This is a genomic window from Bradyrhizobium sp. CSA207 (assembly GCF_029051685.1).
Classification (GTDB): Bacteria; Pseudomonadota; Alphaproteobacteria; order Rhizobiales; family Xanthobacteraceae; genus Bradyrhizobium.
In genome coordinates this window covers 1-56,994 of the sequence record NZ_JAACFT010000018.1, presented here as the reverse complement: position 1 = coordinate 56,994, position 56,994 = coordinate 1, and the positions used below count along the sequence as shown (strand labels likewise).

Annotated in this window: 51 protein-coding genes and 3 pseudogenes; 19 read left to right on the top strand and 35 right to left on the bottom strand. The window is 64.1% G+C overall.

Features of this window, described 5'->3' with window-relative positions; genetic code table 11:
• Nucleotides 1-162: 162 nt before the first annotated feature.
• From GWG65_RS21085 to GWG65_RS21070, 4 genes and pseudogenes are all read left to right on the top strand, one after another.
• Nucleotides 163-732 (top strand): annotated as a pseudogene (locus tag GWG65_RS21085) (glutathione S-transferase); the annotation flags it as partial.
• A gap of 85 nt (nt 733-817) precedes the next feature.
• Nucleotides 818-2,890 carry a pyridoxamine 5'-phosphate oxidase family protein gene (locus GWG65_RS21080; protein WP_275197477.1) on the top strand — a complete coding sequence of 691 codons (2,073 nt, stop codon included), beginning with the start codon at nt 818-820 and terminating at the stop codon, nt 2,888-2,890.
• Between the two features lie 130 nt (nt 2,891-3,020).
• Nucleotides 3,021-3,485 (top strand): DUF1348 family protein, encoded by a 465-nt coding sequence (locus GWG65_RS21075; RefSeq protein ID WP_275197476.1) that lies wholly within the window; start codon nt 3,021-3,023, stop codon nt 3,483-3,485.
• Between the two features lie 22 nt (nt 3,486-3,507).
• Nucleotides 3,508-3,651 (top strand): annotated as a pseudogene (locus GWG65_RS21070) (alpha/beta hydrolase); the annotation flags it as partial.
• 147 nt (nt 3,652-3,798) lie between these two features.
• Here GWG65_RS21070 and GWG65_RS21065 read toward each other — a convergent pair.
• From GWG65_RS21065 to GWG65_RS21020, 10 genes are all read right to left on the bottom strand, one after another.
• Nucleotides 3,799-4,155 (bottom strand): Rieske 2Fe-2S domain-containing protein, encoded by a 357-nt coding sequence (locus tag GWG65_RS21065; protein ID WP_275197475.1) that lies wholly within the window; start codon nt 4,153-4,155, stop codon nt 3,799-3,801.
• The gene (locus tag GWG65_RS21060; protein ID WP_275197474.1) at nt 4,148-4,852 is read right to left on the bottom strand and encodes an ABC transporter ATP-binding protein; all 705 of its coding nucleotides are present in this window, start codon (nt 4,850-4,852) and stop codon (nt 4,148-4,150) included. Before GWG65_RS21060 ends, GWG65_RS21065 begins: the two co-directional genes overlap by 8 nt.
• Nucleotides 4,845-5,621 (bottom strand): ABC transporter ATP-binding protein, encoded by a 777-nt coding sequence (locus GWG65_RS21055; protein WP_275197594.1) that lies wholly within the window; start codon nt 5,619-5,621, stop codon nt 4,845-4,847. The genes GWG65_RS21060 and GWG65_RS21055 overlap by 8 nt, the downstream gene beginning before the upstream one ends.
• Before the next feature lie 5 nt (nt 5,622-5,626).
• Nucleotides 5,627-6,673: a branched-chain amino acid ABC transporter permease gene (locus tag GWG65_RS21050; RefSeq protein WP_275197473.1), complete on the bottom strand. Its 1,047-nt coding sequence runs from the start codon at nt 6,671-6,673 to the stop codon at nt 5,627-5,629.
• Nucleotides 6,670-7,542 carry a branched-chain amino acid ABC transporter permease gene (locus GWG65_RS21045; protein WP_275197472.1) on the bottom strand — a complete coding sequence of 291 codons (873 nt, stop codon included), beginning with the start codon at nt 7,540-7,542 and terminating at the stop codon, nt 6,670-6,672. Before GWG65_RS21045 ends, GWG65_RS21050 begins: the two co-directional genes overlap by 4 nt.
• Before the next feature lie 291 nt (nt 7,543-7,833).
• Nucleotides 7,834-8,988 carry an ABC transporter substrate-binding protein gene (locus GWG65_RS21040; protein WP_275197471.1) on the bottom strand — a complete coding sequence of 385 codons (1,155 nt, stop codon included), beginning with the start codon at nt 8,986-8,988 and terminating at the stop codon, nt 7,834-7,836.
• Between the two features lie 82 nt (nt 8,989-9,070).
• Nucleotides 9,071-10,276 (bottom strand): 2Fe-2S iron-sulfur cluster-binding protein, encoded by a 1,206-nt coding sequence (locus GWG65_RS21035; RefSeq protein WP_275197469.1) that lies wholly within the window; start codon nt 10,274-10,276, stop codon nt 9,071-9,073.
• A complete protein-coding gene (locus GWG65_RS21030; protein ID WP_275197468.1) occupies nt 10,273-11,106 on the bottom strand; it encodes an FAD binding domain-containing protein in 834 nt (277 codons plus the stop codon). Before GWG65_RS21030 ends, GWG65_RS21035 begins: the two co-directional genes overlap by 4 nt.
• Complete coding sequence (locus GWG65_RS21025; protein ID WP_275197467.1) at nt 11,103-13,496, bottom strand: xanthine dehydrogenase family protein molybdopterin-binding subunit; 2,394 nt, start codon at nt 13,494-13,496, stop codon at nt 11,103-11,105. Before GWG65_RS21025 ends, GWG65_RS21030 begins: the two co-directional genes overlap by 4 nt.
• Nucleotides 13,497-13,501: 5 nt before the next feature.
• Entirely contained in the window at nt 13,502-14,779 is a 1,278-nt protein-coding gene (locus GWG65_RS21020) for an amidohydrolase/deacetylase family metallohydrolase (RefSeq protein ID WP_275197593.1), read from the bottom strand.
• Between the two features lie 171 nt (nt 14,780-14,950).
• Between GWG65_RS21020 and GWG65_RS21015 the strand changes: the two genes are divergently transcribed.
• From GWG65_RS21015 to GWG65_RS21005, 3 genes are all read left to right on the top strand, one after another.
• The gene (locus tag GWG65_RS21015) at nt 14,951-15,445 is read left to right on the top strand and encodes a MarR family transcriptional regulator (RefSeq protein WP_275197466.1); all 495 of its coding nucleotides are present in this window, start codon (nt 14,951-14,953) and stop codon (nt 15,443-15,445) included.
• A 305-nt stretch (nt 15,446-15,750) separates the two neighbouring features.
• Nucleotides 15,751-17,169, top strand: coding sequence for a cytosine permease (locus GWG65_RS21010; RefSeq protein WP_275197465.1), 1,419 nt, complete (start codon nt 15,751-15,753; stop codon nt 17,167-17,169).
• A 9-nt stretch (nt 17,170-17,178) separates the two neighbouring features.
• Nucleotides 17,179-18,117, top strand: coding sequence for an acetamidase/formamidase family protein (locus GWG65_RS21005; RefSeq protein ID WP_275197464.1), 939 nt, complete (start codon nt 17,179-17,181; stop codon nt 18,115-18,117).
• 31 nt (nt 18,118-18,148) lie between these two features.
• Here GWG65_RS21005 and hydA read toward each other — a convergent pair whose 3' ends face one another.
• Genes hydA through GWG65_RS20980 form a run of 5 tightly spaced genes read right to left on the bottom strand, consistent with a single transcriptional unit; the run spans nt 18,149 to nt 22,926 of the window.
• Nucleotides 18,149-19,609 (bottom strand): dihydropyrimidinase, encoded by a 1,461-nt coding sequence (gene hydA, locus GWG65_RS21000; RefSeq protein ID WP_275197462.1) that lies wholly within the window; start codon nt 19,607-19,609, stop codon nt 18,149-18,151.
• Nucleotides 19,570-20,301, bottom strand: coding sequence for an aspartate/glutamate racemase family protein (locus GWG65_RS20995; RefSeq protein WP_275197461.1), 732 nt, complete (start codon nt 20,299-20,301; stop codon nt 19,570-19,572). Before GWG65_RS20995 ends, hydA begins: the two co-directional genes overlap by 40 nt.
• 9 nt (nt 20,302-20,310) lie before the next feature.
• The gene (locus GWG65_RS20990) at nt 20,311-21,087 is read right to left on the bottom strand and encodes an ABC transporter ATP-binding protein (protein ID WP_275197460.1); all 777 of its coding nucleotides are present in this window, start codon (nt 21,085-21,087) and stop codon (nt 20,311-20,313) included.
• Nucleotides 21,087-21,938 carry an ABC transporter permease gene (locus GWG65_RS20985; protein WP_275197459.1) on the bottom strand — a complete coding sequence of 284 codons (852 nt, stop codon included), beginning with the start codon at nt 21,936-21,938 and terminating at the stop codon, nt 21,087-21,089. The genes GWG65_RS20990 and GWG65_RS20985 overlap by 1 nt, the downstream gene beginning before the upstream one ends.
• Nucleotides 21,922-22,926, bottom strand: coding sequence for an ABC transporter substrate-binding protein (locus GWG65_RS20980; protein WP_275197458.1), 1,005 nt, complete (start codon nt 22,924-22,926; stop codon nt 21,922-21,924). The genes GWG65_RS20985 and GWG65_RS20980 overlap by 17 nt, the downstream gene beginning before the upstream one ends.
• Before the next feature lie 199 nt (nt 22,927-23,125).
• On the opposite strand from GWG65_RS20980, the gene GWG65_RS20975 reads away from it, so the two are divergent.
• Entirely contained in the window at nt 23,126-23,836 is a 711-nt protein-coding gene (locus GWG65_RS20975) for a GntR family transcriptional regulator (RefSeq protein WP_275197457.1), read from the top strand.
• 2 nt (nt 23,837-23,838) lie between these two features.
• A complete protein-coding gene (locus GWG65_RS20970; RefSeq protein WP_275197592.1) occupies nt 23,839-24,588 on the top strand; it encodes an aspartate/glutamate racemase family protein in 750 nt (249 codons plus the stop codon).
• Here the strand turns inward: GWG65_RS20970 and GWG65_RS20965 are convergent, their stop codons facing one another.
• On the bottom strand, nt 24,589-25,977 hold the full coding sequence (locus GWG65_RS20965) for an amidase (RefSeq protein WP_275197455.1): 1,389 nt from the start codon (nt 25,975-25,977) through the stop codon (nt 24,589-24,591).
• A gap of 88 nt (nt 25,978-26,065) precedes the next feature.
• On the opposite strand from GWG65_RS20965, the gene GWG65_RS20960 reads away from it, so the two are divergent.
• Genes GWG65_RS20960 through GWG65_RS20945 form a run of 4 tightly spaced genes read left to right on the top strand, consistent with a single transcriptional unit; the run spans nt 26,066 to nt 29,919 of the window.
• Entirely contained in the window at nt 26,066-27,160 is a 1,095-nt protein-coding gene (locus GWG65_RS20960; protein ID WP_275197453.1) for an ABC transporter ATP-binding protein, read from the top strand.
• A gap of 29 nt (nt 27,161-27,189) precedes the next feature.
• Entirely contained in the window at nt 27,190-28,236 is a 1,047-nt protein-coding gene (locus GWG65_RS20955; protein WP_275197452.1) for an ABC transporter substrate-binding protein, read from the top strand.
• Nucleotides 28,237-28,240: 4 nt separating this feature from the next.
• Nucleotides 28,241-29,104, top strand: coding sequence for an ABC transporter permease (locus GWG65_RS20950; RefSeq protein ID WP_275197451.1), 864 nt, complete (start codon nt 28,241-28,243; stop codon nt 29,102-29,104).
• Nucleotides 29,104-29,919: an ABC transporter permease gene (locus tag GWG65_RS20945; protein WP_275197450.1), complete on the top strand. Its 816-nt coding sequence runs from the start codon at nt 29,104-29,106 to the stop codon at nt 29,917-29,919. The genes GWG65_RS20950 and GWG65_RS20945 overlap by 1 nt, the downstream gene beginning before the upstream one ends.
• On the opposite strand, the gene GWG65_RS20940 is transcribed toward GWG65_RS20945, so the two are convergent.
• From GWG65_RS20940 to GWG65_RS20910, 7 genes and pseudogenes are all read right to left on the bottom strand, one after another.
• Complete coding sequence (locus GWG65_RS20940) at nt 29,920-30,255, bottom strand: hydroxyisourate hydrolase (protein ID WP_275197449.1); 336 nt, start codon at nt 30,253-30,255, stop codon at nt 29,920-29,922.
• Nucleotides 30,256-30,342: 87 nt separating this feature from the next.
• A pseudogene (locus GWG65_RS20935) lies at nt 30,343-30,832 on the bottom strand (flavin reductase).
• The gene (locus GWG65_RS20930; RefSeq protein WP_275197448.1) at nt 30,829-32,097 is read right to left on the bottom strand and encodes a Zn-dependent hydrolase; all 1,269 of its coding nucleotides are present in this window, start codon (nt 32,095-32,097) and stop codon (nt 30,829-30,831) included. The pseudogene GWG65_RS20935 and the gene GWG65_RS20930 overlap by 4 nt, the downstream one beginning before the upstream one ends.
• Before the next feature lie 7 nt (nt 32,098-32,104).
• Nucleotides 32,105-32,986 carry an alpha/beta hydrolase gene (locus GWG65_RS20925; protein ID WP_275197447.1) on the bottom strand — a complete coding sequence of 294 codons (882 nt, stop codon included), beginning with the start codon at nt 32,984-32,986 and terminating at the stop codon, nt 32,105-32,107.
• Nucleotides 32,987-32,996: 10 nt separating this feature from the next.
• On the bottom strand, nt 32,997-34,142 hold the full coding sequence (locus GWG65_RS20920; RefSeq protein ID WP_275197446.1) for a pyridoxal phosphate-dependent aminotransferase: 1,146 nt from the start codon (nt 34,140-34,142) through the stop codon (nt 32,997-32,999).
• Between the two features lie 7 nt (nt 34,143-34,149).
• Nucleotides 34,150-34,929, bottom strand: coding sequence for an SDR family oxidoreductase (locus tag GWG65_RS20915; protein ID WP_275197445.1), 780 nt, complete (start codon nt 34,927-34,929; stop codon nt 34,150-34,152).
• Between the two features lie 67 nt (nt 34,930-34,996).
• Complete coding sequence (locus tag GWG65_RS20910) at nt 34,997-35,920, bottom strand: GntR family transcriptional regulator (RefSeq protein ID WP_275197444.1); 924 nt, start codon at nt 35,918-35,920, stop codon at nt 34,997-34,999.
• 17 nt (nt 35,921-35,937) lie between these two features.
• Here GWG65_RS20910 and GWG65_RS20905 point away from each other — a divergent pair, with 17 nt between their 5' ends.
• The 6 genes from GWG65_RS20905 to GWG65_RS20880 are packed head-to-tail and all read left to right on the top strand — an operon-like array spanning nt 35,938 to nt 41,504.
• Nucleotides 35,938-36,801, top strand: a complete 864-nt coding sequence (locus tag GWG65_RS20905) for an ABC transporter ATP-binding protein (RefSeq protein ID WP_275197443.1) — start codon at nt 35,938-35,940, stop codon at nt 36,799-36,801.
• Nucleotides 36,798-37,589 (top strand): class II aldolase/adducin family protein, encoded by a 792-nt coding sequence (locus GWG65_RS20900; RefSeq protein WP_275197442.1) that lies wholly within the window; start codon nt 36,798-36,800, stop codon nt 37,587-37,589. Before GWG65_RS20905 ends, GWG65_RS20900 begins: the two co-directional genes overlap by 4 nt.
• 22 nt (nt 37,590-37,611) lie before the next feature.
• The gene (locus tag GWG65_RS20895; RefSeq protein ID WP_275197440.1) at nt 37,612-38,628 is read left to right on the top strand and encodes an ABC transporter substrate-binding protein; all 1,017 of its coding nucleotides are present in this window, start codon (nt 37,612-37,614) and stop codon (nt 38,626-38,628) included.
• The gene (locus GWG65_RS20890) at nt 38,625-39,440 is read left to right on the top strand and encodes an ABC transporter permease (RefSeq protein ID WP_275197439.1); all 816 of its coding nucleotides are present in this window, start codon (nt 38,625-38,627) and stop codon (nt 39,438-39,440) included. The genes GWG65_RS20895 and GWG65_RS20890 overlap by 4 nt, the downstream gene beginning before the upstream one ends.
• On the top strand, nt 39,437-40,195 hold the full coding sequence (locus GWG65_RS20885; protein WP_275197438.1) for an ABC transporter permease: 759 nt from the start codon (nt 39,437-39,439) through the stop codon (nt 40,193-40,195). The genes GWG65_RS20890 and GWG65_RS20885 overlap by 4 nt, the downstream gene beginning before the upstream one ends.
• A 4-nt stretch (nt 40,196-40,199) precedes the next feature.
• On the top strand, nt 40,200-41,504 hold the full coding sequence (locus GWG65_RS20880; protein ID WP_275197436.1) for an LLM class flavin-dependent oxidoreductase: 1,305 nt from the start codon (nt 40,200-40,202) through the stop codon (nt 41,502-41,504).
• 350 nt (nt 41,505-41,854) lie between these two features.
• Here GWG65_RS20880 and GWG65_RS20875 read toward each other — a convergent pair whose 3' ends face one another.
• The 12 genes from GWG65_RS20875 to GWG65_RS20820 all read right to left on the bottom strand — a co-directional run.
• On the bottom strand, nt 41,855-43,642 hold the full coding sequence (locus GWG65_RS20875) for a caspase family protein (RefSeq protein WP_275197435.1): 1,788 nt from the start codon (nt 43,640-43,642) through the stop codon (nt 41,855-41,857).
• Nucleotides 43,643-43,893: 251 nt separating this feature from the next.
• Entirely contained in the window at nt 43,894-46,011 is a 2,118-nt protein-coding gene (locus GWG65_RS20870) for a tetratricopeptide repeat protein (protein ID WP_275197434.1), read from the bottom strand.
• 360 nt (nt 46,012-46,371) lie between these two features.
• Entirely contained in the window at nt 46,372-46,626 is a 255-nt protein-coding gene (locus GWG65_RS20865; protein ID WP_275197433.1) for a DUF3551 domain-containing protein, read from the bottom strand.
• Between the two features lie 139 nt (nt 46,627-46,765).
• Nucleotides 46,766-48,250 (bottom strand): porin, encoded by a 1,485-nt coding sequence (locus GWG65_RS20860; protein WP_275197432.1) that lies wholly within the window; start codon nt 48,248-48,250, stop codon nt 46,766-46,768.
• Between the two features lie 838 nt (nt 48,251-49,088).
• Complete coding sequence (locus GWG65_RS20855) at nt 49,089-50,138, bottom strand: LacI family DNA-binding transcriptional regulator (RefSeq protein WP_275197431.1); 1,050 nt, start codon at nt 50,136-50,138, stop codon at nt 49,089-49,091.
• A complete protein-coding gene (locus tag GWG65_RS20850; RefSeq protein WP_275197430.1) occupies nt 50,135-50,779 on the bottom strand; it encodes a ThuA domain-containing protein in 645 nt (214 codons plus the stop codon). The genes GWG65_RS20855 and GWG65_RS20850 overlap by 4 nt, the downstream gene beginning before the upstream one ends.
• Before the next feature lie 10 nt (nt 50,780-50,789).
• On the bottom strand, nt 50,790-51,887 hold the full coding sequence (locus GWG65_RS20845) for a Gfo/Idh/MocA family oxidoreductase (protein ID WP_275197429.1): 1,098 nt from the start codon (nt 51,885-51,887) through the stop codon (nt 50,790-50,792).
• A gap of 22 nt (nt 51,888-51,909) precedes the next feature.
• Nucleotides 51,910-52,758, bottom strand: a complete 849-nt coding sequence (locus GWG65_RS20840) for a carbohydrate ABC transporter permease (protein ID WP_275197428.1) — start codon at nt 52,756-52,758, stop codon at nt 51,910-51,912.
• Nucleotides 52,751-53,686 carry a sugar ABC transporter permease gene (locus GWG65_RS20835; protein WP_275197427.1) on the bottom strand — a complete coding sequence of 312 codons (936 nt, stop codon included), beginning with the start codon at nt 53,684-53,686 and terminating at the stop codon, nt 52,751-52,753. Before GWG65_RS20835 ends, GWG65_RS20840 begins: the two co-directional genes overlap by 8 nt.
• Nucleotides 53,687-53,688: 2 nt before the next feature.
• On the bottom strand, nt 53,689-54,948 hold the full coding sequence (locus GWG65_RS20830) for an extracellular solute-binding protein (RefSeq protein WP_275197425.1): 1,260 nt from the start codon (nt 54,946-54,948) through the stop codon (nt 53,689-53,691).
• A gap of 333 nt (nt 54,949-55,281) precedes the next feature.
• Nucleotides 55,282-56,304 (bottom strand): cellulase family glycosylhydrolase, encoded by a 1,023-nt coding sequence (locus GWG65_RS20825; RefSeq protein WP_275197424.1) that lies wholly within the window; start codon nt 56,302-56,304, stop codon nt 55,282-55,284.
• A partial coding sequence (locus GWG65_RS20820; RefSeq protein ID WP_275197423.1) for an O-antigen ligase family protein occupies nt 56,301-56,994 on the bottom strand: 694 nt, incomplete at its 5' end. The genes GWG65_RS20825 and GWG65_RS20820, both read right to left, overlap by 4 nt.

The following is a 56,994-nucleotide window of genomic DNA, read 5'->3' as shown; positions in this document are numbered from 1 at the left end:
GTGCACCCAGATCGGCGGATACCAAGCGCAAGCGCACCGGATAATTGCGTTCGCTGCAATAATGAAGTGCTGAAACGGAGCATTCTCACCAGATCGCCCTTGGGACAACGTGCACTGGCGGCAACGGGAATTGACCCAGCCATCGAATTCAGGAACACGACTATGAAGCTCTACTATCATCCCTTGTCCGGCCACTCGCACCGCGCCCGGCTCTTCATCTCTCTACTGGGAGAGCCATTCGAACTGATCGCAGTCGACCTGAAATCAGGCGCGCACAAGAAGCCCGAATTTCTCTCGCTCAATCCCTTCGGCCAAGTGCCAGTGTTGGATGACGATGGCATCGTCGTCTCGGATTCGAACGCCATCCTAGTCTATCTCGCCAAGAAGTTCGATCGAAAGGATTGGCTGCCGGGGGATCCAAGGGCCGCCGCGCAAATTCAGCGCTGGCTCTCGGTTGCAGCTGGCGAAGTCGCCTTTGGCCCCGCGGCGGCACGGCTGATCACGGTGTTCGGCGCCAAACATAATCCCGAGGACGTCATCGGCCGAGCCCATGTCCTGCTGAGGCGGCTCGAAACTCATCTGACGGATGCTGACTGGCTTGTCGGCGAAGGTCCGACGATCGCGGATGTGGCGCTTTACAGCTACGTGGCGCGCGCTCCGGAAGGCAATGTCGATCTATCCGGCTACGCCCGCGTCAACGCCTTCCTGCGCCGCATCGAGGCCCTGCCGGGCTTGTCGGCCTCTCCGCCGCTGCGTAAGGACGTGCCGCGGGCGCGTTTGCGGCGCGCCCGCTCTCAACGCAGAAGGAACTGGCACGATGAACGATCAAGGGTCGGCGAAAAGGCTCGATACCTGGCATCCCGGCGAAATAGCGATCCAGGCCAGGGTCGGCGTTGCCGACCGGATGGAGATCGTCGGTCGGCGCGTGGTGCGGGATCATATGCCTGATCAGCATCGCGATTTCTATGCAAAGCTCCCATTCATCGTCCTGGGGAGCGTCGATGCGAACGGAGATTCCTGGGCCACGTTTCTCGAGGGAACGCCGGGCTTCATGAACTCGCCAACGCGGACGACGCTCGAAATCGCCGCCTGGCCCGATCCCACCGACCCGGCGAGCGTTGGCATGGCCGATGGAAGCGCCCTCGGCCTTCTCGGGATCGAGATGCACACGCGGCGGCGAAATCGCATGAATGGCCTTCTTCGCATCGCCGGCAACGGCTTCGCCGTCGAGGTCGACCAGAGCTTCGGAAACTGTCCCCGCTACATCCAGCTGAGGGATTTCGCATTCGACCGCGACCCGGGCCGGGCGTTCGCTGGTGTCGTCGAGGACATGTCCGGGCTTGATTCAGCTGCGCATGCGATAATTGAAGCCGCGGACGCCTTCTTCGTTGCGTCCTATGTGGATCGCGAGGACCGTCGCCAAGTCGATGTGTCACATCGCGGCGGCAAGGCTGGTTTCGTGCGCGTAGCCGAGGACGGAACGCTGACTATTCCTGATTTCGATGGGAACCTTTTCTTCGCGACCCTCGGCAACATCCTGCTGAACGGCAAGGCCGGACTTCTGTTCGTCGACTTCACAACGGGCGACATGTTGCAGATGACCGGCGATGCGGAAGTGCTGTTGGAGTCGCCGGAAATCGCAGCGTTTCAGGGGGCTGAGCGGTTATGGACGTTTCGCGCCCGACGGATCGTGCGCAGGCGCGGTGCACTGGCTCTGCGTTGGACGTACACTGAGGATGGCCGGTCGCCGAGTTCGTTGATGACCGGCGACTGGGACCACGCGGCCGACCGTCTGCGCGCAGCCGAGCTTGCGACGCGCTGGCGCCCGCTCAAGGTCACCAAGGTCGTCGACGAGAGCGCGTCGATCCGCTCCTTTCACCTGCAGCCGGACGACGGCGCGGGGCTTCTCCCTCACCAGGCCGGCCAGCACCTGCCCATTCGGGTCACGCTTCCAGGCACCGATAAGCCCGTGCTACGGACCTATACGCTGTCTGTCGCCCCTTCCGATGGGATCTACCGGATCAGCGTCAAGCGCGACGGCGTCGTTTCGAGCCACCTGCACGATTTCATCCGCGTGGGCGACATCATTGAAGCGCGCGCACCGGCCGGAGAATTCACGATCGACGCGCGCGCCACGCGCCCGGCGGTGCTTTTGGCCGGCGGCGTGGGTGTCACGCCAATGCTTGCGATGTTGCGACACATCGTCTACGAGGGACTTCGCAAGCAGCGGATCCGCCCTACGGTCTTCTTCCACGCCGCGCGCTCGAAGCAGGACCGCGCCTTTGACAGGGAGCTGGCCGAGCTGGTGGAAGCGGCGCAAGGGGCCGTGAAGCTCGTTCGGGTGCTCAGCGACGCGTCCGGTGCCCGGGAGGGCCTGGACTATGATGCGCCCGGCCGGATCGACATGACGCTCCTCACGCGATTTCTACAATTCAACGACTACGAATTCTACCTGTGCGGCCCAACCCAGTTCACTCGAGCATTGTATGATGGGCTGCGAGTGTACAACATCGCGGACGGCAGAATCCACGCCGAGGCGTTCGGGCCCTCTTCGCTGAAGCGGACCGCCGATGTAGGCGCGGCGGCGCCTGCGAACAAGCCGCCTTCCTCAAACCCTGTACCGGTCGCTTTCATGAACTCGCTGAAGGAAGCGCGTTGGACGCCTCAGTCGGGGACATTGCTCGACCTCGCGGAGGCCCGCGGGCTTTCACCAGAGTTCAGTTGCCGTGCCGGCACCTGCGGCACATGCAAGACGAAGTTGCTTGCCGGCACCGTCACTTACGTGAACGAGCCCGCGGCGAAGATTGCTGACGATGAAATCCTGCTTTGCTCCGCCGTGCCTGCAGAGCTGGCGGGGCAAGACGACAATCGAATTCAACTCGCCCTTTGAAAGCGGCGCTTCTCAACACCGGAAGACCGGCGCATCCCACGCAACAGTCCAACAGTCTCTTCCTGGGTTTCGCAGTCCAAACACGCAAGCACATCGATCACCCTCAACGCACGATCAAAGGAGAATTGAAATGTCTCGCCCCCCGCTGCCGCCGTTCAACGAACAGAGCGCCGTCGAGAAGGTCCGATTGGCCGAGGATGGCTGGAATAGCCGCGATCCCGCCAAGGTCGCGCTGGCTTATACGGTCGACACCCACTGGCGCAATCGCGCGGAGTTCGCCAACGGCCGCGAGGAGGCACAGGCCTTTCTGACCCGCAAGTGGAATAGGGAGCTCGATTATCGATTGATCAAGGAGCTCTGGACGTTCGCCGGCAACCGCATTGCAGTGCGCTTTGCCTATGAGTATCACGACGACAGCGGCCAGTGGTTTCGTGCCTACGGTAACGAGAACTGGGAATTTGCTGAGGACGGCTTGATGCGCACACGTCACGCGAGCATCAACGAACACCCAATCTCCGAATCCGAACGGAAGTTTCGTTGGCCGCTGGGCCGCCGGCCCGACGATCATCCGGGGCTGAGCTATTTCGGCTTCTAGCAACTCAGAGCGTTTTCTCGATCTCAAGCTCACCGATGAAGAGATTGCCGGGCTTTCGCCGCTTCGCCTGCCGCTAACGCACAAGCGACTCGATATCGCCTATGGCAGCAATGAGCTCCCGGCAATCGTCTGCGATTCAATCAATCTTCACGAGAGACGCGCGGCCCCGGCTGCTGGACTAAAAGCGCGAAAACAACCCCCATGCACAGTAGGGGTGTCGTTGTTTCCAAAGGCAAATCCGCACCGCGTCTAAAGGCAAATCGACGTCACGCCCCATCTTTGACTCGTCGGGCAAAACAGGGGCACAATGCCATCATCGCCCCGACTGTCCCGCCCCCGCATCAATCCAGACTTGCTGTCCCGTGACCCGGACGGAAAAGAGCCGCAACGGCGGACTTGGCCAACCCGAAGAGATGCAGCCGTCGCGCAGATCGAACGATGCTGCGTGACGGGGACAAAACAGATGTCCCGCCGCCACCTGTCCAAGACCGAGGTCCGCCTGTTCGTGCGGGCACGCGCGCTCGCAGGCGGCGACCTCGCCATCGTTCCAGATCACGAGCATGTCGAGCCCGGCCACGCGGACGCAAACGATCGTCTCTGCCTTCAGCCGATCCAGATCACAGACCGCGATCCACCCGGATTCGTCTGGGCGGACCGTCACATCATCCACCAAGATAGGCCTTGCGCACATGCTCGTTCTCGATCAGCTCGGCGCCGGCCCCGGACAGCACGATGCGGCCGTTCTCGAGCAGGTAGGCGTGATCGCACATATCCAGCGCCGCGAACGCGTTCTGCTCGACCAGGAGCACCGTGGTGCCAGCATCGCGGATGCGGCGGATGATCGCAAAGGTCCGCTCGACGATGTTGGGGGCAAGCCCGAGCGATGGCTCGTCGAACATGATCAGCCGCGGCCGCGACATCAGAGCACGTCCGATCGCAAGCATCTGCTGCTCGCCGCCGGACAGCGTGCCGGCGGCCTGCCGGCGCCGCTCGGCAAGCCGCGGGAATTCCGCGTAAATGCGATCGCGATCGGCCGCGATCTCGCCGGAGCCGCTCCGCAAGTAAGCGCCCATGTCGAGATTTTCCTCGACACTCATGTGCGGGAACACCCGCCGCCCTTCCGGGCAATGCGCGATCCCGCTTGCCAGCACGCGTGGTGGCCGGGCTCCGGTGATGTCGAGGCCCTCGAAACGCATCTGACCGGAGCACGGCGGCACCAGTCCCGAAATGGCCCGCAGCGTCGTGCTCTTGCCGGCACCGTTGGCGCCGATCAGGGCCACCAGCTGACCGGCCTTCACGTCCAGCGAGATGCCGCGCAGGGCGGTGACGCCGCCATAGCCGCACACCATGTCCCGGATTTCAAGCACGTGCCGCGCCATGTCCGAGATAGGCCTCGATCACGGCCGGATCGTTGCGGATCACCTCGGGCGTCCCCTCGGCGATGATGCGGCCATAGTTCAGCACCACGATGCGGTCCGAGACCGTCATCACCATCGGCATGTCGTGCTCGACCAGCAGGATCGTGATGCCGCGGTCGCGGATGCCGCGGATGAGCTCGACAAACCGGTGCGTCTCCGAGGCATTCATGCCCGACACCGGCTCGTCGAGCAGCAGCATCGAGGGCTCCGCAGCGAGCGCGAGCGCGACGCCGACCAGACGCTGCTCGCCATAGGAGAGCGAGCCGGCCGCATCGTGGGCGCGGCGTTCAAGGCCGACCCATTCGATCAGCTCGCTTGCGCGCTGTCGCAGCTTGCGCTCCGAGGCGCGTGCGCGCGGCAGCCCGAGGATGGCATCGAGCAGCCGGACCCTGCCCTGGCGGTGCAACCCGATCATGAGATTGTCATACACAGTGTCGTTGGGAAACACGCTGGTACGCTGGAAGGTGCGGATCAGGCCGAGATCGGCGATCTGATGCGGCTTCAATCCGTTGAGCGCGGTGCCCTGATAGGTGACGCGCCCGGCGCTGGGCTCCAGGAAACCGGTCATGACGTTGAAGGCCGTGGTCTTGCCGGCGCCATTCGGCCCGATCAGACTGAGGATCTCGCCCCCGCCCACAGTGAAACTCATGTCCGAGATCGCGACGAGCCCGCCGAAGCGCACCGCGACCTGGTCGACCGTCATGGCAACGGCACGCATCGTCATCACACCCGCTCCTTGACGCCGGTGTCGGCCAGCGCGACCGGCGGCAGCGCGGTCTTCCCGCTTCGTCTAGCGGCAAAGCGTTGGGCCAGCGATGGAACGATGCCGCGCGGCAGCACGAACAGAATGGCGATCAGCACGCCGCCATAGGCGATCCACTGCGCTTCAGGAGCCATGATCGGACGCAGCGCGACCGGCAGCAGCCCGAAGATCAGGCCTCCGACGACGGGACCGGCCAGCGAGCCCTTGCCGCCGCTGATGACCATGATCACCATGGTGACGGTGTTGATGAAGGCAAACACCTCGGGATCGATGATCCGGATATAGTGGGCATAGAGGCTGCCGGCCGCGCCTGCGATCGCGGCCGATATCACCGCCGCCAGCGTCAGCGTCCTGGTCACGTCGATGCCGACGGAGACTGCCAGTGTTTCATTCTCCATCAGTCCGCGCATCGCTCGGCCGAAATGCGAATGAACGAGGCGCGCGATCAGGAGATAGGCGATCAGCCCCACCGCCAGCACGAGGTAATAGTTCTGCAGCTTGGTGCGCAGTGTCAGCTCGCCAAGGCCAGCCAAAGGCAGCGCAATCGAGGGGATGTTGGTCAGCGCCAGAGGCCCTTGCGTCAGATCGACCCAATTTAACGCGACCAGCCGGACGACCTCGGCAAAGGAGATCGTCACGATGACGAAATAAGCGCCGCGGACCCGGAACGAGAGCAGCCCGACGAAATAGCCGCACGTTCCCGCGATCAGGATCGCGAGCACGAATCCCAGGATCGGCGGCCACGGCTCATGAACCAGCCGAAAGCCGCCGGGCAGTCCGATGTCGAAGCCGAGCGATGTCAGCGCGCTGACATAGGCGCCGATGCCGAAGAAGGCGATGTGACCGAGGCTCAGCTGCCCGGTGAAGCCGAGCAGCAGGTTGAGACTCATCGCGCCGATGACGAAGATCCCGGTCGTGATCAGCGCGTTCAGGAGATAGGGATCGCGCAGCCAGAGCGGCACAGAAGCCAACGCTGCGACGGCAAGAATGGTGAGACCTGCCCTCATCCGACGCGCTCCGAGCGCGCGAACAGTCCGGTCGGCTTGAAGATCAGGACCGCGATGATGATCACGAAGCCCATGGCGTCGCGGTAACCGGACGAGACATAGCCGGCGCCGAGCTCCTCCGCCAAAGCCAGGATAAAGCCGCCGATCACCGCTCCCGTGATGTTGCCGAGGCCGCCGAGGATGACGATGGCGAACGCCTTGACGGCGGCGAGATCGCCCATCTGCGGAAAGATCACATAGACCGGCCCGAGCAGCGCGCCCGCGGCAGCCGCAAGACTGGAGCCGATCGCGAAGGTCGAGGTGTAAATCAGATCGACATTGACCCCCATTAGCGAGGCCGTGTCGTCGTCCTGAAACGTTGCCCTCATCGCACGGCCAAGTCTGGTCCGGTTGATCAACAGGTACGTCACCAGGATCAGGAATGCCGCTGCCGCCAGCACGAACAGGCGCAGCCAGGACACCGAAACCGGTCCGAGCACCAGCGGGGCCTCCGGAAACGGTGTTGCAACCGATTTCGCGACGCCGCCCCATATCCACAACGCGCCTGATTGCATTGCGATCCAGGCGCCGATCATGACCAGCATCGTGGTGTCGATGTCGGAGCCGCGCAGCGGCCTCAGCAGCGTCAGCTCGATGGCCGCACCTAACAGCCATCCGGCCAGCACGGCCACGGGCAACGCCAGGAAGAAGTTCAGCCCGAGCTGATGCACCACGATGAACATGATGTAGGCGCCGAACGTGTACAAAACGCCGTGCGTGAAGTTCACGACGTTCATGATGCCGAAGATCAGCGTGAGCCCGATGCCCAGCAGCGCATAAGTGCCGCCGAGCACGAGCATGTTGACCAGATGCTGTAGGAATTCGCTCAAAGCCGTTCCCGAATGACTCGTAGTAAAGTAGGGCTATCGCATATGACAGCGGGAGGCCGCCGGATGAGCTCAGCCTGCATGGTTCGAGACGCCCGCTTTGGCGGGCTCCTCACCATGAGGGTCTAATATCTCGCCGCAAAACGCGACCTCATCCTGAGGGCCCGCCGTAGGCGGGCGTCTCGAAGGATGGGCCGCAGGCAAGCTGCCCGCCGCGCTTTTCTTCATATGCGATAGCCCTGCGTAGTAAGGCGAGAGTGGCGATGTGCCGCCCTCGCCTGTGACTGGCCGACCCTAGAGCGTCTTCATCTCGACCTTGCCCTCGTTGATCTCGATCAGATAGACGTTCGGCTGGCTCTGCCCGCTCTCCTTGCCTTCGGGACCGGACTTGCGGAACATGATATCGCCGTTGAGCCCCTTCAGCTTGATGTCCCAGAACGCCGCCTTGATCGCCGCGGGCTCGGCCTTGCCCGCCTTCTCGATCGCGGCCGCCGCGGTGCGGATGCCGTCATAGCCGCGGAAGCTCTCGGTGCAGCCGGCGAACTCGAAGCCGCGCTTCTTCCACTCCGAGATGAAATAGTTGGTCGCTTCCGGGTTGGGCGTCTTGTCCGGGAACCATGGCAGGAATGTCGTCAGATGCATGGTGCCATTGGCGGCGGCTCCCGCCTGCGCGATGATCTGGTCCGGGTTCTGCGAGCCGCCGGTGGTGATGATGCGCTTCTTGAGCCCCAGCGCGGCCGCCTGCTTGAAGATCAGCGTCAACTGATCAACGGCGGTGGTGACGATGACGGTCTCCGAATCCGAGCTCTTGATCTTGGAGAGCTGCGCGCTCATGTCCTGCGCGCCCTGGTCCATGGTCTCGACCAGGCCGATCCCGATCCCCTTGTCCTTCATCATCTTGCTGAAATCCTCGGCCGTGCCGCGGCCCCAGTCGTTGTTGATGACGAGGAAGTCGACCTTCTTCAATGCGAGCTTGTCGACAATGCCCTTGAACGCCGCAGCCTCGACCGCCGAAGGCGGCGAGATGCGGAAGATGAAGGGATTGCCGGTCGTCGTGATCTTGCCCGAGGACGAGGTCTCGACGACCATCGGCGTCTCATATTCGATCAGCTTCGGCATCACGGCCAGTGTCAGGCTCGAGCCCCAGGCGCCCATCAGGACCGGCACCTTGTCGCTGGTGATGAGCTTCTCGGCAACGGCGGCCGCTTCGGTCGGGTTGCTCTTGTTGTCCTCGATCACGAGCTCGATCTTCTTGCCGAGAACACCGCCCTTGGCGTTGATCTCGTCGGCAGCGATCTTGGCACCATTGACGACATAAGTGCCGGACGCCGCGAACGCGCCGGTGAGCGGTTCGTTGACGCCGATCTTGATGGTCTGCGCCGCCGCCGCGCCGGCGAACAGGGCTGCCGCCAGCGCGACTGCCGGAACAAGTCCGAGTGCTCGTGTCATTCTGTCTCTCCAAATCCCACGCTGTTGATCTCTAGGCAGTCCAAGCTTCGTCGCTTCCGCGCTGCGCGAACGCGCCGATCCGTCATCCCGCTCCGCCCCTTTTGGCGAAGAAGCGGCCAAAGACGCGCGCGAGGCGGGCGCGCAAAACATCGAAGATGATCGGCAAGCCGCCGAGCTCCGCCGGAGCGACCTCGCGCAGCGGCGCACCCGACATGTGGCGGTCGAGATTGCCGGCGAAGTCCGCCACCAGGCGTCCGGCGAGATCGCGCACCAGGCCCGGCCGGCCGACCTGGGCCAGCATTCCGGTGAGCGTGTACCCGATCGACAGCTCGACGGCGGTCGCAGCGCCGCCATCGATGGGGACCAGGCGGTAGCAAATTTCACCTTGCGTCGCCGAGCGGCTGCGGCGATCCGTGCCGATGCCGACGATGCGGCCGGAGAGCGTCGCCGGATCGCGCTCGACGCGCGCGGCCCCCTCGAATGCTGCCGCAATCGGCCCGAGCCTGACGCGGATCGCACCTTCGACGCGCTCCGGCTTCGGGGGCGCCGTCAGCGACACGCCGGGAAGGCAGGCTGCGATGCTCTTGATGTCATCGAACATCGCAAACACTTTTGCCGGCGCGTGCGGCAGCGTGAAGCGCTGATCGAGAACGGTCGCAGGCGTGAAGTCCGGGATGACGTCCGGTGCGGAACTTTCCGATGCCGGCGCAAGCTCCTGCCGCGCAGGCCGCAGCGGCTGTTCGTTTCCGCCCGACGTGGCCCGCCCCGAACCGGCGGGACCAAGGATGGTCCGGCCGCCACCGGCTTGCGGCGCGATGTTGCGCGCGCGCCGCGTCTCGATCACCGACTGCACCGCCCGCACGATACCGACATAGCCGGTGCAGCGGCAGAGATTGCCGCTCAGGCCGACGCGGATCCGGCGCTCGTCAGCATCCGGCAGACGCAGCACCAAGTCGCGCGCGGAGACCAGCATCCCCGGGGTGCAGTAGCCGCATTGCAAGGCATGCTCCCGGGTGAAGGCAGCGCGCAGCTCGGCCGTGACCTCGTCCTCGTCGAGGCCTTCGATGGTAGTGATGTCGGCGCCCTGGCAGGCCGCGGCATAAGTGATGCAGGAGCGCGCCGGCACCCCGTCGAGCAGTACGGTGCAGGCACCGCAAACGCCGTGCTCGCAGCCGAGATGCGTGCCGGTCAGGTCGAGCTTGTCGCGTACGAAATCGGCAAGACTGGTGCGCGGCTCAGCCAGCACCTCCACCGCACGATGGTTGACGCTGAGGGTGATCGTGTTCATGCCGCGGCCTCGTGAACGGCACGCTTCAACACGCTCACATGGATGTGTCGCCGTACAGCGTCGTTGATCCCGGCCTTCGCAATCAGGAGATCCGCGATGCGGGCATCAAAACGCTGCTTGTAATCGGCGCCGACCCGCCCGCCGAACAGCTCCGCCGCATCGGTCACGACGATCGGCGCCGTGTCGATCGCACCGATCACGACGCGGGCGGTGGCGGCGGCGGGATCGACCAGGACCGCGCCGATGGCATGGGCAAACTCGCCGGTCTTGCGGCAGCTCTTGGCATAGCCCCAATGCGCCGAGACGGCACGCGCCGGCACATGAATGGCCTCGACGATCTCGCCGGCGTGCAGCGCCGATTCGAGGGCGCCGACGACGAACGCCTCGACGGCCAGCGTGCGCGCGCCGGCAAGACTGCGCAGCGTCAACCGCGCCCCCAGAGCCGCCAGCGCGGAGACCCAGTCCGCGGCGGGATCGGCATGGCTGAGCGAGCCGCCGATCGTGCCGCGGTTGCGCACCGCGCGATAGGCGATGTTGGCGGCAACGCCGCGCATGGCGCCGCGGGTCACATCCGGCGTGCGTCCGTCCTCGATATCGGCATGCGTGACCAGGGCGCCGAGCACGAGTTCGTCGCGGGACGATTCTGCCCGTTTGAGAGCGGCCAAGCCGGAGATGTCGACGACGAGTTCCGGCTGCACCAGCCGCAAGTTCAGCATCGGCCCCAGTGATTGGCCGCCTGCGATGATCTTCGCAGATCCGTTCGCCGCAAGCATCGCCAGCGCCGCGTTGAGGTCGCGTGGGCGCTCATAGCTGAACGGTGCGGGCTTCATGCCGCATTCCTTTCGGCGGCGCGCGCGGCCAGCACGGCCTCGACCACGCGGCGTGGCGTGATCGGCGACTGCATCATCTCGACGCCGAGCGGCCGCAGCGCATCGTTGACGGCGTTGGCGATCGCGGCAGGCGGCGCAATCGCACCGCCCTCGCCGATGCCTTTCACGCCGAACTGCGTGTAGGGCGACGGCGTCTCCATGTGGTCGAGACGCGCCGCCGGAACTTCGGTCGCGCCGGGAAGCAGATAGTCGGCAAGCGTCGTCGCCAGCGGCTGGCCGGACGTGTCAAACGGCATCTCTTCGTAGAGCGCCGTGCCGACCCCTTGGGCGAGACCGCCATAGATCTGGCCGTCGACGACCATCGGGTTGACCAGCACGCCGCCGTCCTCGACGATCACGTAGTCGAGGATCTCGACCTCGCCGACATCAGGATCGACCGCAACGACGGCGGCATGCGCGGCATAGCTGAACGTGCCGCTGTCGCGCGCAGGCTTGTAGCCCTGGGTCACTTCCAATCCGCCGGGATCGACGTCGGCCGGCAGATCCTGCGGGCGGCGATACCAGGTGTGGGCGATCGCCTGGAGGCTGACGCTGCCATTGACGCCGCGCACCTCGCCGTTCTGCAACACCACCGAGGCCGGATCGTGCTGTAACAGTTTGGCGCCGATGCGCCTCGCACGTTCGCCGAGCTCGCGGCAGGCGGCCGCCACCGCACCGCCCGCCATGACCATCGAGCGCGAGCCCCAGGTGCCGGTCGAATACGGCGTCATCGCGGTATCGCCGAGGATGATGCGCACCTTTGCGACGTCCATTCCCAGCATCTCATGCGCGACCTGCGCGAGCGTCGTCTCCATGCCCTGCCCGTGCGAATGCACGCCCACGCGCAGCTCGAGGCCGCCGTCCGGCGTCAGCCGCGCCGTTGCCTGCTCATGACCCGGGACCATCGGGATGCCCCAGCCGGCATAGACCGACGTGCCATGCGCGGCCTGCTCGCAATAGATGGAGACGCCGACACCGATACGCCGGCCGTCAGTTTGGCCCTGCCCCTGGCGCGCGCGAATTGCATCGATGTCGATCGCGGCGAGCGCGCGCCGCATTGCTTCCGGATAGTCGCCGCTGTCGAAATGCTTCCTGGTGATGTTGTCGAACGGCATCTGCTCCGGCCGCACCAGGTTGCGCAGCCGCACCTCGCCTGGTTCGAGACCCGCCTCCGCCGCGACGAGGTCGAGCATCAGTTCCAGCGCAAAGCACACGCCGGTGCGCGCCACGCCGCGATATGGCAGGATCGGACATTTGTTGGTGGCGACCGAAAAGGTGCGGCAGCGATAGGCCGGCATCCGATAGGGGCCGGGCAGAATGCTCGCGACCTGCGCGGCTTCGAGGCAGGCCGAGAACGGATAGGACGAGTAGGCGCCGGAATCCACTGTTGCCTCGCAGTCGATGCCGCGCAATGTGCCATCGCGATCGGCATAGGCCGTGATCCTGTAATGGTGTTCGCGGCAATTGGAGCTGGCGACGAGATGCTCGCGGCGATCCTCGATCCAGCGCACCGGATGGCCGCAGTTCATCGTCAGCCAGGACAGGCAGACCTCTTCGGGCAGCAGAATTCCCTTGTGCCCAAATCCGCCGCCGACATCGGGCGAGATGACGCGGATCCGGCCCTCCTCCATGCCGAGGCATTCGGCAAGACCGCTGCGCGTGATGTGCGGCATCTGGGCCGCGGAATGCAGCGTGAGTTGATCGAGCCGCCGGTCGAAGCTCGCAACCACGCCACGGCCTTCGAGCGGCGACATGCATTGCCGCGCGGTCGAGATCTCGCGCGTCACCTTGATCGGCGCGTCGAGCGCGGCGGCAATATCGACCTCGTAATTGGTTTCGAGGAAGACGTTGTCGCCCCAATGCTCATGCACCAGGGCCGAGCCCGGCTCGCGCGCCTTCAGCATGTCGTAGACCGCAGGCAATTCCTCGAGATCGAGCGTCACTGATGCCGCGATGTCCTCGGCCTCGGCGCGCGTCGGTGCGACGCACATCGCAACGAGCTCGCCGACCTGGCGCACCTTGCCGGAGGCCAGCACCGGCTGCTCCGAGATCTTGAAGCCCGGAAGGGCCGATACGGCGCGGATCGGGCTGACACCGGAAAGATCCGCCGCCGTGAAGACACTGCCGCGATAGCGCTCTGGCACATGGATGCCGCGGATTCGCGCATGCGCCAGTGGACTGCGCACGAAGGCAACGTCCTGCAAGCCTGCGACGCGAATGTCGGCAACGAACTGGCCGCGGCCGCGCATCAGCCGGTCGTCCTCCTTCCGCGGCAGCCGTGCGCCCACGCCCTGCCCCGACCCGCCAGAAGGAAACTTTCGCTCGCTGCGCACGCCGGCGCTCTCCTTCAAAGGGCTTACGCCGCGACAGCTTGCGGCAGGATCGGCGCAACGGCGTCAAACCGCGTGCCGGCGCGCAGGCAGAACGCCGGCTGAAGCAGCCGCTCGGCGATGACTTCGTTCTTCTCGTTGTCGCGCAGGACGAAGCGGCCGTTTCGTTCCGTGAGGACGGAGACGTCCGCGTCCCGGCCGACCCTAAGCGCGCCGATCTCCTCGCTGCGGCCGAGCATTTTGGCCGGATTGGAGGTGACCATCGGCACCACCTGCTCGAGCGACAGGCCGAGCGCCATCATCGAGCTCATCGCCTGGACCAGGCTGAACTTGGCCTGACCGGCGAAGGGGTGGTTTTCCTCATCCTCGTGCTCGTCGGGAGTCCCGGCCGGCGCAGGCACGTGGGTGTTGTAGCCGTGAATGTCGGCGCCCAGCGTGGTCGGAACGATGCCGGCGGCGATCGCCTTCTTGGCGAGACGATACGAAAAATGGCTGCCGTGACCGACGTCGACCTTCAGGCCGCGATCGAGTGCCGCCTGGATCACCGGATGCACCTCGCCCTCGCGGTTGACGAAGCCGCCGGGATGACGCGTGAACGGATGCGCGAGGATGTCGCCCTCGCGCAGCAGCGGAATCACGCGGGTCAGGATGGTGTCCGCATCCTCTCCATTGGCGCCGCTCTCGGGCAATCCCCAGAGCTGGCCGAAATGCACATAGACCGGCAGATCGGCGCGGCGGCCGATCTCCGCCGCCATCTCGATGACGCGAATGCCCCAGCGCGCAAAGCCGCCGATCTCGGCATGCGCCTTGATGCCGCGCACGATATCGAGATTGGCCATCGCCGATTTGACGGTCGCATCGATGTCGACGCCGTCAGGACTATAGAGCTTCGGATAGTAGTGCCCCTCAAGTCCGCCGACGAGATAGGCGGACAGAAAGGCATAGACGCGCGAGGTCGCCTGCTCCGCGATGAAATGACGAAAGCCGGGCAGCGTCATGCAGGATGGTCCGCCCTGGTCGACCAGCGTCGTCACGCCCGACTGCACACCGACCATGTCGGCATTCATGCCAAAGCGGCCGGAGACATATTGATAGACATGCGCGTGGGTGTCGATCAACCCGGGCAGCACGAGCTTGCCGCCGACGTCGACCACCTCCCTGGCGCTGGTCGGCAGAATGTCCGATGCAACCGCCGCGATCTTGCCGTTACGGATGGCGACGTCCCTGATGCCGTCCACGCCGGACGCCGGGCAGATCACGCGGCCGCCTCGCAGCAGCAGGTCGAAGCTGGCAGTGACGGACATGGCGCTGACGGACATGGCGCTCTCCTCTACTTCCGCAGGCGGTGGCTCCGCCCAAATACGAAGCATGCTTCGTATTTTGACAGGAGCAAACTTCGTGCCATCATCGGGTGGTGGCGAGCGCACTCGAATCGAGCTAAGCGCGACAGAGTTTCAGGGCTGGGAGAGCGTGCAGTGCGGCAAGCAAAGAAACGTCGCAGCGGGGGCAAACATCGCCCCTGGCCATTGTCGCAACGCCCCGGATATCTGATCCGGCGGCTGCACCAGATTCACGTCGCGCTGTTTCAGGAAGCATGCAGCGCGTTCGAGGTCACGCCGCTGCAATACAGCCTGCTCTCCGCGTTGGCGGTGCGCGAAACCGCCGATCAGACCACTTTAGCAGCCGATATCGCCCTCGATCGGACGACAACGACCGGCGCACTGAAGCGGCTCGCCGCGCGCGGCCTGGTCGAACGCGCCGTCAACAAGGACGATCGCCGGGCGCGATCGTGCCGGCTGACGCCGGCAGGCGCGGCCTTGCTGGTCAAGATCGAGGGCCCGGCACGAAGGGCGCACCGCGCGACCCTCGGTGATTTGAGCGCGCGGGAACAGAACCTGTTCGTCGAAATGATGCAGCGCATCGTCGCCGGCAACCCCAGCCGCGACAATGCTACTGCCCTATTTGATTAGCCGCCGATCTCACGCGGCTGCTGCACTTTTGGGTCGGGCTGCACAATTTATCATCGTGCCGCTGCCCGCCGACGCAACACCGCGGGCTCCATGCGGGCGCCGCGGCCGGGACGCAAATGTCCCGCGCCATGGTCCAGCGAAGCGGCACGTGAGGTTGGCCGGTGCTTGAAAATTCAGGCGCAATCCGGTGCAGCGTGGGCACCATCAAGCGGCCGCACAACCCCCTGCTCCGCCAACTCGGCGCGCAATGGCACGATTTATGCTGCGACCAATACGAAGCGTGCTTCGTATTGGGGGATGATGTCATGACGGATTCCGAACTTCGCGCTGATGTTCACAGCATCGAGCCAATTCCTGATGCGGACCGGGACTCGACCGGACCGCAGCAGATGTGGATCTGGGCGGGAGCCAATATCGCTCCGGTCAACTGGGCGCTCGGCGCCCTCGGCATCATCCTCAAGCTCGGACTGATGGAAACGATCGCGGTCATCGTGCTTGGCAACATCGTCGGCTGCGCGATCTTCGCCGCCTTCACCGTGATGGGGCACAAGACCGGCGTCAACCAGATGGTGCTCAGCCGATCCGCGTTCGGCGTCCGCGGCGCCTACCTGCCGAGCATCCTGATGTTTGTGATGACCTTGGGCTGGATCGGCGTGAACACCTACTTCCCGGTGAAGATCTCGATCGGCATCCTCGGCCAGTTCGGCGTTCCCGACACCTGGCTGATCGAGATCGTCATCATCACGGTGGTGATGGCTGCGCAGGTCCTGATCGGGGTCTACGGATTCTACGCGATCCGCACCTTCGAGAAATACACGGTGCCGCCGACCATCGCCATCATGGTGCTGATGAGCATTTTGGCGTGGACCCGGCCCGGTGTCGTCAATTGGGGACTCGCAACGTCGCTGCCGCCCGGTGCGCATCTTGCGATGCTGACCCTGCTCACGACGGCGATCGGCGTCGGCTGGGGCATTTCCTGGGTCACCTGGGCGTCCGACTATTCGCGCTTCGTGCCGAAAAACGTGCCTGCGAAATCCGTGTTCTGGTACAGCTACATCGGCATGTTCGTGCCGACGGTCTGGCTCGGCATTCTCGGCGCCACCATCGCCTCGACGACGCTGGACACCGATCCGGCCAAGATGGTCAGCGCGGTGTTCGGCGGTCCGGTTAGCATCCTGGTCCTGCTGATGGTGCTGCATGGCCCGATCGCCACCAACATCCTCAACGTCTACTCGGCGACACTGGCGGCACTGAGTGCGGGGCTGAAGTTCTCGCGCTTCTGGCTCACGGTTATCGTCGGCGTCGCCGGCTATCTGGTCACTCTATATTTCATCTTCGCGCCGTCTTTCGCCAAGGCGTTCGACAACTGGATGATCAGCCTGCTGCTGTGGATGAGCCCGTGGGCCGGCGTGGTGCTCGCGGACTTCTTTGTCAAGCGGAAGGGCAAGATCGACGTCGCCGAGCTCTATCGCTCGCCCGAGACCAGCGCCTATGGCGACATCAACTGGGCCGGCATGATCGCCTTCCTTGCAGGTCTCGTCGCCGGCTGGCTGGTGGAAGACGGCCTGGTCGGCGCGTTGCAGGGACCGATCTCGATCAACCTGCTCGGCGGCGCCGATCTGAGCTGGCTGTTCGGAATCGGGGTCTCGGGGCTGGTCTATCTTGGGCTGAGCAAGCGTGTCACCTCGCCGTCCTCGATCGTTGCGAGCGGCGCTGGACGGTGAAGACGGATCATGGCCTTGGTTCTTCGATCCACGCCCGGAAACGTCCAGTGGGGACTTTGGGACGGACGGCTGAAACCGGTGCTCCGGATCGCATCCGGAGACCGCGTCACCATCGAAACGCTGTCGGGCGAGCCGGACGATCTGCCCGAGCCGTCGCTCGGCTTTGACATCGTGCCCGGACATGCCGACGTGCTGGCAAGCACGTTTCGCGGTCCGGGCCCGCATCTGCTCACCGGACCGATCCACATCGAGGGCGCCGAGCCCGGCGACGTCCTCGAGGTGCGCGTGCTGAACATCGAACTGCGCTGCAACTGGGGCTGGAATCTCCAGGTCCCGACGCTCGGCACGCTGCCGGAGGATTTTCCCGAATTCCGCCGCATCCACATTCCGCTCGACCGCGCACGCAACGTCGCCAAGCTGCCGTGGGGACAGGAGCTGCCGCTCGCCTTGTTCTTCGGCAATTTCGGCGTCGCACCGCCGCCGGCATGGGGCCGGCTGTCCTCAAAGGAGCCACGGGCCTTCGGCGGCAACATGGACAACAAGGAGCTTGGCGCCGGCAGCACGGTCTATTTTCCGGTGTTCGTGCCGGGTGCGCTGTTCTCCGCGGGCGACGGTCACGCGCTTCAAGGCGACGGCGAAGTCTGCCTGACCGCGATCGAGGCCGCGCTCACCGGCACCTTCGAATTCCATGTCCGCCGCGATCTTCGCCTCGCCTCACCGCGTGCGGAGACGGCGTCCGACTGGATCACCATGGGGTTTGACGAAGATCTCGATGATGCGGCCAAAGCGGCGCTGCGCGACATGATCGTGCTGATCCGCGAGCACAGCGAGCTCAGCGCGCAGGACGCCTATACGCTTTGCTCGATCGCGGCCGACCTTCGGGTCACACAAATGGTCGACGGCAATAAGGGCATCCACTGCGTCCTGGCAAAATCCCGCATGCCCTGATCGCTCGGACGACGCAATCTGTCGAGCCCGATCAGATCAGGCTCGACTTGCCGCGGCTCAGCACTTCGCCCGCGCCCTTGTCGCCGACGATCTTGCCGTGCTCGCACACCACGCGGCCTCGCGCGATCGTGGTGACGGGCCAGCCGGTGACCTCGAACCCTTCCCAGGGCGTGTAGTCGGAGCCGTGGTGCAGATCGGCCTGCCGGATCGGCTTGGTCAGCTTAGGATCCCACAGCACGATATCCGCATCGAAGCCGACGCCGATCGAGCCCTTGCGCGGATAGAGGCCGTAGATGCGCGCATGGTTGGTCGCGGTCAGCTCGACGAATTTCTGCAGCGTGATCCGTCCCTTCGAGACGCCTTCCGAGAACAGGATCGGCAGCCGCGTCTCGACACCGGGAATGCCGTTCGGCACCCAGCGAAACGAGGTGCGGGAATTTGGCGTCAGCTTGCCCTTGGGATCGTCGTAGCGGAACGGGCAATGGTCCGACGAGAAGGTCTGGAACACGCCAGTGGTGATGCCTTCCCAGATCGCCTGCTGGCTTTCGGCATCGCGCGGCGGCGGCGAGCAGACGTATTTGGCGCCGCTGATGTCCATGTTCAGGCCCTTCATGTCGTCGGCCGTGAGCGTGATGTATTGCGGGCAGGTCTCCGCATGCACCGGCAGTCCGCGCTGCTGGGCCCAGCGCACCTGCTCCATCGCCTCGCGTCCGGAGACGTGAACGATCATGATGGGAACGCCGATCACTTCGGCATGGCTGATGGCACGATGCGTCGCCTCGCGCTCGACCGCCTGGGGCCGGGACACGCCGTGATAATAGGGCGCGATGTGGCCTTCACGTTCGAGCTTCGCGGTGAGGAAGCGGATGGCGTCGTAGCCCTCGCAATGGACCATGACCAGCGCCTCCTCGCGACGCGCGACGTCGAAGACCTCAAGCAATTGCTCGTCGCTGAGCACGAGGTCGTCATAGGTCATGAATACCTTGAACGAGGTGTAGCCGTCCTTGACGAGGGCCGGCAGCTCCTGCCCGAGCACGACCGCGGTCGGATCGGAGATGATGAGGTGGAACGCCGTGTCGATGTAGCACTCGCCCTCGGCAAGCTTGCGGTAGTTCTCGACGCAGGTCCGCAGCGAGGTGCCCTTCTCCTGGAGCGCGAAGGGCAGCACCATAGTGTTGCCGCCGGCCGCCGCCGCGCGCGTCGCCGAGGCAAAATCGTCGGCCATCACCACGTCGGGGCCTGAGGCTTGCGAGATGTGGACGTGGCTGTCGATCCCGCCCGGCAGCGCCAGCAGCCCCGTCGCGTCGATCTCGCGCGCCGCGCCCTCGATGCTGTCGGCAATGCTGACGATGCGGCCGTCGCGGATGCCGATATCCGCACGAAACTCGTCGCTGGCCGTCACGATGGTGCCGCCGCGAATAGCAAGATCAAGCTGCGTCACTGCTGTCTCCGTCACTTGACGACTGGCATTGTCTGGAATATCCGGCCCCATTCCGCAAGAGTCGCAATATCGCCGCCAGCGAGGCCGAGGGTCCGCCACAGCGTGACCGCCACCGAATCGAGCACGGCGATATCCAATTCCCGCTCCAGCGAGGTGGCCAGCGCGGCCCCGTCGAGATTGGTGCAGAGGATGACGACGGCATCGGCGCCCTCCGCCGCTACCGCGCGGATCATGCCGGCGATCGTCGCAGATGCAACCTCGCCGAAGGAGAAATTGTCGCGCAGGCCGAGATGCCGGTCCGCATGCGGAGCGATCCCCTCCTCGGCCCAAACGTCGCCGATGCGCCGCTGTACGTCGTCCGTGTAGGGCGAGACGACACCGACCCGTTTGGCGCCGAGCGCGCGGGCGGCTTCGATGCAGGCGAGCGTGGACGTCGTCGCTGGCACGCCTGTGCGTTCCCTGATCGCCCCGCAAAGGCTCCTGTCGCGGCCGATGCCGAGCCAGCTTGCGGACGTCCCATTCCAGGCGATGGCGTCGACCTTGGCATCCGCCAGCAGATCCGCCGCCGGCAGCATCACCGAGGCGTCGAACTGGTTCAGCGCGGCGGCGTCGAGCGCAATCTCGGTGACGCGGAAGCGCGAGAAATGCGCGGTGACGCCGTCAACACCGGCCAGCATGGCACCGGTGACGGGCTCGAGCACCGAATTGGAGGACGGCGTGATCATGCCGAGACGCTTGCGCATGGCGGTACCTTACGACGCCTGCGCAAGGCGCGTCGACTCCTCCCGGATCAAAGCCAGGATGTGGCGCTTTGCGTCATTGAATTCGGGGCTGGTGATATCGCGCGGGCGCGGCAGGTCGAAATTGACGGCATCGCGGATCCGGCCCGGCCGCTTCGTCATCACCACGATCTTGTTGCCGAGCACCAGCGCCTCGTCGACGCTGTGGGTGACGAACACGATCGTGCAGCGGCGCTTCTGCCAGATCGCGACCAGCTCCTCCTGCATTTCGAGCTTGGTCTGGGCGTCCAGCGCCGCGAACGGTTCGTCCATCAGGATGACGCTCGGGTTCATCAGAAGCGCACGGGCAATGCCGACCCGCTGGTTCATGCCGCCGGACAGCTCGGAGGGATGATGGTGCTCGAAGCCGCGCAAGCCGACCAGATCGATGAATTCCATCGCGCGATGGTGCCGCTCGGCCTTCGGAACGCCCTTGAGCTTGAGATGGAAGGCGACGTTGTCGATGGCCGTCAGCCATGGCATCAGGGTCGGCTGCTGGAATACCACGCCGCGATCTGACCCTGGCCGCTGGACCTGCCTTCCATCGACCAGCGTGCGCCCGGACGTCGCCTGCTCAAAGCCGGCGATGATGTTGAGCAGGGTCGACTTGCCGCAGCCGGACGGGCCGAGCAGGCAGACGAAGTCATTGGCTTCGATGTCGAGGTTGATGTTGTCGAGGGTCAAAAGGTCACGGCCGCGCCGCTTGTCGGAAAACACCTTGACGATGTTGCGGAGCTCGATGGCGGCCATCAGCCGGTCCTGCCTTGCACGGTGGTCGTCGTCTGCCAGCGCAGTGCGCGGGCCATGATGGCCTTGAGGCCGAGGTCGGAGAGATAGCCGAGCAGCCCGATCGAGATCATCGCCGCGAGCACGATATCGTAGCGCAGGAAATAATATGAATCCCACAAGACGTAGCCAAGCCCGCTTTTGACTGCGACCATCTCGGCTGTGACCGTCAGCATCCAGGCCGATCCGACCGCGATGCGAAGACCTGCGAAGATCGAGGGCAGCGCCGCGGGCAGCACGATATCGGTGAGCATCTGTCGTTCATTCGCCCCCATCATCGCACCGGCGCGCACGAGATTATGGTCCACCGTCTTCACGCCATGAATGCTGTTCATCAGCACGGGAAAGAAGGCGCCCAGGAAGACGAGGAAGATCGCAGGCTTGTCGGCAATGCCGAACCAGATGATCGCGAGCGGAATCCAGGACACCGGCGGAATCGGACGCAGCATCTGCAGCGTGGGCTCCAGCGTCTTCTCGAACAGGCGCGACCAGCCGATGGCAACCCCGGCGAGGATTCCAAGCACGCTCGCCAGCGCAAAGCCGCCGAACACACGCAAGGCGCTGGCGAGCGCGTCGCGGAGCCAGTGGCCCGAATAGGTCTGCGTGGTCTCGTCGAAGCCGAACACCCAATCGCCGAGCGCATGCAGCACCGCGCTCGGCGCCGGCAACAGCGCCGGCGGCAGCATGCCGCTGCGGGCGACGGCTTCCCAGGCCGCGATCAGCAGCGCAGGGACGACGACGCGTTCGAGGCCCTGACGCGCGCGGGCCAGCCGAAACGCGGGCTTGGCCGGCGAGACGTCAATAGCCGAGGTCATTCTTGGATTTCCCCGTCGCCTGCTCGATGAACGAATAGTCGATGTTCTTCTCCGCTTCCGCGGAGATGTCCTTCGAGATGTATTTGAGGTCGCGCATCATCGCGGCGATCGCGAGCGTCTGGGCACGATGGATCGCAGGATCCGGCGCGGCATTCTTGAGTGCTTCGGTCGCCACCGTCTTGTCGAGGCCGGTGAGCTTGTTGATGACCTCGATCCACGGCGCCTTGTCGGCGATCAGCTTGTTGTCGAGCTCGACCACGGCGGTGACGACAGCCTGGACACCAGCGCGCTGGCTAGCAATGACATCTGAACGCGTGACGATCAGGTTCGTCAGATTCCCCGCCGCCTGGTCATAGGGCAGCACGAAATGCTTGCCTGCGCCGGCAAGCCGGACCTGCGAGGCGAACGGCTCGACCGTGCAGATCATGTCGACCTCGCCGCGCTGCAACGCCGCGAGATGGTCGGACGGATTGGGGATGTTGATGAACTGGATGTCCTTGTTGGGATCGACGCCCTGCTTCAAGAACGCGCCGCGCATGTGGATGTCCTGCGCGTTGCCGCGGGAGGCCGCGACCTTCAGCGGCTGGCCGTCGCTCTTGGCTTTCGCGACGGTCGCCTTGAAGGCGGCCCAGTCCTCAGGCGGAAGGTTCAGCTTCGCGGAGGTGAGACATTCCGAGCCGCCATTGATCTGGCCGGAGACGGCGACGACGTCGAAGCCCTTGTCGAGCGCAGTGATGTAGTGGAGGTAGGTGACCTGCGCGACATCGATGCTCTTCGACACCAAGGCGGTGAGGACGTCATTGCCCGAGTTGAAGCCGGTGGCCTCGACCTCGACGTTCTTTGCCATGCCCGGGATCAGGGACATCGGCAGGCAATGCGCGCATTTGGCAAAACCGAGCTTGATCTTTGCGGTCTGCGCGGAGGCGAAATGGCTCGTGCCGAACATCGCAGCCATCAACACGAGGCCCAGTCGCAGGATCGTCCGCATCGCTTACTCCGTTTCGGAAAGGCGCGAGCTCTCGCGCGTGCCGCGAGATCATCAGCCGTCATTTGCGGCGGCGCAACGAGATTCTGCATGCTGCATACAATTTGCGCGTTGTGCTATTGTTTTCAGCTAGATGCGTCAGTATTTTGGGCAAGGCAAAGGGACTGAAACGGGTAAGATGAATTTGAGTGGTGAGGCACGCGTGCAGCAGAAATCGGAAGCGCCGAGAGGACGAAAGTCGCCCAAACTCAAGCGGATGGGCCTGCATGAGCGCGCGGCTGCGCGAATGCGGACGATGATCATTCGAGGCGAGCTGGCGCCGGGGTCGCAGACCCAGGAGACCAAGCTGTCGAAGTCGCTCGGTGTGTCGCGCACCCCGCTGCGCGAGGCGATGAAGGTGCTGGCGGCGGAAGGACTGATCGAGCTGCGCCCCAATCGCAGCCCGCGTATCGCCGATATCGCCGTCGACAGCATCTCGGAATTGTTCGAGGCTCTCGCCGGTATCGAGCGGCTTGCCGCCGAACTCGCCGCGGAGCGCGGTACCGACCGCGATCTCGCCCGCCTGCGCACGCTTCAGACCCGCATGGAAGGTCATCATCGCAGCGGCAAGCTCGACGACTATTTCGCCATCAACGGCGAGATCCACAGCATGATCGTCCGCATGGCGCGCAATACGCCGCTGCGGGAGGCGCATGAGACGCTGATCTCCCGCGCCGAACGCGCGCGCTATCTGGCGCTCGGCGCCGACCGCCGCTGGAGCAATTCGGTCGACGAGCATGCCGATATTCTGGCAGCACTCGAAGCACGCGACGGCGAGGCGGCCGGACGCCTGCTCGGTGCCCATGTCCGGCGCACCGGCACCGCTCTGCTCGAAGTTCTCGCCACATCGCCCCCCAAACGAACGGCAGCGTGACCATGAAGCTGCTCCTGCTCAACCCCAACACCAGCGCCGAAGTCACCCGGCTGATGATGGATGTCGGGCAGCGCGCAACGTCGCCCGGCACCGTGCTGGTCCCCTGCACCGCGTCCCGCGGCGTGCCCTACATCTCGACCCGGACCGAGGCCCAGATCGGCGGGGCGATCGCGCTGGAAATGCTGGCCGAACAGCATCACGAGGTCGATGCGGCGATCATCGCCGCCTTCGGCGACCCCGGCCTCTTCGCTGCGCGCGAAACATTCGACATTCCCGTGGTCGGCATGGCGGAAGCCGCGATGCTGACGGCCTGCATGGCCGGGCGCCGTTTCGCCATTGTCACGTTCGCGCAGGCGCTAGGGCCCTGGTACGAGGAATGCGTCCGTGCTCACGGGCTGTGGGAGCGCTGCGCCGGCATCCGCACGCTCGACACGCCGTTCCAGGCGATCTCCGAGGTCGGCACCGAGAAGGAGGACCTTCTCGTCGCGCTCGCGCAGCGCGCGATCGTCGAGAACGAGGCCGACGTCCTGATTTTCGCCGGCGCGCCACTCTCGGGTCTTGCCGGGCGGGTTGCCGGCCGGGTCCCCGTCCCCGTCATCGATCAAGTCGGCGCCGCCGTGAAGCAAGCCGAGGCGCTGGTGGCACTGCGCCTGCGCAAGGCGACCGCGGGCACGTTCCGCCGCCCCGCGGCCAAGCCCACGACCGGTCTTACCGAGGCGCTCGCCGCCCGGCTCGAACATCGCGACAGTTGATCAGGCAGGCGGCCGGCGATGCGAAAAACCCAGCGTCTGCTCGATGGTCCGGCCAAAGGCAAACAAGCGCGATTCGCATCCCGGCGGCGCAATGATCTGGATGCCGAACGGCAGCTCATTCGCTCCCCGCTGCGTCGGCACGGTCAGGACTGGAAAACCCACCAGCGAGACAATGAAGGTAACGGCGAGATAGTCGATCGGCGTGTCCAATGTCGTGCCGTCGATTGCCGTGACGTCGCTGACTTCGTTCGGCCAGGGGAAGACGGACGCCGCCGGCGCCACCAGGAAATCGGCGCGGGTGAACAGGTCGCGGAAGCTGCGGTAGATCGCGGTGCGGCGGCGCTCCGCATTGAGATAATCTTCGGCCGAGAGCCTTGCGCCCGCCTCGATATTCCAGATCACGGTGGGCGTGAGTTCATCGCGCCGCGTCTTCAGCAACTCACCAAAACCGTTGGCGATATGTGCGGCGCGCAACATGCGGAAGGTCTCGATTGCACCGCCGCAATCTGGCGACGATTGCACAATATCGGCAACGCGCGCGAGCGCCTCGCAGGCCATCGCAAAGCGTGCCCGAACATCGCGGGCGACCGGTGCAACGCCGAAATCGGGCGTGACGGCGATCCGGGGACGTCCTGCGGACGTTCGATCGCCGCGGAAGCTTCCGCTCGAGAGCGGATCATGCGCATCGGCTCCCTCGCACACCGACAACGCAAGCTCGAGGTCGTCGATGCTGCGGGCAAGGAAACCGTGGGTCGCCAGCATGTCCCAGCCCAGCGGGCGGCGCGGCGATGGAATGCGACCCGGTGTCGCCCGGATCGAGGCGACATCGCAGAAACTCGCGGGCGTGCGCACGGATCCGCCGAAATCGGTGCCGTGTGCCAGCGGCACCATACCGGCCGCGACCGCGACGGCGGAGCCGCCGGACGATCCGCCGGAGGTCAGCGCAGGATCGAACGGATTGCGGGTCGGCCCACACAATCTGTTGGTGCAGACCGCACCGAAGCCGAATTCGGGTGTGTTGGTCTTGCCCAAAATGATCGCGCCGGCGCGCCGCAGCCGCGCGACCACGAGATCGTCCTCCATCGGCACGTGGTCGCGAAACAGAGCCGATCCATAGGTGGTCGTCAGCCCCGCGGTGTCGGTGAGGTCCTTGATCGCGACGGGCACGCCATGCAGCGGTCCGGCCGGCGCGGACGCCGCGTCACAGATTTGCGCCGCACGGCGGGCGCCCTCAGCGTCGACCGTCACGAATGCTGCCAATTGCGCGTCCTGTTCCGCGATCCGCGCAAGATGCGCCTCGACGACGTCGCGCGACGACAGCTCGCCCCTGGCAATGGCGCGCGCAAGGGTTGTGGCATTGAGCTCGCAGAGCGATGGATCCGTTATCATCGCGCCACAATGCCAAAACTCGCATCCAAAAGCGACCGGCTCGGGCACGAGACTTGCTTTCTCCTTTGGGGCAACGGGAGGCAACACCATGGCTGATGCGCAAAGCGGCCGTTCGCTCGTCGTCGACGCCGTCACCCACCGCTATCCGAGCGGCGCGCTCGCGGTCGAGAACATCAATCTCGACATCAAGGGCGGCGAGATCATCGCGCTGCTCGGCCCCTCCGGCTGCGGCAAGACGACCTTGCTGCGGATCATCGCTGGCTTCATCGCACAGAGCCAGGGACGGATCATCATCGGCGACGACATCGTTGACGCGCTGCCGCCGAACCGCCGCGCGGTCGGCATCGTGTTCCAGAACTATGCCCTGTTTCCCCATCTCACCGTCACCGAGAACGTCGGCTACGGCCTCGCCGCCCGCGGCATCGACAAGGCGACGCGCCAGCGCGAGGCGCAACGGCTGCTCGAGCTGGTGCAACTGCCGTCGATGGCCGAGCGGCTGCCGCGGCAGCTCTCTGGCGGCCAGCAGCAGCGCGTCGCGCTCGCCCGGGCGCTGGCGATCAAGCCGTCGATCCTGCTGCTCGACGAGCCCTTCGCCGCGTTGGACAAGAACCTCCGGCTCGACATGCAGATCGAAGTCAAGCGGCTGCAACGCGTCTCGGGCATCACCACGCTGATCGTGACGCACGACCAGGAAGAGGCGTTGTCCATGGCCGACCGCGTCGCAGTGCTGAGCCACGGCAAGCTCGAGCAGTTCGGATCGCCGTCGGACGTCTACGACCGCCCGCAGACCCTGTTCGTGAACACCTTCGTCGGCTCCAGCAACCGCATGCCCGGCGTCGTGGTATCGGCGGACCGCACCGCCGCAAAGGTGCGCCTCGATGCCGGCGCGGAGATTGTCGCACGGCCCGCGGGCGGCACCCTCAGCGAAGGCGGCCGCGTCACCGTCTGCATCCGCCCCGAACACCTGCAGTTCGTCAGCGACGAAACCGGCTTTGCCGGCGTAGTCGGCATGTCGCTGCCATTAGGCGCCACCGTCGTCCATGAGGTTACAACGGCCGACGGCTCCGGCGTAAAGGTCTCCCAGGCGCGCATCGGCGAGACGCGCGCATTGGAGAACGGCGCCGCGGTGCGCCTCGCACCGCTCGCGCCATCGCTCGCCAACGCTTTTCCCGCAACGCTTTAGATCCAGTCATAGTCCACAGGGAGTTCGCCATGATCCTCAATCGCCGAAGCCTAATGACGACCGCACTCACACTCGGCGCCATGAAGGCGTTTCCCGGGCTGAGCTTCGCCCAGGCCCGCCCGCTGGTGTTTGCGACCTTCACCGGCAGCTGGGAGGAAGCGCACAAGGCCGTTCTCGTGCCGGCCTTTCGCAAGGCGAACGCCGATGCAGCGATGGTGCTCGACCCCATGCTTTCGGTCGACCAAATCGCCAAGGTGAATGCCGCCAAGGCCAACCCGCCGATCGACGTCATGCTGCACGATCCCGGCCCCGCCCTCGTCGCGATCGGCCAGGATCTGGTCGAGCCCTATCCGGTCGAGAAGAGCGCTTATTACAAGGACCTGATCTCCGAGGCGCAGGAACCGATGGGTCCCTCCCCGTTCTTCCAGGTCGTCGGCCTCACCTACAATCCCGAGGCTGTCAAGACGCCGCCGACCTCCTGGGCCGATCTCTGGAAGCCCGAGTTCAAAGGCCGCGTCGGCATCACCAATCTCAACTCGACGCTCGGCACCGGCTGGCTGGTCGAGATCGCCAAGATGCGCGGCGGCTCCGAGGCCAATGTCGATCCCGGCTTCAAGGCGCTGGAAGAGCTCAAGCCCAATCTCTCCGCGGTCGCCGCCAATCCCGGCGCGCTCGCGACCCTGTTCCAGCAGGGCCAGATCGACATCTCGCCCGGCAATTTCAACGCCATCCAGATTCTGAAAGCGCGCGGCGTGCCGGTCGAGTTCGTGGCGCCAAAGGAAGGCGCCATCGCCTTCAAGACCACGATCCACATCGTCAAGAATTCGCCGAACCGCGAGCTCGCCTTCAAGCTGATCGAGGCGGCATTGACGGCGGAGGTGCAGACCACGCTGATGAACCCGCCCTATCTGATCGTGCCGACCAACTCCAAGGTTGCCATGGGCGGCGAGATCGCGCGCGTGCTCGCCAAGGACACCGCCGAGCTGAAGCAGAAGTTCGTGTTCCAGGACTGGAAGAAGATCAACGAGCAGCGCTCCGCCTGGATCGAGCGCTTCAACCGCGAGATCAAAATCTAGCACCATGGGTACAGCACCGGCATCGCGGGATGTGACGTCCTACGGCATGGGATTGGCGGCGCCGCTGGCGCTGTTCTTCCTGGTCTTCTTCGTCGCGCCGCTCCTGCAATTGCTCTGGCTCTCGCTGCACAACGACACGGCCGGGCTCCATTGGGGGCTCGGCCAGTATCTGCACTTCCTGACTGATCCCTTCAGCCTCAGCGTGCTCGGCTCGACGCTGCTGCTCGGCGCCGAGGTAACGCTCGTCTGCCTCGTGCTCGGCTTTCCCATCGCGTGGCTCTATCAGCGGGTCGGGCCGCGGCTTCAGACCATCATCATCCTGATCGTGCTGTTGCCGCTTCTGACCAGCGTCGTGGTGCGAACCTTTGCCTGGATCGTCATCCTGGGCCGCCAGGGCATCATCAACGCGACGCTGCAATCGCTCGGCATCATCGATACGCCGTTGCGGCTGCTCTACACCCAGTTCGGCGTGGTGATCGCGCTGGCGCAGGTGCAGATGCCGCTGATGACGCTGCCGCTGATCACCGCGCTTGGCCGGATCGATCCCAACCTCGATGACGCCTCCTGCTCGCTCGGCGCCGGGAGCTGGCGAACCTTCTTCAGGATCGTGCTGCCGCTGTCTCTGCCCGGCGTGATCGCCGGCTGCACGCTGACCTATGCTGCCGCCATCACGGCCTTCATCACCCAGTCGCTGATCGGCGGCGGCCAGATGCTGTTCATGCCGATGTATCTCTATCAGCAGGCCTCGACCCTTCAGAACTGGCCCTTTGCTTCCGCGATCTCGATCATCTTCCTGCTCGCCGTGCTCGCGGTCGTCTCCGTCTTCACCACGCTCGGCCGCCTATCGCGCGGCTACGGAGGCGCATGATGAGCGGACGCAAGCGCACCCTGGAGGCGGTCAGCTTCGAAGTCGTCATGACCGTGATCGCGCTGATTGCGCTGATCCTGATCATCGCGCCGTCGCTGGTCGTGCTGATCGTCTCCTTCACCAGCGGCTTCTCGCTGAAATTCCCGCCGCCGGGCTATTCGCTGCGCTGGTACGCCGAATTGTGGAATGCTTGGCAGCTGCACTTTGCCGCGCGTAACAGCCTGTTGGTCGCGCTGTGGGCGACGGGCCTGTCGATCGTGCTCGGCGTTGCAGCGGCGCTGGCGATCTCGCGCTCACCCAAACTGTCGGCGCGATTGCTCGATTCGCTCTTCATGTCGCCGCTGGTGCTTCCTGCGCTCGCCTTCGGGCTTGCAGCTCTGATGTTGTTCTCCTTCGTCGGCCTGCCGGTGTCGCCGCTGACACTGGTGATCGGTCACACCGTGGTCTGCGTCCCCTATGTCGTGCGCAACACGATTGCGGCGCTGGCGCAGCTCGAGCCGACCCTGCTCGAGAGTTCGGCGGTGTTAGGGGCAAGCCGCCTTTACACGTTCCGCCGCATCGTGCTGCCGCTGATCCGGCCGGGCATCATCGCCGGCGCCTTCATCGCCTTCATGTCGTCTTTCGACAACGTGCCGGTCTCGCTGTTCCTGCGCGATGCCGCGACCGACATGCTGCCGATCCGGATGTGGCAGGACCTCGAGGGCAAGCTCGACGTGACCATCGCAGCCTTGTCGGGTGTGCTCATCATCGCCACCGTCGCAATGGTCGCGGTCATGGAGCGCGTTACGGGATTGTCGCGGCGGCTGACCAACTGATCAGGCGCCGCGGAACAGCGAATAGCCCCAGCGCGTGAATTTCAGCGGCAGGTGGAAATGTTCGTCAACGTTCCTGATGCGGAAGCGGAACGGCGTCACGGTCAGGAAGCCGTCGCTGTCGCCAAAGAACTCGCCGAGATGAAACAGCACCTCGTACACGCCCGCCGTGACGCCGGCGCCGTGCGCAACGGGATGATCCAGCACGCCGTTTGCGCCGAGCCGCCCCTCGGCGATGCGCAACTGCTCGGGGTCGATCCGCCAGATCTCGATGCGCAGGCCCTGCGCGGGACGTCCGCTCGCCACGTCGACTGCGTGAATGGAAATGCCGCCTGCCACCTTGCCGTTCCTCCTATGAGCGAGCGGCCATGGTAGACGGAAACACGGCCGCTCAGCCAGTGCCCGCAGTGCCGTACGCCGCTCCGCTCAAAACGCGCGCACAGAATGGTAGACGCGGCCAAGATAGATCAGGTTCTCCGTCAGGCCGGAGCTCTGCAGCGCGACAACGCGGCAGAACAATACATCGTGCGTGCCGACCGTGACGACATTCGCTATCTCGCAATCGGAAGGCAGCTGCGCTGTCGGCGAGAACCGGTGCACCCGTCGCGAGCGTCGACCACACCGCCGCCGCGAACCGCTCCCTGGCGGGCACCTTGCCACCAAATAGCCGTGAAAGTCGCTCGTGCTGACTCGATAGCACATTTACACACACGACGTTGTTGCCCGCCACGCTTACATGCGCCGAGGATGCGCGGTTCATGCACACCAAAAGCGTCGGCGGATCGTCGGTGACGCTGCAGACGGCGGACGCAGTAAAGCCGGCGCGACCTGCGGGACCATCGGTCGTGACGATGCTGACCGCGGCGCCGAGGCGCGCCATCGCATCGCGGTAATCCCCTTGGAAACTTTCCGTCATCGCCCCGCCTCATGTCGCGCAGATCGCCTGGCGAGCTCAACCTCTCGCAACACTTGCACTAAGACAGACGCGCCCGCGGCAACATCGGCTGGCTCGGCCCATTCGTGCTCCACATGGCTCGCACCGTCGCGGCACGGAATGAAGATCATTGCCGCCGGACAGATCTTGGCGAGATGACGGGCATCGTGACCGGCGGCCGAGAGAATGGCCATGGCGGGATGCCCCTGGTCTCGCGAGGCCTGGGCGATGCTTGCCTGCAGCTGCGGATCGAACGCGTTCGACGGCGCATCGACCAGCGGCGTCACCGTGACCGTGCAAGGAGGAGCGTACTCGCGGCAGAGAGCTGTAATGCGGGCACCGGCTGCGGTGAGCGCCGCATTCTCCGGGTGACGCAGATCGATGCTGAAGCTGACGCGCGACGGCACCACCGACGGTGCATTCGGCATGACGGCCAGCCGACCGATGGTAAATTTGATGTCGGTGTCGATGGTGCCGATCTCGGCATGGAGCGCGGTTGCGATCCGCGCAAAGGCGGCGAGCGCATCCCGCCTCTCCTGCTGCGCGAGCGTACCTGCATGTCCCTCCGCACCCTCGACAATCACCTGAAACGTCTTCTTGCCCTGGATGCCGGTGACGACGCCGATCGTGCAGGCGGCCGCTTCCAGCAGCGGTCCCTGCTCGATATGCAATTCGAGATAGCTCTCCACGGCAAAGCCGAGCGGCCTGTGCGGCAGATCGGGAAAAGCCTGATGGAGACGATCGAGCGCTTCACCAACACTGACGCCGTCTGCATCCCGCGCGGCGCGAATCGCCGCCACGTCGCGCTCCCCGGTAAAGGCCTCCGAGCCCATCATGCCCGGGGCGAAGCGCGAGCCTTCCTCGTTCATCCAGGCGACGACAATGACGTCGCGCGCGGGCTTGTCGCCTTGCTCGGCGAGCGTGACAGCCGCCTCGAGCGCCGCCATCACGCCGGCCGCTCCGTCGAATTTTCCGCCGGTCGGCTGGCTATCGAGATGGCTGCCGAGCAAGAATGGCGGCGCGGCGCGATCTTGCCCCGCCAGTGCCAAAAACAGATTTCCCGCGGCATCCGTCGACGGCGTCAACCCCGCTTCGAGGGCCCAGCCGATGACACGGCGCCAAGCAGCGATTTCACCATCGCTTAACGCCTGACGGTTGACGCCGCCGGCCGGCGTCGCCCCAATCTCGGCGAGCGCCATCAAGCGGGTCCAGAGCCGATCGGCGTTGATCAGGGGCTGGCTCGTCATCGATCTGCTACTTCGTGCGCATGATCTGGCCCGGCAACGCGCGTGGATCACGCCGCTGCCAGTGTCCGGCTTCGACCTGGGCGATGAACTCGGCGAGCAGCGCGTTGAACGCTGCCGGCTCTTCCAGATTGAGCGTGTGACCGGTCTTGGGGAATACCGAGAGGCCGCAAGCCGGAATTGTCTTTTTCAGGAAGATGCCGGGCTGGAGACAATGATCGTCCTCGTCGCCGACGACCACCAGCGTCGGCACCATCATCGTCCTCAGACCATCCTCGAGGTCGTAAAACGACGGCCGCCGCGCCTGGACGCCGCGCATGGTGTTGGCGGCGCCGCGGTCGGAATGGGTCGCGAGCCGATCGGCGAATTCCCGCCAGCCACGCGGATCCTTGTTCTGGAACTGGACGCGGCTCGCGCCGAGCGCATAGATCCTGGAGAACTCCTTCGCGCCCTGCTTCTCGAAATTGTCGGCAACTTCGAGCGAGACACCGCGAAAATACTCCTCATATTCCTTTTCGCAGCCGTAGCCGGCGCCGGCCACCGTCAACGACAAAGCGCGCTCCGGCGTGCGCAGACCGAAATGCACCGTGCAGAAGCCACCCATCGACAGACCGACGATGTGCGCCTTCTCGATCTTCAGCGCATCGAGCACGGCAACCGCATCATCCGCAGCGAGCGCCTGCGAATACGCCTCCACGCTGTCAGGCACATCCGACGGCGGATAGCCACGTGCGGCGTAGGTAATGCAGCGATGGCGCCGGCTGAAATAGCGAAGCTGCGGCTCCCAACTGGCATGATTGCCGCCGAATTCATGAATGAAGAGGATCGGCGTACCCTCGCCCGCCTCTTCCACATGAAGCTTCACGCCGTCGCTGGTCGTGATCATTGTCATCGGCATCATCCTAGAATTGCGGCGGCAGGTCGTTGAGCGTGCGCGCCTGCACAATCATGTCCGGCAGCAGCGTGCAAAACTTGTCGACCCAGGACGGCGGCACGGACGTGCTGATCTTGACGAAACGGTCGCCGAAACGCTGCGTGTGGTAGGTGCCCTGGCGGATCATGATGCCCTGACGGCGATAGCACTCGACCAGCGCCTCGGGACGGATGCCCGCCGCGATGGTCTCCAGCACCAGGAAGTTCCCATGCGACGGCATGATCGGCAGCGCCAATCCGTCGATCGCGACCGCCGCCTCCTGGATCATCGCCTTGTTGGCCCGGTCAGTGCTGCGGACCTTCTTCATCCATTCGGTCTTGACCGACAACCCCGCCTGCGCCGCGCGCTGGGCGATGACGCTCGCACCGAGGACGCTGGTGGAGGTCTGCGCCAGCTCCTCGAACAGACCTGGCGCGGCGACCAGAGCACCGATCCGCAGGCCGGCAAGCCCGAGCCATTTTGAAAAGCTGGTTGAAACGACCGAGCCTTGCGGCGCCACGTGAAGCGCTGGCGTGTGGTCGTCGGCGAAATCACGGTAGGTGCAATCGTGCACCAGCAGCGCGCCGCAATCGCGCGCGATCGCGGCAAAGCTCTCGATCTCCTCGCGGGTGTAGCGGATGCCGAGCGGATTGTTGGGATCGACGAGATAGATGATCGCGGTGCGCTCATCGACATTCGCTTTCAACGCCTCGGGCGTCAGGCGGTAGTTGCAGGCCGGATCGTAGATCGGAATCTCGATCACCTCGGAGCCCTGCTGACGCGCGAACAGGCACGGCCATTTCCAGGTCGGATCGGTCGTCACCAGCGTGGTGCCGGGCTTGCAGCGCGCGCGACAGATCATCGCCAGCGCGTTGACGCCCCCCTCGGTCACCAATGCCTCTGCGCCGGGCGTGCCGAGATCGGCGACGATCGCGGCGCGCAGCGCCTCGAAGCCGAGCGGCGGAGCATAGGCATTGAACTCGCCGGCCTCGATCGAGCGCAGCATCGCCTCGCGCACGGCGGGATGGCTCTCGATATGATTGGTGTTCTGGCCGAGCCAATAGAGTCCCGGCCTCACCGAGAGCTCGTCGAAATAGCGGTTGCGGATCAGTGCCGCGGATTGAGGCTTCGACATCGACGCCTCAGATCACTGAGCCGCGCGCGGCAATGCCGCCGTCGATCGTCACCACGGTACCGGTGATGTAGCCGGAGCGCGGCGAGGACAGGAAGGCGACGAGATCGGCGACCTCCTCCGAGGTCGCCGGCCGCTTGCCCGGATATTTGTCGAACAGCTCCTCCCAGCGGCTTTCATCGCCGAGCATATCGATCGATTTGCGCTTCATGATCTTGAGCATGCGATCAGTCGCGACAGGCCCTGGGTTGACCGCGACGACGCGCACCCCGTGATCGAGGCTGCGGCCACCAAGCGCCTTGGTGAAGGACATCAGCGCCGCATTGCCGGTCGAGCCCGCGATATAGCTCGCGTCCCAGTTCTCGCCGGAATTGCCGATGATATTGATGATGACGCCGTCCTTGCCCTTCATACGCGGATAATAGAGACGCGACAGCGTGATGTAGCCGAACACCTTGAGATCGAAGCCGCGCCGCCATGCCGCATCATCGAGGACTTCGAGCGAACCGGCCGGGATGTCGCCGGCATTGTTGACGAGGATGTCGATGTCGCCGACCTCGCCCGCGAGCTTCTCCATCGCTGCCGTGCTTGAGAGGTCGAGTGCATGGATCGTGATCTTCACGCCGTGTCGCGCTTCCAGCTTCCGCTTGGCCTGGAGCATGGCCTCGCCGTTGCGGGCGGCGAGATGCAGGTGACACCCTTCCGCGGCGAAGAGATCGGCCACTGCAAGTCCAATTCCTTTCGATGCGCCGGTGATCAGGGCGGTCTTGTTCGTCAGCTTAAGGTCCACTCCGGGTCTCCAGGATGCAGGCTAGATATACACGATCTAGCAATTTGCATACCAAGCGACCGGAAGGTCATTCGAAGGCGGCAAGGAAATCCAGCAGGTTGTCGCCGAGCAGGTTGACATGATCGCGCATGGCGCTGTGCGCCCGCTCCGGATCGTGGGCCAGGATCGCCCGCATGATCGCCTCGTGCTCGCGAACGGTATCGGCGATCCGGTTCGGCATGCGCGTCACCCGGCGGCGATACGCCGCCACCTGATTGCGCAGCTTGCGGGTCTGCTCGGCCAGGAAGGTGTTGCGTGAGGCCTCATAGATCGCCTCGTGGAATTCCTGGTTGATGTCGTAGAATACATCGATGTCGCCGGTCTCGCCTGCCGCCACAAGCTGCTGGTGTACCTTGCCAATTTCAGCTCCCCAAGCCTGGGAGACGCGCCGGGCGGCGAGCCGCGCACAGAGCCCCTCGAGCTCCGCCATGACCTGGAACATCTCGATCAGCGCCTGCGCCTTGATGCTGCGGACCGTCGCGCCCTGCCGTCCGCGCAACTCGACCAGATTGTTGGCGGCCATGAGGCGGAACGCCTCCCGCACCGGCGTGCGCGAGACGCCGAAGCGCTGGGCGATCTCCTGCTCGTCGAGCCGACTGCCCGGTTCGAGGTGCCCCGCGGCGATCGCGCCCTCAAGCTTTTGGCGCAGGCTTTCGGCGAGCGTCGTGCCGGGACCTGGCGCCAGGGACTCCTGCCCGTTTTTCACGCGCCTGCCTCCGATATGTGCATCAACATCCGCCATCATGTTTCTCCGATACAGATATAAGTATACAAAATGGCACCCAACCTCCAGCGAAACGACCGATTTTCTCGCCGAGACGCGCGCGACTCCAACATGCTCGCCATCGATCTCGCAAGTCTTATGCCTGATTTGCCCGGAAATCGCACTGGCACACGAGTTGCTAAGAGATTTCGACGCGGTCCGTTTTCGTATGCGAATGGCCGCCGCCATTATACAAGGACATCCCGGTGCAGGCTGCCCGCCTCCCCCATCCCGGACCGGCTACCGAAGCCCCGCAGGCTCATCCGAAGCCTGAGCCGCTGCTTGAGCTGCGCGCGGTGAGCAAGACCTTCGGCCTCGTCGCTGCACTCTCGGGGTTCGAGGCGAACATCGCCCCCGGCGAATTCGTCACCGTCGTCGGCCCGAGCGGCTGCGGCAAGAGCACCCTTTTCAACATCGTCGCAGGATTGGAAGAGCCAGATGCCGGCGGCATCCTGCGCTTCGAGGGCAAGAGCTGCCATGCCGCCGACCTGCTCGGCCGCGTCTCCTTCATGCCGCAGCGCGACCTCTTGTTTCCCTGGCGCAACGTGGTGGACAACGCCATCCTCGCGCTCGAGGTCGAGGGCATGCCGCGCGACCAGGCACGCACCAAGGCGCTGAAGATGTTGCCCGAGTTCGGGCTGGCCGGCTTCGAGAAGCAATACCCCAACCAATTGTCGGGCGGCATGCGCCAGCGCGTCGCCTTGATGCGCACCTTCCTGTTCGAACGCGACCTGATGCTGCTCGACGAGCCGTTCGGCGCACTCGACGCGCTGACGCGGGCGATGATGCAGCGCTGGCTGCTCGATGTCTGGCAGAAATACCGCCGCACCATTCTCTTCATCACCCATGACGTCGACGAGGCGATCTTCCTCGGCGACCGCGTGCTGGTGATGACCGCCCGTCCCGGCTCGGTGAAGCTCGAACAAGTCGTCCAACTCCCCCGCCCGCGCCGGCCCGAGATCGTCACCTCCCCCGAATTCGTGCGCCTCAAGCGAACGCTGCTCGATGCGATCGAGGAGGAAAGCATGAAGTCGTTCCAATCCTCCATCGCGCAGGAGAAGACGCCGTGAACGCGATGTCAGCGAGAGAACCGCAAGCCAAGCCGCGCGGCATCGAACCAGCCGAGTGGGATGCCCGGATCAAGCTTGCGGCCTGCTATCGCATGGTCGCCAAGCTCGGAATGGACGACCTGATCTACAATCACATCTCCTTGCGCGTCCCCGGCCATGAGGATCAGTTTCTCATCAATCCCTACGGCCTGTTGTTCGACGAGATCACGGCGTCGAGCCTGGTGAAGATCGACACCAAGGGCAACAAGCTCGACGACACGCCTTATGCCGTCAATGTCGCCGCCTTCGTGATCCATGCAGCGATCCACACGTCGAACCACGACGCGGCCTGCGTGCTTCACACCCATTCCGACGCGAGCGTTGCGGTCTCAGGGCAGGAGAACGGCCTGCTGCCGCTCAGCCAGTTCGCGATGCGCTTCTACGACCGCCAGGCCTTCCACGATTACGAAGGCGTCGCCATCGATCTCGACGAGCAGGTCCGCCTGGTGCGCGACCTCGGCCCGCACAAGGTGATGCTGATGCGCAACCACGGCATCCTCACCGTCGGCCGGACGCCGGGCGAGGCCTTCATGCTGCTCTACTATTTCGAGCGCGCTGCGCGGATCCAGCTCCAGATGCAGGCGGCGGCCGCAGCCGGCGCCAAGCTGGTGATGCCGCCGCACGAGGTCTGCGAGAAGGCCGCCCGCCAGTTCTGGGAATTGAAGGGCGACATCCTCGTGCCCGGCGAACGCGAATGGCCGGCGCTGATGCGCCAGCTCGACCGCATCGATTCTTCCTATCGCAATTGATTTTCACCGCCTGGAGTATGCCATGTTGAGCCGCCGCCACGCCTTCTCAGTCCTTTCCGCCATCGCGCTGGCGACCGGCTCGCTTGTCATGGCCGCGCCCGCCGCCGAGTTGCAGAAGGCGAGCCTGCGCCTGAAATGGCTGCCACAGGCGCAGTTCGCCGGCTTCTATGTCGCAGCGGCCAAGGGCTACTACAAGGCCGAGGGCATCGACCTCACCATCAATCCCGGCGGGCCCAACCTGCTCACCGAGAACCTGGTCGCGACCGGCGCCGACACGTTCGGCCTCTCCGGCGGCACCGACAGCGTGTTTGCGGCTCGCGACAAGGGACTGCCGATCGTCTGCATCGGCGTATCGCACCAGATCACCCCTTTCATCTTCGTCACCCGCAAGGAAGGGCCGGTGAAGACGATCCAGGACTTCAAGGGCAAGACCGTCACCACCTGGTTCACCGGTGCCAACCACGTGCTGAACGGCATGCTGGCCAAGGAAGGCATCAAGCCGGATGAGCTGAAGATCCAGCCGCAGCAGGTTTCGGTGACGCCCTTCGTCGACGGCAGCGTCGATGTGGTCACGGCGACCTATTACAACGAGTTCTATACCATCCAGTCACGCATGCCGAAGGACAGCCTGAAGACCTTCGTCGCCGAGGACTATGGAATCACCTTTCCGCGCGACACGCTGATCGTCGCCGAAGCGACCGCCAAGGAGAAGCCGGAGCTCGTCAAGGCGTTCCTGCGGGCGTCGCTGAAGGGCTGGAAGGATGCGTTCTCCGATCCCAAGGGCGCCGTCGACACCGTGATGGCCACAGCCCCGACACTCGACCGCGCGCAGCAGGAGTTCATGCTCACCGAAGTGAAGCGCCTGATGACCGCCGGCGCCGCAGCGAAGAACGGCATGTTCTGGATCGATGCCGACACGGTCAAGACCGCCCACGACTTCTTCCTGAAATACGGTGTGATCTCCAAGCCGCTCGATCTCGCCGCCGCCTATGACGCAAGCTTCATCCAGAGCATTCCGCTGGCGGACCGGCTGCCGTGAGCAGCCCTTCGGCGACATCGCTTGGTAAGAGCGGGGTTGCTGCGCAGCGCATCGCGATGCCGGCTCCACTGCGCAAGCTGATTCGGCTCCTGCTCGGTCTCGCCGTCGCGGCGGTGATCTGGGAAGGCGCGGTGCTGCTGTTCGGCATCCGGCCTTATTATCTGCCTCGCCTCAGCACGATCCTGATGGCAATGGCGGCTACACCTCGCGCCTATGTCGACGGTTTCCTGCGCACGCTGGCGGAGACGCTGATCGGCTTTGCGTCCGGCGGCGCGTTCGGCGTGCTCATGGGCGTCGTGTTTTTCCGCGTCCGTGCGCTGCGCGAGATGATCTTTCCGATCTTCGTGGTGTCGCAGACCATTCCAGTCATCGCTTTCGGCGCACTGGTGGTGCTGTGGTTCGGCAATACTTTGCTCGCCAAGGCGATCATCGCGTTCTATCTGACCTTCTTTCCGGTGACGGTGAACACGCTGCTGGGCCTCGAAACCGTCGATCCGAAGCAGGTCGACTTGATGCGCAGCTTCGGCGCCTCGAACCGCCAGCTCCTGCTGCGCTTGCAGCTTCCAACCGCACTGCCGCAGATCTTCGTGGCGCTGCGCCTTGCCGCGTCGCTGAGCCTCGTCGGCGCCATCGTCGGCGAATGGTTCGGCGACACCACCGGGCTCGGCGTGCTGCTGCTCCAGGCCATGTTCACCGAGAACGTCGTTGCGATCTGGGCCGCTCTACTCGCCGCCGCGCTGCTCGGCACCGGCTTCTATGCGGTGGTCGCCGCGGTCGAGCGTCGGCTGGTGTTCTGGAGCGCCGAGCAATGAGCCGCGCGCTTGTCTCACCGTCGCTCGCCGCCCAGCGCGGCATCTTAGGCGCCGTCCTCCTGGTCGCGTGCTGGGAAGGCGCGGCGCGCGGACTGCATCTGCCGGCCTATGTTCTCCCCGCCGTCAGCGACATCCTCGCAGGCCTCTGGTCCAAGCGCGCAACGCTCGTTGACGCCGCCGGCTACACCCTGCTCGAGGCGCTGGTGGGCTACGGGCTGGGCTGTCTGATCGGTATCGGCCTCGCTGTCGCAATCGCATTGGTTCCGGCGCTGCGCGCCGCGATCCTGCCGCTCGCGACCGCGATCAATTCGGTGCCCGTGGTCGGCTATTCGCCGCTGATCCTGCTCTGGTTCGGCATCGGCGTCAGCTCGAAGATCGTGATGGTGGCGATGGCGGTGAGCTTCACCATCCTGCTCTCGATGCTGGCCGGGCTCGACCGTGTCGACCGCCGCGCCGTCGACCTCATGCGCAGCTTCGGCGCAACCCCCTTCGGGGTGCTGTGGCGATTGCGCCTGCCGACCGCCCTGCCACTGCTGCTCGCCGGCATGCGCGTCTCGACGGTGCGCAGCGTGATCGTAGCGATCGTCACCGAGATGCTCGGCGCACATGGCGGACTCGGCTGGGTGATCTACCAGGCGGTGCTCCAGATCGACTTCGTCCAGGTCTGGGCGGCGATCTTCGTCGCATCCGCCGCGAGCCTCGCCTTCTTCGGCCTGATCGGCTTTCTCGAACGCAAGATCCTGTTCTGGACATGACGCCATGAAACGGCAGATGCATCTCGGCCTGTTTATCCTGGGGACCGGCAGCCACGTCGCCGGCTGGCGCTATCCCGGCGCTGTCGACAGCTTCCAGGATTTCGCGGCGATCCAGGAGATTGGCCGAACCGCCGAGCGCGGCAAATTCGACCTGATCTTCATGGGCGACAATCTCTATGCCGATGCCGCCGCCCACCCCTCCTACACGCTACGGCTGGAGCCGCTGACGATGCTCGCCGCGCTCGCGACTTCGACCAGCCACATCGGCCTCGGCGCGACGGTCTCCACCACCTACAGCGATCCGTTCTCGGTCGCGCGCGTGTTCGCCTCGCTCGACCACATCTCCAAGGGTCGCGCGGCGTGGAATGCGGTGACGACGGCCAATCCGGCCACGGCTGCGAATTTCGGCACCACCCATCCCGACCACGCCCGCCGCTACGAAATGGCCGGCGAATTCCTCGACGTCGTCAAGGGCCTGTGGGACGGCTGGGCGGATGATGCCATCGTCGCCGACCGCGCCAGCGGCCTCTACATCGATCCGGCCAGGCTGCGCCCGATCGAGCATGATGGCACGTTCTTCAAGGTGAAGGGCCCGCTCAACATCGGCCGCAGCCCGCAAGGCCGCCCCGTCGTGCTCCAGGCCGGCGGCTCCGAGGCCGGACAGGCTCTCGCCGCGCGCACCGCCGATATCGTATTCTCGGTGGTGCAGGACATCGAGGAGGCCAAGGCTGGTTACACGTCGTTGAAGACGCGACTGCCGTTGTTCGGCCGCAAGGCCGACGATGTCACGGTGCTGCCGGGCGTGATGCCCGTCGTCGGCCGCACCGACAAGGAGGCGTTCGAGAAGCTCAACGTGCTCCAGAGCTTTGTCAGCGGCAGCAATGCGCTTGCGATCCTCTCCGACCGCTTTGGCCGGGACATGTCGGCCTACGATCTCGACGGGGGTATACCGGACATCGCGCCATCGGACAGCTATCACAGTTTCGCGAGCGTCATGCTCGCCAAGGGCCGCCGCGAGAACATGACGCTGCGCGATCTCTACAATCTCACCGCCGCCGCCCGCGGCCATTGGGTGCTATGCGGCTCGGCCGAGCGCATCGCCGATACGCTCCAGCTCTGGTTCGAGGAGCACGCCGCCGACGGCTTCAACGTCATGCCGCCCTATTTCCACGAAGGGTTCGAGGATTTCGTTGAGCTCGTCGTACCCATCTTGCAGAAGCGTGGGCTGTTCCGTGCGCACTATAAGGGGACGACGCTGCGCGATCATCTCGGCCTTGCGCGGCCGGCCAATCCCTTCTTCCAGGCCTAGCCCACACTGACGATTCGCAAGGCGCGCTCGAGCGCCTGCAACTCGCCTCGCGGATTGCCCATGGCTGCTCGAGTGCTGCTCGAGTCGACGGCGGGGGCAATTGTCGATGGCATGGTGCGGCGAACGCTGCGCCGAAACCACATGGAAGCCACCGAATGAACACCGGGAGCCGCGGCCTTTGTTTGAGCCGCAGCCACGCAACCGAGTTCTTCAAGCCCTAATCGAGAGGATGCGGCTCTGTATCAGAGCAAGTGCTCTACGGGCGCTGAAGTCGGGACTGGCAGGCATTAAAATTCAAAGTCTTCGCTGCTCGGCGAACGTTCCAGCAAAATAGGGGTGTATCGGGCAGATCAGTTACAGACCTCGACGTTGGCATCGACGTGAGGGCCGCCGCCGCCGCGATATACGAGGTGGCAGCCGGGCTTGACCGGACGGCAGAGGAGGTCGTTGCAAAAAATCTGGCCACTGCCTCCCGAGGCGCGACCGGCACCGGCCGCCGCGGTTGCGGCCGCGCCGCCGGACTGACGACGCTGCCGTGCGGGACGGTCATCACCGTCGTCGCGCTTTGCGGTTGTAGGCTTAGCCGGCCTGACGGCGCGCTTCTTCTCGCATTCATTGTCATCGTTTAGCGCATAGCCGTCGCCGCAGACGATCTTGGTGCATTTGTCGCCATCGGCCTTGAAGCCGTGCTCGCAGACCAGCGGGCAGACGCGCGACGGCTTGGCCTTGACGGTATCGAGCGCGTCGGTGCTCGCCATTTTCACGTCGAGCTTGGTGCCGGCGTAGCGATTGAACTGCGACAGCGAGCGCTGCGACGACGTGGTCCAGTTGCCATCCGCAGTGCCTGAGAAGCAGCCGACGCGGCCGAGCTCGGTCTGAACCGAGCGGTTGAGATCGGCCGCAGCAACTGCGGGCGTCAACGAGGCAACGGCGGTACCGGCGGAGCTCGCCGTGCTGGCCGGCGCAGCATTCGGCGTTGCGGCAGCGAGGTTGACGCGCTGCTGCTCGGCGGCGGCCGCCTGCTGCTGCGCCTGCTCCTTGGCCTTCTGCGCGGCGAGCTGCGCCTGCTCGGCGGCTTTCGCATCTGCCGCGGCCTTGGCCTGCGCATCCTTCTGCGCGCCGAGAGCAGCAAGACGATCGCGCTCGGCCTCGGCCTGCTTGGCTTTGTCGATCGCCGCCACATGGGCCTGTTCCGCCCCGATCTTCTCGACCTGAAGCTTGGCGAGGCTCGCATAGAAGCCGTCGGGATGTTGGGCGAGGAAGGCGTCCCACGCCGGCCTGTTGCCGACCTGGAGCGCGAGCTCGTAGTCGCGGCGGATGTCGGCCTGCGGGTTCGGCGCAGCCGCTGCCGCAGCCGTCACCTTGACCGGCACCAGCGGCACGTCGTCGCCGCCGAGCGATCCATACACGAACGGCTCCTGCTTGTTGGCCGTCGACTTGAGCACTTCGTCGCGCACGAAGCCGAAGGCGCGGCGGACATCGAGGCCCGGCGTCGTCAGATGCTTCGACAGCGCGACGGTGAAGGGGCTGTTGGCGCCGTCGCCGTCCTGCGCCGTGAAGCCGGCCTTGGCCGAATAGGCGATCAGCGTGTTGGGGCTGGTGGGCTCGACTTGGGCCAGGCCGCGGCCGATGGCGCGCGCAGCGACCGTGCGCTTCATGGTCTTGCCGAACGGATTGTCGCGGCAGGCGTCGAGGATCACGAGGCGAAGTTGTTTTGCGGGCTCGACTGCAACCAGAACGCGGTCGAGCGAGAGCGCCTCGTCATAGACGTCAGTATCGCGCTCGAGCCTGGCGTCGACCGGGATCAGATAGTTCAGGCCTTCGACCTCGATGCCGTGCCCGGCATAATAGACCACAGCGATGTCGGCATCGCGGGTGGCATCGGCGAAGTCGCGCAGCACCCGCCGTGTGTCCAGAGCCGACAGGTCATGCCGGGAATCGACGACGTCGAAGCCGGCCTCCTTCAGCGTCCTGGCCATCACCGAGCCGTCGTTGACCGGGTTCGTAAGCGAGGGCGCGTGCTGATAGGCCGAGTTGGCAATCACCAGCGCGACGCGCTTTCCCGCAAAAGCGGGTTCGGCGCCGAACAGCAGGGCGACAGCGAAGAGAAGCGGACAAAGTCTGAGCAGGTTGCGCATCACAGGCCTTCCTAGCAGGATCCGGATCGACCGCTTGTGATCGAGGTCACGAAGAGCCTTCGCTTTGGAACCCATTCTATTAGTCGCGCCAACGCTATAGTGGTTCGCTCACAAGAATTCCATCACGCCGCGGTGACACCCCATCTCAACTATGGAACCCGGCCGAAGGCCATTCAGCGCCCAGGTGAAGGTGAAGTTGAGAAAAGCCATGCCGCGACTGGCGACTGCGCTGCCAGATCGAGATAGCAGATTTAGACGGCAAACGAGGCCGGCGCTTCGCCAGCGCAATGCCGGCGCCACATTTCATTGAAAGCCTTTTCGATGTGTCGCGTCATGCCGATAGTATCGAAGAGAGGCCAAGACGTCCGATTCGTCGCCAGCTTGCTCTTGAGGGCGGTTCGAAGTTCAGAATCGTGCGCGATCCGGAGCGCCAGACCCTCATATTCGTCCAGCGAATGCGTCACCAGCTCAGGAAGGCCGACAGCATTCAGGAGACTGGCTGCAACACGTCCCGCAAAGGCGGTGCCGAGGCAGGTCAGGATCGGCAAGCCAGCCCAAAGGGCGTCGCTGGCCGTGGTATGGGCGTTGTAGGGCAATGTGTCCAGGAACAGATCGGCGAGCTGGTGACGCGCCAAGTGTTCGTCGGCAGCGACTGGCGGCGCGAATACGATTCTCTCGGCGCCGATGCCGCGCGCGACGGCTTCACGCCTCAGGTTCTCCCTGGCGATCGGCTCGCCATCAAGCAGCCAAAGGACGCTGCCCGCAGTCTTGGTAAGCAGCCTCATCCAGACATCGAACAGCACGGGCGTGATCTTGGACGTCCTGTTGAACGCGCAGTAGACGAAGGCATCATCCGCCAGTCCGACCCTGTTCCGGGCCGGCGCATTTGGCAGGAGCGGTCGCCTGGCATCGCTCGCCTGATAGCTGTCGGGAAGATAGATTACCTTCTCAGCGTAATGCTGCTGCTCTGCTTCGGGAATGACGATGCGGTCCGCCATGATGTAGTCGATATATGAGGCGCCCATCGTGCCGGGGAAGCCGAGATAGTTGACCTGGATGGGAGCCGCCCGGCGTGCAAGGATTTTCGGCCGCGCACCGGCGGTGAAGCCTCCAAGATCGACAAGAATCTCAATGTCGAGCTGGCGTATCAGCTTGGCCACGTCCTCGTCGGTAAGATGGCTGACGTCTTCAAAGCGCTCGAATGCTGCCTTCAGGCGGTTGCGCATTTCGCCGCGGTCATCCGGTCCGTAGGAGATGGCGCTGACGTCGAAGCGCTCGCGGTCGTGCTCCTCGAAAACTCCGGCCATCAAATGCGCGGTGGCGTGGCTGCGAAAATCGGCCGACATGTACGCGACGCGCAGCCGGGAAACCGGTGACGGCGTCTTGCGTATCGCGGCACCTCGATCCGGGGCGACGTTGGCAACATATGTCTTCGCACAGGTCAATTGGTGTGCGGGAGAGGACGAGGCATGAAAGAAGGTGAAGGGGTCGACCACCACGCCGGATTCGACGGCCTCGTCCAGGGCGGCCTGTTCACGTTCGAAACTGCGCCAGTCGGCACGTTTCCGCCTGGAAGCAACGAGCTTGCTCAACGCGAACGGGAAGGCCTTGTCTAGTGCGACCGTCCTTTCGAGCGCTCCGATGGCTTCGTCATCTCGACCCATTTGGGTAAGGACCTCAGACAAGGCGAAGTGCTTCTGTGGATCCGACGGTGCGAGCTCGACAGCACTTTGGTAGCTGCCATGCGCTTCGTCCAGCCGACCGAGCTGCTGGAACGCACTGCCTCGGTTTGCGAACGCCGCGCTCGATGGCGCGATCGCAATGGCGCGATCAAATTCCGCGATCGCACCGTGAAGCTCTTTCCGTGCAAGCAGGATCGCTCCGCGATTGAGATGCGCACCGGCGAAGTTCGGCGACAGGGCAATCACTTTCGCAAGCCAAGCGAGCGCATCGTCTGTCTTGTCCAATGCACGCAGCACGTTGGCATAGTTGAAAAGAACGTCGGCATTGCCGGGGTCTGCGCGGGCAGCCTTCTTGAGCAATGGCTCGGCGTCCGCGAACTTGCCGCGCTGGGCGTGCAACAGCCCCAGCATATGGAGCGCGACGGGATGCGTTCTGCTTCCCTTCAGGATGGTCGTGTAGGCACGTTCCGCATCCGACAGATTGCCCGAACGGTGCGCCGCAATTGCGTGGTCCAGAATAGCCGACGGATGGAGTGAGGAGGGGGCCGAAGCTCCCTTGTTGCGGCTTTGCTGCGACATGTGATTGGGTTTCTGGACTCCGATGACGGGTCTATTTTTTGGTGAACTGTGCAAAAACTCTAGTCGCCTTTGCTGGAGAGAACAACGGCCGCGCCACTCACGCTTCAAGGCCCGAAACTACCGCGCGGGTCCGGGCTCAATGAGCCTACTACAGGTGTCCACTCATTCGGAGGAGGTTCACCATTCTGGAATCGAGGATGGTTAGGGGCGGTGGAAACAAGGCCGATCGAAAGGCCTTGAGAGTTGATGGCGAGTCGGACTGGTGTTTGTTCGACGGTCCGGGCCCGGCGGAGCATTAATCGTGCTGCTCAACTCTGTGCAGAACGGTTTGCCTAAAAACGCGTGAGATAGTTCATCGAGATCAAAAAGATCGCGTAAGAACGAAGGTTGGAAGCAGGGTGATGTCCCATCTCCTCTCGAAAAGGATGGATTTTCCCCGGGGCAACTGCAGTCGCCCGCAATGCGGACCTAGCGCTGACGCGGAGCGCGGTCTGAACGAGATGGCCCGGGCGCATAAGGGTTCACCAAGCACATGGCGGGAAGGCCCGCAGCGGTCGCTTTACACTCTTCCCACGAACTATACTGGCACCAGATTGTGGTGGCACCGCCCCACTCCCACTTCTGGAGGCAAATCGGATAATTGCCGCTGAACCGTTGAGCTGCGGCTGGAGCTGGCGCAGACATTGTGATGCAAGCTATGACGAGAAAGGGAAGCGCGCGCATCATGTGACTCCGAGGATTAGCGGATCCTAACAGGGCCATCTATAACCTTCGCGCGGCGAGGATGTTCAAGGTGACCCGCAAAAAGTAGACCCCCAGCGATTTCGCTGGGGGTCTTTTGATGTCGGCTCAGGACTGGCTTTTAGAAGGTACGCTGAGCTCGGAGGAGCATTTCGATCGAGTTCTGGTCCTTCAGCTCGTACACAGCTATCGGCTTGGCGCCAGCAGCAATGCCCGGGCTCAAGATGGTGCCCGAATACTTCTGGTCCAGATGCGAATAGCTCAAGTCCGCCGTGAAGGTCAGGCCCTTGACCGGAGTCCACGCGGTGTTGATGCCGACGGCCGCGAAGTTGAAGTCCGGATTACAAGTAGCACCCGGGAGCGCGATTGCAGCGAAGTTGCCGCAAATCAGTGCCTTGCCCGTATCGCCGTACTTCAACTGAGCATACGCACCGTAGATGCCGGTCACCCAATTTGGATTCCAGTTGTGGGAATAACCACCCCGGAAGCCCCAGGTCTTGACGGTATCGATGCCGGTACCAACGCCGAAGACACCGTCAGCAAGACCGGCGAAACCGGTGCTCTGGTAGGCGATGCTGCTACCGCCAAACATGAAGAAGCTCTGCGGGAACAAGCTCTGGAAGTTGTAGCGAGTCGCGCCATCCGTGTAGACAGCCTGCAAGTTGATGCTGTCGCCAGCTCCGGTCGGGATGTTCTTGATGGACAACGCACCCTGAACCGCCCAGCCCCACTTGTCGCTAGGATGGCCTGAGGGTTCGGTCGCACCGTAGTAGGCAGGATGGAGGTCATGCGCGACAGCCGAGACCTGGGCCAGACCCCAGGCCTGGTCAACGCGAATCTGACCGACGATCTCAGGAGAACGCGTGCCACCCCAATCACTGTTACCGTAGACGCCGGTCACGAACGCAGTCCCAGCAGCAGCCGGCGTGGCAAATGTCGTGTTCCAGAGGTTCGACTGGCCACCTGCCGACGTCGACTCATCCTGCAACGCCAGCGAACCGGTGATGCCCTGGCCGAAGTCAGCCGTATAGGCAACCTGGTTGACGCCGGTCACGTGGTTGCTGCCGCCCGGAAGCGTGTCGGGACCGCCAGCCGGATAGCTCTGCCACGGGGTGTCGAAGATCGAGACCGTGCGGCCGAACGTGAAACCAGCGAACTGGATGAACGCATGGTAGAGGCCGAGCGAGGCGGAACCGGAAACGCCCGCCGCGGTGTTGACACCGGCGACCGAGGGCGTGTCCCAGCTGAAGATCACATCGGCGTAGGTGCGAACCACGCCATACTCGGTCGCGGTGCGGGTATCGACGTTGAAGTCGAAACGAGCGCGGCCGAAATAGTAGTTGGTCAGACGGTTGTTCAATCCCGCGTTCGCGCCTTGCCGGAAGCTATAGTCGCCTGCGCCGCCAAGGATCGCGTCAGCGCGCAGATAGCCGCCCAGCTTGATGCAGGTGTCGGTGCCCGGCATATAGTAGAATCCGGCACCATACAGGGAGCAGATTCTCACGTATTCGACCGCTTTGGCCTTCACGGGAAGATCGGCTGCCTGGGCTCCGCCAGCGGCGACCAGACCCGCCACTGAGCCGAGCAAAAGGCTCTTAAAGTTCATGTTAACCTCCAAGTTTGCTCTCCAGGGAAGGTCACTGACCGGACGGCCAATTCCCCGCTCCCCCTCTAAATCACCGCTAGAGCCGATCGCGTCTTCGGACACACCCGCATGAACGCGAGGGACTTAAGCGAAAGACTTAGACGGGACGACCTCGGGATGCCCCCCTCCGTCGCACCGGGATAAGAGACGATCGGACCTGATCAATCAATGATCGATTGCCCCGGTTTGGGCGGGGAATGGCCGTTTTTCAAGAATTGTTGCACAAATATCACGATCGCTTGAGGCAAAATCGTGCGTATAAGATATTGAAATACTTACTCTTTTTGAGCGCGAGGATAAGATTCGGCCGGGCCGACGGAGGGGCGGGTCTGGGGCTCGTTGGCAGGCCCAACCTGTTCGCGGCGACTGTTCAACGGCCCTGCCGAAAGCCATTTCGTGATGAGTCGCGAACTTGGTCAGCTGTCGACATCTGTGGCCGGCATTCCGGCGCGGGCGGCGGAGCTGGTGGGGCCGGAACAGGAGCAGGAGCTGGAACGGGCGGTGCGGCTGGGGGAACGGGAGGTGGTGACACGGGAGGAATTGGGACCGGGAGCGGCGGCAGCGGCGCCGGCACCTCGGGCGCTGGGAACGGCGGCTCAAGTGGATCCGCTGGGGGCTTCAGAAAAATGCTATTCGGCCCGGCAGAGGCGAGAATCCCTCCGGCCGCTAATGTCCTGAGCTGCCGTGTAGATGTCGTACAAGTCCAAACAAGTCCGAAGGTAGTCGCCCGGTCGTCGATGACGGCTGGGTCTAGCCATATGCTACCCGAGCAAGGTGCGCATCGCCTACGAGTTCGACGTTACGGCAGATTGTCCCGCAGGAAAATGTCGATCCGGATGCGTTCCTGGTCGGGGCTGATTGCCTCGCCCGAACAATGCGCGAGCAGAACGCGCGCCGCAGACCGTGCCTCGTGGCCGGGATCCTGGTTGATGATCGCGTCGAGCGTGCCGCGGATCAGAAAGCGGCGAGTGTACTGGGTCAGCTCGTGGGTGATCCAGACCACCTCGCGGCCACGACCCGAAACCTCAAGCGCGTCGGCGATGCCGCGGTTTCCAGCGCCACAGCAGTAAATGCCGCGGAGATTGGCGTGGCGCGCCAGCAGCGCCGCAGTCAGCTCCCGCGTGCGCTTGCTGTCGTCACGGCCCTCCATCACCGGCAGCGCGAGCAGGTTCGGATACTCGCTGGACAGGATCTGGTTGAAGCCGAACTGCCGCTCGGTGTGATCGCGCAGCGCCAACGATCCCGCGATCACGGCGACTGTCCCGTCGCGGCCGGCGAGGAAACGTCCCATCAGCGTTGCCGCAGTTCGCCCCGCGGCTGGATTGTCGATACCGACATAATGCAAGCGGCGTGAGCTCGGCGCGTCTGACACCAGGGTCACCGCGGCGACCCCGCGCGCGGCGAGCTCGTCGATCGCGGCGCGCACCCTGGGATGGTCGAGTGCGATGACGGCGACGCCTTGATAGGCCGGCGACAGGTTTTCCAGCGCGCCGGCGAGCACGTCCGGATCAAACACATCGACATGGAGGATATCTATGAAGCCGCGCTGGCCGGCGAGCCAGTCCGCGGTGCGCTGGACCTGCTCGGTCAGGTTGGTCATGAAGCTGTTGCTCCCGGCCGGCAGCACGAAGGCGAAGCGGAATGTCTGCCCGCGCGCAAGCCGCGCGGCAGCAATATCGGCGCGATAGCCAAGTTTTGCCACTGCAGCCTCGACGCGCGCGACAGTCTTGGCGCGGACGCCCTCGCGCCGGTTGACGACGCGATCGACGGTCGCAAGCGAAACGCCCGCCGCGCGCGCGACGTCCTCGAGCGTCGCGCGGACCGCCGGCTGCGTCGCACCAGCTCTCATTCGCGCGCCGCCCACAGCATGCCGCGGGTCATCAACGTACGGATCTCCGGTACGTCGAGCTCGTAGGCACGGTGGCCGAGCGAGGAATAGAACACCCTGCCCGCGCCGTATCGCTTCTTCCAGACCACCGGCATCACCACGCCCTCGATCCAGGATGCGTGCTCGCCGGTGAAGGTCGTCGTCGCCAACACCTCGTTGGCGGGGTCGACATGCATGTAGTATTGCTCGGAACGATGCTCGAAACTCTGCAGGCCTTTCATGATGGGATCATCCGGTTTCGTCACGTCGACCTTGTAGTCTATGATGTTGCCGGGATGCGCGACCCACTGCCCGCCGCACAGGAACTGGTAGTCGACGGAATCGCGGAACGCGTCGCCCATGCCGCCATGGTGGCCGGCGAGCCCGACGCCGCTTCGCACCGCCGCGCAGAGATTGAGCGCCTCCGCCTTGTCGATCTTCGACATGGTGTAGATCGGGATGATCAGCGACAGATCGTGGATCGCGGGATCGGCGAACGCCGCCGTCGTGGTCTCGATCCGAACCTCGAAGCCTTCCGCCTTCAGCCAGCCGCGGATCATCGAGGCGCAGAGATCCGGATCGTGGCCCGGCCAACCGCCCCATACAATCATTGCCTTGCGCATGTTTCTGTCCTCAATCGATCTGTCCGGTTTCGCATCCGGCCGGCAGCATCGCCGGCCGCTCGACGCGGCTCTCGATCTTGACGCGCCGTCCTTCGTCGGCGGAGGTCTGGAACGCCTCCATCACCTCCAGCACATGGAACGCGAGCGCGCCGCTGGCACGATGCGGCCGGTTGTTCAGGATCGCGCCTGCCATATCGGCGACGCCGATCGAGCGGAACTCGCCCTCAACGTGGCCGTGCGTCAGCGGCACTGTCTCCCATTCGCCGCCAGTCTTTGCCATCTGCACCTCGCCGCCGAACCGGTTCGGGTCCGGCACCAGCATGCTGCCCTTGTCGCCATAGATCTCGATTGGCGCGTGCCGGTGCTTCGGTACATCAAAGCTCATCGCGATCGAGATGACGGCCCCGCTCTCGAATTCGAGCATTCCCGCGACATGGGTCACAACCTCGACCGGGATCAGCGTGCCGTTCATCGGCTGGCTGGTGACCAGGCGCTCCGACTTCGGACGCGCGGTCGAGCCCATCACGCTCGCGACCGGGCCGAGCAGTTGCACCAGATCCGTGATGTAGTACGGGCCCATGTCAAGCATTGGCCCTCCGCCGCGCAAGTAATAGAATCCCGGCGCCGGATGCCAGCGCTCATGGCCGGGACAGCCGAAGAACGCGCTGCCTGCCACAGGTGTGCCGATCTCGCCGTCGTCGATCAGCTTGCGCGCGGTCTGGTGCCCACCGCCAAGAAACGTGTCGGGCGCGCAGCCGACGCGCAGGCTCTTCTGCGCGGCGAGATCCATCACCTTGCGGGCTTCCGCGACGTTGATGCCAAGCGGCTTCTCGGAATGAACATGCTTGCCGGCGTTCAGAACCGCAAGGCTGACGTCGGTATGGGCGAGCGGCACCGTGAGATTGATGACGATCTCGACGTCGTCGCGCTTGAGCAATTGATCGACCCGCATCGCCGGCAGCCCGAAGGCGGCGCCCTGCCTCGCTGCGACGTCGCTGCGCATATCGGCGAGCGCCTTGATCTCCATGACCGGGAATCGCTGGGCCGCCTTCAGATAGGCGGTGCTGATATTGCCGCAGCCGATGATTCCGATGCCTACTTTTCTCATTGTGATCTCCGTGAGGTACCGCTCATCCCTTGACCGCGCCTGCGGTGAGACCGGCGACGATGTGCTTCTGCGCCAGAAGGAAGAGAATGATCGTCGGCAGGATGGTGAGCGTGATGAAAGCCAGGATCAGGTGCCACTCGGACGAATACTCGCCTTGATAAACCATGATGCCGAGCGGCCACGGGTAGAGCGCATCGGTATTGAGCATCACCAGCGGCAGCAGATAGGCATTCCAGCTGTTGACGAAGGTGATGGTACCCACGGTCGCCAGGATCGGGCGAGACAACGGCAGCGTCACGTAGCGGAAGAATTTGATATAGCTGCAGCCGTCAACCAGCGCGGCCTCGAGTAGCTCGTAGGGAATGTCCTTGAAGAAACGCCGCAGCAGCAGCACGCTCATGGCCAGGCTGAAGGCCACTTGCGGCAGTGCAACGCCAAAATAGGTATCGAGCAGCCCGAGGTCGCGCACCTTGATGAAGAGCGGCAGCACCGCGGTCGCCGCCGGAAACAGCAGGCCGAGCGTCAGATAGCTCAGCAGCATCGAACTGCCGTAGAACTTGATATGGGCGAAGGTGAACGCCGCCATCGAGGCGACGACCAGGGTCAGCGTCACCGTGACCGTCGAAATGACCAGCGAGTTGCGCAAGAGTTGCCAGTAGCGCGCGGAGAACAGGATGTCGGCATAATTCTGCCACTCCCAGTGTCGGGGCAGGCCGAATGGATTGACGCGCAGTTCGCCGAGTGATTTGAAGCCGCCGAGCAAGGTCGCGAGCAGCGGCACCAGCACGAAGATGGCAACGACGGCGAGGAACACCGTCTTGAACAGCACCGCGGAATCGAACGGCGCGCGAGTGGTCTCGACATTACTCATCGCGCATGAACCATCGCTTGTAAGTAACGGCAAAGGTCACGCAGATCACGAACAGGATGACACCGATGGCGCTGCCGTAGCCGACCCGCATGCGGGAGATGCCGTTATTGTAGAGGAAGCTCACCATCGTGTTCGAGGAGTCCGCAGGTCCGCCGCGCGTCAGCGGCATGACGAGGTCGAACAACTGCAGCGAGCCGACGATGGCGAAGAACACGGAGAGCCGGATCGTCGGATAGAGCAAGGGGATGACGACGTGGCGCAGGGTTTGCGATCGCGTCGCGCCGTCGATGCGCGCGGCCTCGATCAAGGTCTTGTCGAGACTTTGGAGTGCCGCAATGAACAGCATCATGTGGAAGCCAAAGTACTTCCAGACGACCACGATCAGCACGGCCAGCATCGACGTGTCGGTCGAGGCGAGCAGGTGCGGCGGCTCGGCGCCGAAGGCGCGCCAGACCGAGGCAACCAAGCCGTAGTCGCCGTCATAGACGAAGCTGAAGATCAGCCCGGTCGCGATCTCGGCCAGGATATAGGGCATGAAAAACAGCATGCGCAGCGCCACCGCGCCACGGAAACGCTCCGCCAGCATCAAAGCCAGGGTGAGCGCAAGCGGCAGCTGGATCGCAAGCGAGACAGCGATGATCAGTCCGTTGTTGCGCAGCGCGAGCCAGAAGGCGCGCGTCTCCAGCACGAAGAGGTAATTATCGAAGCCAATCCAGTTCGTCGGCCTGCCGAACCCGTTCCAGTTGAAGGCCGAGTACCAGGCGGCCTCACCGACCGGCAGCACCACGAACAGGGTGAACAGCACCAACGCGGGTGGCAGGAACAGGATCAGGACGGTGAAGCGGCCGTCCCAGCGCGGCCCGCGAACTGCGAGCGGCGAGAACGATGCAACGCCCATCGCCGGCGAGCCCGCAATCCGCCGTGCCACTGTCAGTTACCCTGCTTCCAGGCCGCTTGGATCGCTTTAGCGGCATCCTGCGGGCTCATGCTGCCGCCGGCGATCTCCGCAGTGACATCGTTGACGACGCGGCCGACAGAGGGACCGAGGCTCTGGTCGTAGAAGTTCTGGTGGTAATTCGATTTCGCCAGATTGGCCGCGATCAGCTTCATGAAGGGATTGTTAAGGCCGGCATCGGCGCCCTGCACCACGGGGATAATGAAGTTGCCCGCGGCAAGCCGCGTCTGCACGTCCTTGGAGACGAAGTATTTCAGAAAATCGACCGCCTCCTTCGGCGAGCCCTTGGTGATCAGCCAGCCGGTGATGCCGCCAAGTGTATCCGTCGGAGCACCCTTGCCGCCGGCCACGACCGGGAAGTCGAACCAGCAGATCTTGTCTTCGCTCAATCCGACCTTGTCGGCGGCGAGCGCTCGCTGCAAATGATAGACTGTACTGATCGCGAGCGTCATCGCGGCCTTGCCGTCACCGAAATAGCCGACGGCCTGAGGGTTCTTGAAACCGAGGAAGCCGTTCTGGAACGGCTGGAGATCAACGAGCTGCTTGAACAGCTCGCCGGATTTTTGGAAGGTCTCGCCGGCGAAGCCACCGTTGTCGCCGCGCAGCGCCGCGTCGAACGCCGCCTTGCCACCTATGCGTACCGCAAGATGCGTCCAGTAGAAGTGCAGCGGCCATTTGTCGGCGCCGCCGACCACGATCGGCGTCACGCCCGCTGCCTTCAGCGTTTTCACCGCGGCGAGTAGATCGTCCCAGGTCTTGATGCCTGCAGGATCGACCTTGGCCTTGGCCATCAGCTCCTTGTTGCAGAGGAAGCCGACCTGCGACAGCGCGGTGGGCAGGCCATAGACGCGGCCATTGCTCGTGAACGCGGCGAGCGCCGCAGGCGTGAGGCCGTCGCTGTAACCCTTCACCTGATCGGTGATGTCGTCGAGGACACCCGCTTCGATTTGCGTCTTCAAGACGCCGCCGGCCCAGCTGTAGATGATGTTCGGCCGGTCCCTGGATTGCAGGATGGTCGGCAGCTTGGCCTTGTAGGCCTCGTTCTCGAGGAACTGCATCTCGACCTTGACGCCCGGATGCGACGCCTCATAGGCGCGCGCGACCTCCTCCCAGATCTTCACCTGGGCCGGGTTGGCCTCGATGTGCAGCCATTTCACAGTCGTGTCGGCTGCAGCGACGCCGGTCCCAAGCAGGCACGCGGCAGCGGCGAGTCCCAGCTTCACGAGCAGTCTCATCACATCCTCCCGACAGCTTCTATTCTTTGGCTGCAATCCTGCCTTCACTTTCTGAGGTACGCAACTAAAAATCTGATATGCACACCTCACTTCGGCAGTGCTGAGGTGGCTAAGGGCCTGCGGGAAAGTTGGGCGCACCAGCAGCGTGCTGCGGTGCGCGCCAGAGAACACGTCCTTGACCGGCGCCTTCACACCATCGCCTGCTTTTGCAGCGCCTCCGGGGCGCGGCAACGAGATCACGGTCAGGACCAGGTGAGCTTCACGTCGTGTGCGGGCGGTCACGTCGATCATTCTGCCGCTGGGACGGACGAGATCCGGCGAAAGTTTCCCGCTTCAATGCACCGGCGGGATCAAGGCATGCAAGATGCCCGGCTTCCAGGTTTGACGCGCGCTATCGAAGGCCGCAAAATCATGATCGAACTGCCAGTAGGCCCATGCCCAGCCAAGCCGGTCCGCGCTTTGCGCCACGAACGACAGATATCTCATCCGGCCGTCGGATGGAGCCCGCTCGTACACTCCGAACTCGCCGAGATAAAGGGGGCGCTTTTCTCTTTCGGACCATATACGCATCTTCTCGAAATCGGAGGCCGCCTGCCGTTCATCATCCGCAGTGCCCCAATCGAGCGGCCCGATCCGCGAAAACGTTCGGGACCACGGCGCGCCCTGATGCGTGAACCGTATCGGCGTGTAGTAGTGGAACGTAACGATGAGGTTTCTGTCGTCGGGCGGCAAAACCAGCTCCTCGACAGGCATCTCATCTACATTGAGGACGGCGGCAATGACCGTCCGCTCGGGGTTGGTGCGGCGGATTATTCCGAGACATTCATTGAGAAGCGCGTTCCAATTGGCGGACGTCATTTGTCCGCCCGGCTCATTGAGGACCTCGAAGGCAAGCGCCGGATATTTTCCGGCATAGCGCTCGGCGATTTGCCTCCAGAACGCCTTGAGCTTCTCAGCGCATTCGGACACGTCGCGCTGGCAAATATGGGTATCGTGCTCGTCAAGGACAGGGGTGAGGTTCCGGGCAAGAACCTCTTCGATAACGGCATCGAGCCGCCTCAAGACGACCTCATCGAGCACATTCCCTGAGCCCATGAACTTGAAGCCGAAGAAATTGATCCGAACATGCGAGAACCCGGCCTTCCGGATTGCAGTAAGGTTGTCCAGACGAAATGGCGCATTCCGTCCCCCTTCCCAGATGCCGTCGTAGCCAAGAATGTTGATGCCGCGTCCCAATTTTCCTGGGCCCGGTACGGCACCCTGCCCGGCCGCGTCGGCTTGGGAGAAGGGTGCAACGACGAATATTGCCACGGCGAGACCAAAAGATATCGGCCAACGAGCACGAGTCGCAGTCATCCTGTTTCCGTTCGTGATTGCTGCAGGTCTTCCTGTGGCACCGGCCTGCACACCGCGAAGAAGAATGCCACGAGAAGCACCGACGTGAACATCGTCGAACGAAGGAACATCGTCTCCGTGAAATTGGTCTGAAAGCTGAGGACGACAAATCCGATGATAAGAGCGCAGTGGAAACGATTGATCGCCCGTGTGGCAATCAAATAGAGAACCTTGTTCGAGAACAGGAAGACGCTCGTGGTGAACAGCAGGTATCCAAAAAATCCCGTTTCAATCGCTATCGCGATGTAGCCGCTGTGATAGTTGTCGAGCACCCAGCCATGGCTCTGCTCGAAATAGTCGTAGACTGACGGGAGCGTCCAGAACCCGTTGATGCCGAAGCCCAGCAGCGGCGCATCATTGAAATGGCCGATGGCGTACTGCCAGATGAAGGTCCGCTCGGTCAGATCGATGGTCGAGTCGCCGAGATGGATGGAATCGTATCCTGTCACATAGAAATACAGGATCAAAAGGGCGGCCAGGATGCACATGACGAATGGCAGCACCGCGTAAAGTCTCATGCAGCGGATCGACCACAGCGAGGTAACAAGCAGTCCACCCGCGGCCAAGGCAACGGCACCGGCGCCTCGCGATTCCGACGCGATGACGCAGGTCGACGCCAGCAGGAACATTGCGAGAAATCCCACCCACCCC

What these genes read in the sequence shown, in the direction of transcription:
- GWG65_RS21080 (WP_275197477.1), top strand. Translation starts at nt 818, where the DNA reads ATGAACGATCAAGGGTCGGCGAAAAGGCTCGATACCTGGCATCCCGGC.
- GWG65_RS21075 (WP_275197476.1), top strand. Translation starts at nt 3,021, where the DNA reads ATGTCTCGCCCCCCGCTGCCGCCGTTCAACGAACAGAGCGCCGTCGAG.
- GWG65_RS21055 (WP_275197594.1), bottom strand. Translation starts at nt 5,621, where the DNA reads ATGCGTGCCGTTGCCATGACGGTCGACCAGGTCGCGGTGCGCTTCGGC.
- GWG65_RS21050 (WP_275197473.1), bottom strand. Translation starts at nt 6,673, where the DNA reads ATGAGGGCAGGTCTCACCATTCTTGCCGTCGCAGCGTTGGCTTCTGTG.
- GWG65_RS21040 (WP_275197471.1), bottom strand. Translation starts at nt 8,988, where the DNA reads ATGACACGAGCACTCGGACTTGTTCCGGCAGTCGCGCTGGCGGCAGCC.
- GWG65_RS21035 (WP_275197469.1), bottom strand. Translation starts at nt 10,276, where the DNA reads ATGAACACGATCACCCTCAGCGTCAACCATCGTGCGGTGGAGGTGCTG.
- GWG65_RS21030 (WP_275197468.1), bottom strand. Translation starts at nt 11,106, where the DNA reads ATGAAGCCCGCACCGTTCAGCTATGAGCGCCCACGCGACCTCAACGCG.
- GWG65_RS21020 (WP_275197593.1), bottom strand. Translation starts at nt 14,779, where the DNA reads ATGTCCGTCACTGCCAGCTTCGACCTGCTGCTGCGAGGCGGCCGCGTG.
- GWG65_RS21010 (WP_275197465.1), top strand. Translation starts at nt 15,751, where the DNA reads ATGACGGATTCCGAACTTCGCGCTGATGTTCACAGCATCGAGCCAATT.
- GWG65_RS21005 (WP_275197464.1), top strand. Translation starts at nt 17,179, where the DNA reads ATGGCCTTGGTTCTTCGATCCACGCCCGGAAACGTCCAGTGGGGACTT.
- hydA (WP_275197462.1), bottom strand. Translation starts at nt 19,609, where the DNA reads ATGGGGCCGGATATTCCAGACAATGCCAGTCGTCAAGTGACGGAGACA.
- GWG65_RS20995 (WP_275197461.1), bottom strand. Translation starts at nt 20,301, where the DNA reads ATGCGCAAGCGTCTCGGCATGATCACGCCGTCCTCCAATTCGGTGCTC.
- GWG65_RS20990 (WP_275197460.1), bottom strand. Translation starts at nt 21,087, where the DNA reads ATGGCCGCCATCGAGCTCCGCAACATCGTCAAGGTGTTTTCCGACAAG.
- GWG65_RS20985 (WP_275197459.1), bottom strand. Translation starts at nt 21,938, where the DNA reads ATGACCTCGGCTATTGACGTCTCGCCGGCCAAGCCCGCGTTTCGGCTG.
- GWG65_RS20980 (WP_275197458.1), bottom strand. Translation starts at nt 22,926, where the DNA reads ATGCGGACGATCCTGCGACTGGGCCTCGTGTTGATGGCTGCGATGTTC.
- GWG65_RS20970 (WP_275197592.1), top strand. Translation starts at nt 23,839, where the DNA reads ATGAAGCTGCTCCTGCTCAACCCCAACACCAGCGCCGAAGTCACCCGG.
- GWG65_RS20965 (WP_275197455.1), bottom strand. Translation starts at nt 25,977, where the DNA reads ATGATAACGGATCCATCGCTCTGCGAGCTCAATGCCACAACCCTTGCG.
- GWG65_RS20960 (WP_275197453.1), top strand. Translation starts at nt 26,066, where the DNA reads ATGGCTGATGCGCAAAGCGGCCGTTCGCTCGTCGTCGACGCCGTCACC.
- GWG65_RS20955 (WP_275197452.1), top strand. Translation starts at nt 27,190, where the DNA reads ATGATCCTCAATCGCCGAAGCCTAATGACGACCGCACTCACACTCGGC.
- GWG65_RS20950 (WP_275197451.1), top strand. Translation starts at nt 28,241, where the DNA reads ATGGGTACAGCACCGGCATCGCGGGATGTGACGTCCTACGGCATGGGA.
- GWG65_RS20945 (WP_275197450.1), top strand. Translation starts at nt 29,104, where the DNA reads ATGAGCGGACGCAAGCGCACCCTGGAGGCGGTCAGCTTCGAAGTCGTC.
- GWG65_RS20930 (WP_275197448.1), bottom strand. Translation starts at nt 32,097, where the DNA reads ATGACGAGCCAGCCCCTGATCAACGCCGATCGGCTCTGGACCCGCTTG.
- GWG65_RS20925 (WP_275197447.1), bottom strand. Translation starts at nt 32,986, where the DNA reads ATGACAATGATCACGACCAGCGACGGCGTGAAGCTTCATGTGGAAGAG.
- GWG65_RS20920 (WP_275197446.1), bottom strand. Translation starts at nt 34,142, where the DNA reads ATGTCGAAGCCTCAATCCGCGGCACTGATCCGCAACCGCTATTTCGAC.
- GWG65_RS20910 (WP_275197444.1), bottom strand. Translation starts at nt 35,920, where the DNA reads ATGGCGGCGGCCATTCGCATACGAAAACGGACCGCGTCGAAATCTCTT.
- GWG65_RS20895 (WP_275197440.1), top strand. Translation starts at nt 37,612, where the DNA reads ATGTTGAGCCGCCGCCACGCCTTCTCAGTCCTTTCCGCCATCGCGCTG.
- GWG65_RS20885 (WP_275197438.1), top strand. Translation starts at nt 39,437, where the DNA reads ATGAGCCGCGCGCTTGTCTCACCGTCGCTCGCCGCCCAGCGCGGCATC.
- GWG65_RS20880 (WP_275197436.1), top strand. Translation starts at nt 40,200, where the DNA reads ATGAAACGGCAGATGCATCTCGGCCTGTTTATCCTGGGGACCGGCAGC.
- GWG65_RS20875 (WP_275197435.1), bottom strand. Translation starts at nt 43,642, where the DNA reads ATGCGCAACCTGCTCAGACTTTGTCCGCTTCTCTTCGCTGTCGCCCTG.
- GWG65_RS20865 (WP_275197433.1), bottom strand. Translation starts at nt 46,626, where the DNA reads ATGCGCGCGCTTCCCTTTCTCGTCATAGCTTGCATCACAATGTCTGCG.
- GWG65_RS20860 (WP_275197432.1), bottom strand. Translation starts at nt 48,250, where the DNA reads ATGAACTTTAAGAGCCTTTTGCTCGGCTCAGTGGCGGGTCTGGTCGCC.
- GWG65_RS20855 (WP_275197431.1), bottom strand. Translation starts at nt 50,138, where the DNA reads ATGAGAGCTGGTGCGACGCAGCCGGCGGTCCGCGCGACGCTCGAGGAC.
- GWG65_RS20850 (WP_275197430.1), bottom strand. Translation starts at nt 50,779, where the DNA reads ATGCGCAAGGCAATGATTGTATGGGGCGGTTGGCCGGGCCACGATCCG.
- GWG65_RS20845 (WP_275197429.1), bottom strand. Translation starts at nt 51,887, where the DNA reads ATGAGAAAAGTAGGCATCGGAATCATCGGCTGCGGCAATATCAGCACC.
- GWG65_RS20840 (WP_275197428.1), bottom strand. Translation starts at nt 52,758, where the DNA reads ATGAGTAATGTCGAGACCACTCGCGCGCCGTTCGATTCCGCGGTGCTG.
- GWG65_RS20830 (WP_275197425.1), bottom strand. Translation starts at nt 54,948, where the DNA reads ATGAGACTGCTCGTGAAGCTGGGACTCGCCGCTGCCGCGTGCCTGCTT.
- GWG65_RS20825 (WP_275197424.1), bottom strand. Translation starts at nt 56,304, where the DNA reads ATGACTGCGACTCGTGCTCGTTGGCCGATATCTTTTGGTCTCGCCGTG.